The organism is Paenibacillus glycanilyticus NBRC 16618 (genome assembly GCF_004000805.1).
GTDB lineage: Bacteria > Bacillota > Bacilli > Paenibacillales > Paenibacillaceae > Pristimantibacillus > Pristimantibacillus glycanilyticus.
This window is the reverse complement of the sequence record NZ_BILY01000044.1, coordinates 1-57,445: the sequence shown is the minus strand read 5'-3', so window position 1 is coordinate 57,445 and position 57,445 is coordinate 1. Positions and strand designations below refer to the sequence as shown.

At 53.1% G+C, this 57,445-nt stretch carries 55 protein-coding genes, 1 pseudogene and 2 riboswitches; of the genes and pseudogenes, 49 read left to right on the top strand and 7 right to left on the bottom strand.

Translation table 11 applies throughout. From position 1 onward, the window contains the following. Positions 1 to 340 precede the first annotated feature (340 nt). From PGL01S_RS26370 to PGL01S_RS26360, 3 genes are read right to left on the bottom strand one after another with little or no spacing between them, the layout of a single operon-like run. On the bottom strand, positions 341 to 1,507 hold the full coding sequence (locus PGL01S_RS26370) for a glycosyltransferase family 4 protein (RefSeq protein WP_127497975.1): 1,167 nt from the start codon (positions 1,505 to 1,507) through the stop codon (positions 341 to 343). Next, entirely contained in the window at positions 1,500 to 2,252 is a 753-nt protein-coding gene (locus PGL01S_RS26365) for a glycosyltransferase (protein ID WP_127497972.1), read from the bottom strand. The genes PGL01S_RS26370 and PGL01S_RS26365 overlap by 8 nt, the downstream gene beginning before the upstream one ends. Before the next feature lie 3 nt (positions 2,253 to 2,255). Next, positions 2,256 to 3,461 carry a tetratricopeptide repeat protein gene (locus PGL01S_RS26360; protein ID WP_127497969.1) on the bottom strand — a complete coding sequence of 402 codons (1,206 nt, stop codon included), beginning with the start codon at positions 3,459 to 3,461 and terminating at the stop codon, positions 2,256 to 2,258. Between the two features lie 152 nt (positions 3,462 to 3,613). Between PGL01S_RS26360 and PGL01S_RS26355 the strand changes: the two genes are divergently transcribed. The 7 genes from PGL01S_RS26355 to PGL01S_RS26325 all read left to right on the top strand — a co-directional run bounded on the left by PGL01S_RS26355 (position 3,614) and on the right by PGL01S_RS26325 (position 11,685). Further along, positions 3,614 to 4,987 (top strand): sodium-dependent transporter, encoded by a 1,374-nt coding sequence (locus tag PGL01S_RS26355; protein ID WP_127497967.1) that lies wholly within the window; start codon positions 3,614 to 3,616, stop codon positions 4,985 to 4,987. A 98-nt stretch (positions 4,988 to 5,085) separates the two neighbouring features. After that, positions 5,086 to 6,747 carry a glutamine--tRNA ligase/YqeY domain fusion protein gene (locus tag PGL01S_RS26350; protein ID WP_127497981.1) on the top strand — a complete coding sequence of 554 codons (1,662 nt, stop codon included), beginning with the start codon at positions 5,086 to 5,088 and terminating at the stop codon, positions 6,745 to 6,747. A 220-nt stretch (positions 6,748 to 6,967) separates the two neighbouring features. Beyond that, entirely contained in the window at positions 6,968 to 7,375 is a 408-nt protein-coding gene (locus PGL01S_RS26345) for an RDD family protein (protein ID WP_127497965.1), read from the top strand. Positions 7,376 to 7,810: 435 nt separating this feature from the next. Then, positions 7,811 to 8,311: a GNAT family N-acetyltransferase gene (locus tag PGL01S_RS26340; protein ID WP_127497963.1), complete on the top strand. Its 501-nt coding sequence runs from the start codon at positions 7,811 to 7,813 to the stop codon at positions 8,309 to 8,311. A gap of 80 nt (positions 8,312 to 8,391) precedes the next feature. Then, positions 8,392 to 9,456: a histidinol-phosphate transaminase gene (hisC, locus tag PGL01S_RS26335; protein WP_127497961.1), complete on the top strand. Its 1,065-nt coding sequence runs from the start codon at positions 8,392 to 8,394 to the stop codon at positions 9,454 to 9,456. Next, positions 9,456 to 9,887, top strand: a complete 432-nt coding sequence (locus PGL01S_RS26330; RefSeq protein ID WP_127497959.1) for a hypothetical protein — start codon at positions 9,456 to 9,458, stop codon at positions 9,885 to 9,887. Before hisC ends, PGL01S_RS26330 begins: the two co-directional genes overlap by 1 nt. Before the next feature lie 118 nt (positions 9,888 to 10,005). Then, positions 10,006 to 11,685, top strand: coding sequence for a ribonuclease J (locus PGL01S_RS26325; RefSeq protein WP_127497957.1), 1,680 nt, complete (start codon positions 10,006 to 10,008; stop codon positions 11,683 to 11,685). Positions 11,686 to 11,801: 116 nt separating this feature from the next. On the opposite strand, the gene PGL01S_RS26320 is transcribed toward PGL01S_RS26325, so the two are convergent. From PGL01S_RS26320 to PGL01S_RS26310, 3 genes are all read right to left on the bottom strand, one after another. Next, positions 11,802 to 12,116, bottom strand: a complete 315-nt coding sequence (locus PGL01S_RS26320; protein ID WP_127497955.1) for a DMT family transporter — start codon at positions 12,114 to 12,116, stop codon at positions 11,802 to 11,804. Continuing rightward, positions 12,113 to 12,469: a DMT family transporter gene (locus PGL01S_RS26315; protein ID WP_127497953.1), complete on the bottom strand. Its 357-nt coding sequence runs from the start codon at positions 12,467 to 12,469 to the stop codon at positions 12,113 to 12,115. Before PGL01S_RS26315 ends, PGL01S_RS26320 begins: the two co-directional genes overlap by 4 nt. A 79-nt stretch (positions 12,470 to 12,548) precedes the next feature. Beyond that, a riboswitch (guanidine-I (ykkC/yxkD leader) is annotated at positions 12,549 to 12,651 on the bottom strand. 162 nt (positions 12,652 to 12,813) lie between these two features. Further along, on the bottom strand, positions 12,814 to 13,023 hold the full coding sequence (locus tag PGL01S_RS26310) for a hypothetical protein (RefSeq protein WP_127497951.1): 210 nt from the start codon (positions 13,021 to 13,023) through the stop codon (positions 12,814 to 12,816). Positions 13,024 to 13,270: 247 nt separating this feature from the next. Here PGL01S_RS26310 and PGL01S_RS26305 point away from each other — a divergent pair, with 247 nt between their 5' ends. The 4 genes from PGL01S_RS26305 (at position 13,271) to PGL01S_RS26290 (ending at position 17,551) form a co-directional block, all read left to right on the top strand. After that, positions 13,271 to 14,050 carry an aldo/keto reductase gene (locus tag PGL01S_RS26305; RefSeq protein ID WP_127497979.1) on the top strand — a complete coding sequence of 260 codons (780 nt, stop codon included), beginning with the start codon at positions 13,271 to 13,273 and terminating at the stop codon, positions 14,048 to 14,050. 132 nt (positions 14,051 to 14,182) lie between these two features. After that, positions 14,183 to 14,608: an RrF2 family transcriptional regulator gene (locus PGL01S_RS26300; protein WP_015847399.1), complete on the top strand. Its 426-nt coding sequence runs from the start codon at positions 14,183 to 14,185 to the stop codon at positions 14,606 to 14,608. Positions 14,609 to 14,671: 63 nt separating this feature from the next. Continuing rightward, a complete protein-coding gene (gene trxA, locus PGL01S_RS26295) occupies positions 14,672 to 14,983 on the top strand; it encodes a thioredoxin (RefSeq protein ID WP_015847398.1) in 312 nt (103 codons plus the stop codon). Between the two features lie 207 nt (positions 14,984 to 15,190). Next, positions 15,191 to 17,551 carry an S-layer homology domain-containing protein gene (locus tag PGL01S_RS26290; RefSeq protein WP_164775600.1) on the top strand — a complete coding sequence of 787 codons (2,361 nt, stop codon included), beginning with the start codon at positions 15,191 to 15,193 and terminating at the stop codon, positions 17,549 to 17,551. A 73-nt stretch (positions 17,552 to 17,624) separates the two neighbouring features. Here PGL01S_RS26290 and PGL01S_RS30980 read toward each other — a convergent pair whose 3' ends face one another. Next, on the bottom strand, positions 17,625 to 17,768 hold the full coding sequence (locus PGL01S_RS30980) for a hypothetical protein (RefSeq protein WP_164775599.1): 144 nt from the start codon (positions 17,766 to 17,768) through the stop codon (positions 17,625 to 17,627). Positions 17,769 to 17,858: 90 nt separating this feature from the next. Here PGL01S_RS30980 and PGL01S_RS26285 point away from each other — a divergent pair, with 90 nt between their 5' ends. From PGL01S_RS26285 to PGL01S_RS30975, 38 genes and pseudogenes are all read left to right on the top strand, one after another. Next, positions 17,859 to 18,269, top strand: coding sequence for a hypothetical protein (locus PGL01S_RS26285; protein WP_127497946.1), 411 nt, complete (start codon positions 17,859 to 17,861; stop codon positions 18,267 to 18,269). A 93-nt stretch (positions 18,270 to 18,362) separates the two neighbouring features. Beyond that, positions 18,363 to 20,633, top strand: a complete 2,271-nt coding sequence (locus tag PGL01S_RS26280) for a methyltransferase domain-containing protein (protein ID WP_164775598.1) — start codon at positions 18,363 to 18,365, stop codon at positions 20,631 to 20,633. Between the two features lie 133 nt (positions 20,634 to 20,766). Further along, positions 20,767 to 21,867: a redox-regulated ATPase YchF gene (gene ychF / locus PGL01S_RS26275; protein ID WP_127497942.1), complete on the top strand. Its 1,101-nt coding sequence runs from the start codon at positions 20,767 to 20,769 to the stop codon at positions 21,865 to 21,867. 165 nt (positions 21,868 to 22,032) lie between these two features. Beyond that, positions 22,033 to 23,652, top strand: a complete 1,620-nt coding sequence (locus tag PGL01S_RS26270) for a copper resistance CopC/CopD family protein (RefSeq protein WP_127497940.1) — start codon at positions 22,033 to 22,035, stop codon at positions 23,650 to 23,652. Positions 23,653 to 23,779: 127 nt separating this feature from the next. Beyond that, positions 23,780 to 24,421, top strand: a complete 642-nt coding sequence (locus PGL01S_RS26265) for a YcnI family copper-binding membrane protein (RefSeq protein WP_174806603.1) — start codon at positions 23,780 to 23,782, stop codon at positions 24,419 to 24,421. Between the two features lie 142 nt (positions 24,422 to 24,563). Beyond that, positions 24,564 to 25,634 (top strand): peptide chain release factor 1, encoded by a 1,071-nt coding sequence (prfA, locus tag PGL01S_RS26260; RefSeq protein ID WP_127497938.1) that lies wholly within the window; start codon positions 24,564 to 24,566, stop codon positions 25,632 to 25,634. A gap of 48 nt (positions 25,635 to 25,682) precedes the next feature. Next, positions 25,683 to 26,630, top strand: coding sequence for a peptide chain release factor N(5)-glutamine methyltransferase (gene prmC / locus PGL01S_RS26255; protein ID WP_127497936.1), 948 nt, complete (start codon positions 25,683 to 25,685; stop codon positions 26,628 to 26,630). Positions 26,631 to 27,103: 473 nt separating this feature from the next. Beyond that, on the top strand, positions 27,104 to 27,859 hold the full coding sequence (gene spoIIR / locus PGL01S_RS26250; RefSeq protein WP_127497934.1) for a stage II sporulation protein R: 756 nt from the start codon (positions 27,104 to 27,106) through the stop codon (positions 27,857 to 27,859). A 144-nt stretch (positions 27,860 to 28,003) separates the two neighbouring features. Beyond that, positions 28,004 to 29,074 carry an L-threonylcarbamoyladenylate synthase gene (locus tag PGL01S_RS26245; RefSeq protein WP_127497932.1) on the top strand — a complete coding sequence of 357 codons (1,071 nt, stop codon included), beginning with the start codon at positions 28,004 to 28,006 and terminating at the stop codon, positions 29,072 to 29,074. A gap of 115 nt (positions 29,075 to 29,189) precedes the next feature. Beyond that, a complete protein-coding gene (locus PGL01S_RS26240) occupies positions 29,190 to 29,702 on the top strand; it encodes a manganese efflux pump MntP (protein ID WP_283094428.1) in 513 nt (170 codons plus the stop codon). Between the two features lie 41 nt (positions 29,703 to 29,743). Further along, positions 29,744 to 30,322: a low molecular weight protein arginine phosphatase gene (locus tag PGL01S_RS26235; RefSeq protein WP_127497927.1), complete on the top strand. Its 579-nt coding sequence runs from the start codon at positions 29,744 to 29,746 to the stop codon at positions 30,320 to 30,322. A gap of 86 nt (positions 30,323 to 30,408) precedes the next feature. Beyond that, a riboswitch (ZMP/ZTP riboswitch) is annotated at positions 30,409 to 30,489 on the top strand. A gap of 100 nt (positions 30,490 to 30,589) precedes the next feature. Further along, positions 30,590 to 31,048 carry a ribose 5-phosphate isomerase B gene (gene rpiB / locus PGL01S_RS26230; RefSeq protein WP_127497925.1) on the top strand — a complete coding sequence of 153 codons (459 nt, stop codon included), beginning with the start codon at positions 30,590 to 30,592 and terminating at the stop codon, positions 31,046 to 31,048. Between the two features lie 115 nt (positions 31,049 to 31,163). Beyond that, on the top strand, positions 31,164 to 31,766 hold the full coding sequence (locus tag PGL01S_RS26225) for a TIGR01440 family protein (protein WP_127497923.1): 603 nt from the start codon (positions 31,164 to 31,166) through the stop codon (positions 31,764 to 31,766). Positions 31,767 to 31,789: 23 nt separating this feature from the next. Beyond that, positions 31,790 to 33,037, top strand: coding sequence for a serine hydroxymethyltransferase (gene glyA / locus PGL01S_RS26220; RefSeq protein ID WP_127497921.1), 1,248 nt, complete (start codon positions 31,790 to 31,792; stop codon positions 33,035 to 33,037). Between the two features lie 508 nt (positions 33,038 to 33,545). Next, positions 33,546 to 35,192: a peptide ABC transporter substrate-binding protein gene (locus tag PGL01S_RS26215; RefSeq protein ID WP_127497919.1), complete on the top strand. Its 1,647-nt coding sequence runs from the start codon at positions 33,546 to 33,548 to the stop codon at positions 35,190 to 35,192. A 262-nt stretch (positions 35,193 to 35,454) separates the two neighbouring features. Beyond that, the gene (locus tag PGL01S_RS26210; protein WP_127497917.1) at positions 35,455 to 36,387 is read left to right on the top strand and encodes an ABC transporter permease; all 933 of its coding nucleotides are present in this window, start codon (positions 35,455 to 35,457) and stop codon (positions 36,385 to 36,387) included. Between the two features lie 3 nt (positions 36,388 to 36,390). Further along, positions 36,391 to 37,329 carry an ABC transporter permease gene (locus PGL01S_RS26205; RefSeq protein WP_127497915.1) on the top strand — a complete coding sequence of 313 codons (939 nt, stop codon included), beginning with the start codon at positions 36,391 to 36,393 and terminating at the stop codon, positions 37,327 to 37,329. Positions 37,330 to 37,340: 11 nt separating this feature from the next. Next, a complete protein-coding gene (locus PGL01S_RS26200; RefSeq protein ID WP_127497913.1) occupies positions 37,341 to 38,348 on the top strand; it encodes an ABC transporter ATP-binding protein in 1,008 nt (335 codons plus the stop codon). Further along, positions 38,345 to 39,307, top strand: coding sequence for an ABC transporter ATP-binding protein (locus tag PGL01S_RS26195; RefSeq protein WP_127497911.1), 963 nt, complete (start codon positions 38,345 to 38,347; stop codon positions 39,305 to 39,307). Before PGL01S_RS26200 ends, PGL01S_RS26195 begins: the two co-directional genes overlap by 4 nt. 170 nt (positions 39,308 to 39,477) lie before the next feature. Continuing rightward, on the top strand, positions 39,478 to 40,107 hold the full coding sequence (upp, locus tag PGL01S_RS26190; protein ID WP_127497908.1) for a uracil phosphoribosyltransferase: 630 nt from the start codon (positions 39,478 to 39,480) through the stop codon (positions 40,105 to 40,107). A gap of 136 nt (positions 40,108 to 40,243) precedes the next feature. Then, positions 40,244 to 41,392 carry a non-hydrolyzing UDP-N-acetylglucosamine 2-epimerase gene (wecB, locus tag PGL01S_RS26185; protein ID WP_127497906.1) on the top strand — a complete coding sequence of 383 codons (1,149 nt, stop codon included), beginning with the start codon at positions 40,244 to 40,246 and terminating at the stop codon, positions 41,390 to 41,392. A 188-nt stretch (positions 41,393 to 41,580) separates the two neighbouring features. Next, complete coding sequence (locus PGL01S_RS26180; RefSeq protein ID WP_127497904.1) at positions 41,581 to 41,856, top strand: AtpZ/AtpI family protein; 276 nt, start codon at positions 41,581 to 41,583, stop codon at positions 41,854 to 41,856. Next, entirely contained in the window at positions 41,856 to 42,266 is a 411-nt protein-coding gene (locus PGL01S_RS26175) for an ATP synthase subunit I (protein ID WP_127497902.1), read from the top strand. Before PGL01S_RS26180 ends, PGL01S_RS26175 begins: the two co-directional genes overlap by 1 nt. After that, positions 42,266 to 43,030: a F0F1 ATP synthase subunit A gene (gene atpB, locus PGL01S_RS26170; protein ID WP_127497900.1), complete on the top strand. Its 765-nt coding sequence runs from the start codon at positions 42,266 to 42,268 to the stop codon at positions 43,028 to 43,030. The genes PGL01S_RS26175 and atpB overlap by 1 nt, the downstream gene beginning before the upstream one ends. Positions 43,031 to 43,104: 74 nt before the next feature. Continuing rightward, entirely contained in the window at positions 43,105 to 43,329 is a 225-nt protein-coding gene (atpE, locus tag PGL01S_RS26165; RefSeq protein WP_015847364.1) for a F0F1 ATP synthase subunit C, read from the top strand. Between the two features lie 127 nt (positions 43,330 to 43,456). After that, the gene (gene atpF / locus PGL01S_RS26160; protein WP_015847363.1) at positions 43,457 to 43,939 is read left to right on the top strand and encodes a F0F1 ATP synthase subunit B; all 483 of its coding nucleotides are present in this window, start codon (positions 43,457 to 43,459) and stop codon (positions 43,937 to 43,939) included. After that, complete coding sequence (locus PGL01S_RS26155) at positions 43,936 to 44,475, top strand: F0F1 ATP synthase subunit delta (protein ID WP_127497898.1); 540 nt, start codon at positions 43,936 to 43,938, stop codon at positions 44,473 to 44,475. The genes atpF and PGL01S_RS26155 overlap by 4 nt, the downstream gene beginning before the upstream one ends. A 24-nt stretch (positions 44,476 to 44,499) precedes the next feature. Beyond that, positions 44,500 to 46,014, top strand: coding sequence for a F0F1 ATP synthase subunit alpha (gene atpA, locus PGL01S_RS26150; protein WP_127497896.1), 1,515 nt, complete (start codon positions 44,500 to 44,502; stop codon positions 46,012 to 46,014). Positions 46,015 to 46,309: 295 nt separating this feature from the next. Continuing rightward, entirely contained in the window at positions 46,310 to 47,170 is an 861-nt protein-coding gene (atpG, locus tag PGL01S_RS26145) for an ATP synthase F1 subunit gamma (protein WP_127497894.1), read from the top strand. 39 nt (positions 47,171 to 47,209) lie between these two features. Continuing rightward, complete coding sequence (gene atpD / locus PGL01S_RS26140; RefSeq protein ID WP_127497891.1) at positions 47,210 to 48,613, top strand: F0F1 ATP synthase subunit beta; 1,404 nt, start codon at positions 47,210 to 47,212, stop codon at positions 48,611 to 48,613. Positions 48,614 to 48,637: 24 nt separating this feature from the next. Next, the gene (locus PGL01S_RS26135; RefSeq protein WP_127497889.1) at positions 48,638 to 49,036 is read left to right on the top strand and encodes a F0F1 ATP synthase subunit epsilon; all 399 of its coding nucleotides are present in this window, start codon (positions 48,638 to 48,640) and stop codon (positions 49,034 to 49,036) included. 170 nt (positions 49,037 to 49,206) lie between these two features. Beyond that, positions 49,207 to 49,995, top strand: a complete 789-nt coding sequence (locus tag PGL01S_RS26130; RefSeq protein ID WP_127497887.1) for a tyrosine-protein phosphatase — start codon at positions 49,207 to 49,209, stop codon at positions 49,993 to 49,995. A gap of 174 nt (positions 49,996 to 50,169) precedes the next feature. Continuing rightward, positions 50,170 to 51,210 (top strand): ABC transporter substrate-binding protein, encoded by a 1,041-nt coding sequence (locus PGL01S_RS26125; protein ID WP_127497885.1) that lies wholly within the window; start codon positions 50,170 to 50,172, stop codon positions 51,208 to 51,210. Beyond that, positions 51,210 to 53,261: a Fe(3+)-hydroxamate ABC transporter permease FhuB gene (fhuB, locus tag PGL01S_RS26120; protein ID WP_127497883.1), complete on the top strand. Its 2,052-nt coding sequence runs from the start codon at positions 51,210 to 51,212 to the stop codon at positions 53,259 to 53,261. Before PGL01S_RS26125 ends, fhuB begins: the two co-directional genes overlap by 1 nt. Positions 53,262 to 53,467: 206 nt before the next feature. Further along, on the top strand, positions 53,468 to 55,690 hold the full coding sequence (locus PGL01S_RS26115; RefSeq protein ID WP_127497881.1) for a methyl-accepting chemotaxis protein: 2,223 nt from the start codon (positions 53,468 to 53,470) through the stop codon (positions 55,688 to 55,690). A 550-nt stretch (positions 55,691 to 56,240) separates the two neighbouring features. Then, entirely contained in the window at positions 56,241 to 56,651 is a 411-nt protein-coding gene (locus tag PGL01S_RS26110) for an NADH-quinone oxidoreductase subunit A (RefSeq protein WP_127497879.1), read from the top strand. After that, positions 56,636 to 57,154 carry a NuoB/complex I 20 kDa subunit family protein gene (locus tag PGL01S_RS26105; RefSeq protein ID WP_127497877.1) on the top strand — a complete coding sequence of 173 codons (519 nt, stop codon included), beginning with the start codon at positions 56,636 to 56,638 and terminating at the stop codon, positions 57,152 to 57,154. The genes PGL01S_RS26110 and PGL01S_RS26105 overlap by 16 nt, the downstream gene beginning before the upstream one ends. Then, positions 57,151 to 57,445: pseudogene (locus PGL01S_RS30975) on the top strand (NADH-quinone oxidoreductase subunit C); the annotation flags it as partial. The gene PGL01S_RS26105 and the pseudogene PGL01S_RS30975, both read left to right, overlap by 4 nt.

Genomic DNA, 57,445 nt, shown 5'->3' with positions numbered 1-57,445 from the left:
GGGCTCGCGGCAGCGCTGGCTGCGCGCGCCCGTGGCACCGCGCAGGTCCCAGCGCTCGCAGCGCCGCTGCTCTGCGAGCGGGAGCTGATGCTGCGTGTAACCTCGGTACTATACAGCCTGTAAGCTCTTTTGTTCCGTGCTATACAGCTTGCGAACTCTAGCTTATATGACCTCTTCCATTGCACGAAATACAGTGTAATTCGAATTAGCGGGTCCACTTACAGGTATATCCTGCGCGTTCTGCAGAATATTGTGTTTAAACCTACCTCCATTCGCAGCCTAGATCGGCGAATATCCTGTACAACGTGCAACGTAGCAGGCAGGCGGAAGCGCTGAGCCATCAGCGCCTCTCCGCCTCTCTTTTCGCAAGCTGCGCAGTAATAATCGCCTTCCATTCGGCGAGCCAGCGCGCCTGATCGAATGCGAGCGCCGCCCGCCGAGCGGCTGCGCCCAACCGGCGGCGCAATCGAGGCTGCTCGATCAGCTCGCTGACGGCCGCGGTGACGGCTTCTGCCGAAGTTGGGATCAGGCGGCCGTTTACGCCGTTGACGATAAGATCGTTCAGCCCGCCGACATTGGTCGCGATAACGGGCAAGCCGCAGCTCATCGCCTCCAGGCAGGAGAGGGAGGTCCCTTCCGAGAACAACGTTGGGATGACCGCAATATCCGCTTGACGATAAGCCTCCCGGATCGTCTCGAACGTATATGTCCGGTGGAGGATGCGGTCGCGGTGAGGATGAGCCTCCTTCCATACATAAAAGGCCGCCGCCATCATAGACCCGTCAATCAGCTCGCCGGCGAATTCCACGGTCAGCGCCGGGTACCGGCCCAGCAGTTCATCCGCCGACAGCATCATCGTAACAAGCCCCCGCTCAAAGCTCAGCCTTCTCGGGAAAAGCACCCGCAGCCCTTCCGCGGAAAGAGAAGCGCCACCTCTCCGGGGAACAAACCGCGAGGTATCCACGGGATTGGGAAGCAGGGTAATAACGGCCGGATCCTCATACTCGCACACCGCCCTGCAATATGTCTGAAAATGCGAATCGACCGACACCACGAGGTCCAATTGCCGAAGCGCCTGATTAATATGCCGGGCGATCGCCGCCTTCGTCTCGGCCGCAATGGAAGGAGTGTCCCAATTGATGCCGTGGCAGATGCCGATGCTTCCCGGGCGGTACCGGATCGGATGCCAGATGCAGCTGGCATAGATAAGCAGGCCTTCCGCGGATTCCGCCATCCGCTCGAAAGCCTCCGTAATCTTATCGGCTTCAAAAGGCCAGCCCCGTACCCGGACGCCTTCGTGCACGGTGTCAAAAGCCTCGTAATACGTCATCTGACAAACAACCGGAGTGAGTCCAAGCTCCTTGATCGCCCGGCATAACATATGGACATACCGCTCCAGCCCGCCTCCGAACAACCGGGAATAATCCTGTCCGTAAGCGTTCAAATAGCTGTGGGTCAATATCGTCACCGTCTTTACGGCATACGGCTTTGCCATCGTCTTACCCATCGCGGCGCTCCCTCTCCTGCCATCGGATCAGCCTTGGATTCGGATCGAGGATCGAAGCGTAGTGGCCGAGATTGCCCCATTGTCCCTGCGGGTCGAGCTTCATGTAACGGTCGTATTTCGCCCGCCGCTCCTCGGCGCTTCCCGCCCACCCGTAATGCTTGATCCGAAGGTCGGTATCGAGGCCTGGCAATGCGTTATAGGTAAAAGGAAGGCGGGTGGCGTGATGCGCCCGTTTCGGATACGCATAATGAAAGCCGGGCAAGTAGCGGACAAGCGTCATCATAGGCCGCTGATGGAGATTCCACCAGTCGTCCTCCCGGTAGTGGGTGACCGAATCCCAGAAATCGTACATCCGGAAGGAAACGGTATCGTAGTCATCCTGGTTAATAAGCTCCCTCATGGCCGCCTTTGCGCAGTCCTCGTAAAATTCATCCGCGTCCACGGCCAGGAGCCAATCCGGCGAGGTTTCCTCCGCCGCCCGCCACAGCTGCTCGCGCAGCAGCCATTCTTTATGGAACAACGAATCCTTATTCCGTACCAGCTTCACAACCTTCCCGAACGATGCGGCGAGCTCCGGCGTATCGTCCGTGCTTCCGTCATCCACGATAACAATCTCGTCTACAAAGCCGGACAAATCCGCAAGGGCCGCTTCCAGATAACGTCCGGCTTCGTTGCGGACCTGCATGATGGCGGTCAATTTATTGCCCGTTATTTTTCTTCCGCCTTTTCCGAGACCGCTGGCCATTCTTTAGTCAGCCTCCTTATCTCCCCGTGTCAGCTCCCGCGCAACGCCATCCATAACCGCCAGGTCAATCATGCCGTTTAATTCCTCCTGCCTGTGCTCTCCTGCCGCCAGAAAGCAGTGGATGGCTTCATGCCGCTTGCCTTTAAGCAGAAGAGCCGTTCCTTGCAGACGCTGCCACTGCCGGCGGTCGCCCGCCGACTTGCGGAGCCCGTCGTTGCCGAGCAAGAGAGCGCTGTCTAACCGGCCCATCGTAATGTAAGTAGCAGCAAGCAGCGCGCGGGCTTCCGGATCATCCGCAAGCGGCTCCAGCAGAGCTGCCGCTTTGCGGTAATCGTCATTCAGCCGGTATAGCTGGGCTTTGGCGAGCTCCCGCTTCCCGGCAGCCAGCCATCCGGATAATTGTTCGGCATTGCGCCATTCCGTTTCTCCTTGGGCGGTGTAGCCGTAGGTCCGTACGGCGTCATGAACATGTCCCTGCTCCAGCTCGATGGCAGACAGGAACCGGTAGACGTTCTGAAGCGTATCCCTGCGGCCTTCGTGCAGCATTTGCTCGAAGGAGGCAAGCAGATGCTGTCGCGCGTATTCGGGTTCGCCGGTCAAATACCGGTAGACCGAATGGAAAAAGAGACCGTCTGCAAAGCCGCTTGGCTTGCTGCCCGCCGCCAGCTCCAGCTCCTGCTTCCGAAGCAGCTCGTTCCGCCAGTTGGCCCTATGGCGCTGCTGGAGGCGGATAAGCATGTCGGACTCGAAGCCGTCGCTATGCCATTCCACCGCCTGCCGGGCGAACAGATCGGAGGTTTCGTCCATCCCGTCCATTAGAAAGACGCTGCCGCGGCGGAAGCACTGTTCCAGATAGAAGGCCTCCGTACCGGCCACGACAAGCGTGGCATACGCGCATAGCCAGGCACGGCATTTGCTCCACAACTCTTCTTCATTAGATTCCGGTCCGGGCAGCATGGCAATAAGGCAGTGCGGCTTCAGCGGCACGACAATATGTACCCAGGCGGGGTGCATAACAATAGCGGCGACGCTGCCCCATTCCACGGTATTCAGCTGCTCCAAGCCGAGAGACTCGATTCCGTTTGGAGCATCGTTGGCAAATGCCAGCAGCTTTCTTTTTGCGGCGAGCTCCTCCAGCCAGTCCCGAACGCCTGACGGAATTCCGCGCCAGCCGCCGGGAGGGAAGACGACAATGGGTTGTGCTGCCATGGCGCGATCACCATCCGTTCCACTCTTTTGGTTCTTGTATGAACGTATGAAAAATAGTACGATATCCATTCCGGTTTTTTCTCGAACTGGGAGCAAATAATAGGTTTTAACAACATCAGGTGAAGACACAAGGAAAGAGGTAGGTTTGTAAGATGGTTGATCAAAACAAGAGTACGGCTGCTCCATCGCTTGCGGATGGGGAAGAGCGGTTCTCGAAATCAGGATTCATTTTCGCGGCGATCGGCAGTGCGGTTGGTCTCGGCAACATGTGGAAATTCCCTTATATCACCGGCAAATACGGCGGCGCGGCATTTTTCCTCATGTTTATTGTCTGCCTTCTCGCTGTTGGCCTGCCGGTCCTGATGGCCGAGCTTGCGATCGGCCGAGGCGGCCGCGGCAGCGTATCGACCTCCTTTAACCGGCTGACCAAGCAAAAGGGCTGGGGAGCACTTGGATTCCTCATGATCGCAGCGCCATTTTTGATTTTATCGTTCTATTCCGTTGTCGCAGGCTGGACGATGTATTATGCGGTCCGGTCATTCTCGGGTCAGCTGTTTAAGACGACGGATTACTCCGGCCAGTTCAATGCCTTCATCGGCAGCTGGCAGCCGGTATGGTGGATGCTTCTGGCGCTGGTGCTTACGGCGGCAGTTATTATTAAAGGCGTGTCGGCCGGGATTGAGAAGTTTAACAAAATTCTTATTCCGGGCCTTGTTATTTTGCTTCTGGTCCTCGTTGTCCGCGCTTTGACGCTTGACGGGGCAGGAGAGGGCGTATCGTTCTTCCTTAGTCCGGATTTCAGCAAGCTGACGGCCGAATCGGCCCTGGTTGCGCTAGGACATGCGTTCTTCTCCCTTTCCCTTGGCATGGGAACAATGATTACGTACGGTGCTTATGTGGACAAGAGACAGTCGCTTGGCGCGGGCACGATGGCGATTGGCCTAGGCGATCTGTTGTATGCCTTCCTGGCAGGCTTGATTATTTTCCCGACGTCCTTTGCATTCGGGATCGAGCCAGGCCAAGGGCCGGGTCTTGTGTTTGTGGCGTTGCCGGCAGCTTTTGCAGCGATGCCGCTCGGCAGTCTTTTTGGCGGATTATTCTTTATCCTTCTTGCGGTTGCCTCGTTAACTTCGACAGTTGGTCTCCTGGAAGTGCCGGTTGCCTTTATTCGCGAGCGGTATGGCTGGAGCCGCGGGCTTGCGGTAACGGTGATCACGGTGCTTCTCTTCCTGGTTGGCATCCCTTCCGCCGTGTCGGTAGGCGGGGCGGTAAGCGGACTGGATTTCGGGGGCAAGACGTTTTTCGACTGGATGGATTTCGTCTGCTCGAACATCATGCTGCCGCTTGGCGGCCTGATCGTGACCATCTTTGTGGGCTGGGTTTGGAAAAACGCGGCCGAAGAAGCGGGACTTACAGCGGCGTGGTTTTGGATCTGGTTGTTTATGGTGCGTTATATCGCCCCGATTCTCGTCGCCCTGGTTCTGCTCTACTCCGCCGGCGCACTGGACTTCTTATTTAAAGGATAGTGTCTCCGCCTAGCAGTAGACAGTGTATTTTCTCGTAATTTTGTGTATGATAGGAAGATCATTAATTACGGGAAAGGTTGGTCGCCGTGGAAAACACAGTGGAGAATAAGGTATCATCCTCTAACTTTATCAAAAACATCGTCGTCGAAGATTTGAAAGAAGGCCACGTGCAGGAAATCGTGACCCGCTTTCCGCCGGAGCCTAACGGATATTTGCACATCGGACATGCCAAGTCGATCTGCTTGAACTTCGAGCTTGCCGATGAATTCAAGGGACGGACAAATCTGCGTTTCGACGATACGAATCCGGTAAAGGAAGATACGGAATACGTAGAGTCGATTAAGGAAGATGTGCGCTGGCTCGGCTTTGACTGGGATGATCTTCGTTTTGCATCCGACTACTTCGAAGAATTGTACAATCGCGCCGTTCTGTTGATCCGCAAAGGGAAAGCTTACGTGTGCGACCTGACTGCCGAGCAAATCCGCGAGACGCGCGGCACGTTGACGCAGCCCGGGCAAGACAGCCCTTACCGCGGCCGCACGGTCGAGGAGAATCTTGATCTGTTCGCTAGAATGCGGGCAGGCGAATTCAAGGACGGCGAGAAGGTGCTGCGCGCGAAGATCGATATGGCTTCGCCGAATATCAACTTCCGCGATCCGGTTCTGTACCGGATTGCCCATGCGCACCATCACCGCACGGGAGACGCGTGGTGCATCTACCCGATGTACGACTACGCGCATCCGATCAGCGACGCGATTGAAGGCATTACGCATTCGATCTGTACGCTGGAGTTCGCGGACCATCGTCCGCTGTACGATTGGACCATCGCGGAATGCGAGATGGTTGACGTGCCTAAGCAATACGAGTTCGCCCGTCTGAACATTACGAATACCGTGATGAGCAAAAGAAAGCTGAAAGCGCTCGTGGACGAAGGCGTCGTTACCGGCTGGGACGACCCTCGCATGCCAACGATCAGCGGTCTGCGCCGCAAGGGCTATACGCCGGAAGCGATCCGCGCGTTCTGCCGCGAGATTGGCGTAGCGAAAGCGAACAGCACGGTCGACGAGCGGATGCTGGAGCATTTTATCCGGGAAGACCTGAAGCTGAAGGCGCTTCGCACGATGGCCGTATTGCAGCCTCTGAAGGTTGTTATTACGAACTATCCGGAAGGCCAAGTCGAGATGCTTGAAGCGGAGAACAATGCCGAGAACGAGGAAATGGGCACGCGCCAAATTCCGTTCTCCCGCGAAATCTATATCGAACAGGACGATTTCATGGAGAATCCTCCCGCGAAATATTTCCGTCTGTTCCCTGGCAATGAAGTGCGCCTGAAGCATGCTTACTTCATTACGTGCCAGGAAGTCATCAAGGATGCGGACGGCAACGTGATCGAGCTGCGCTGTACGTATGACCCGGCTACCAAGAGCGGTTCGGGCTTTAATGCCCGCAAAGTAAAAGGCACGATCCATTGGGTCGAAGCCTCGCAAGCCGTGCCGGCGGACTTCCGTCTGTACGAGCCGCTTATTACTAGCGAAGCCGAAGAGGAAGGCAAGCCGTTCCTCGAATGCATCAATCCGAACAATCAGCAAGTGCTGCAAGGCTTTGTTGAGCCGAACATGAAGGACGCGAAGAGCCATGACAAGTTCCAGTTCTTCCGCCACGGCTACTTCAATGTGGATCCGAAGGATTCGACGGGAGAGAAGCTGGTATTCAACCGGATTGTCTCGCTGAAGAGCTCGTTTGATCCGTCCAAAGCTTAAATAATCGCCATAGGCTGAGCAAGCCGGGCTGTCCTTGCGGGATAGTCCGGCTTTTCTTTGAATTTATAAAAATGGTAAATAGAAGGAAAATGTAGAATGATGGCGAACTTTCTTGTGAACCGTCTGGTCCGGGCTTTAAGCGGGAGTCATAAGCCCATATAGGTGGTAATAGGCTAAAGAAAGCCTATAAGCCAACAGAGAAAAAATAGGGAGGAACAACATGGATACTTATTACCGCGCAGGATTCTGGAGACGTTTGGGCGCCAATATTTTGGACGGCCTTATTATCGGCATTCCGCTTACCATTCTGGCCTTTATCATTTCGGGCGAGAGGGAGAACTTGTTTACGAACATTATTTCTTTCCTGTATTCCTTGCTGATTCCGGTTCTGTGGAACGGCTACACGATCGGGAAAAAGATTTGCGGCATTCAGATCCGCCGCCTGGACGGCAGGCCGCCGGGCATCGGCACGATGCTGCTGCGCAATGTCGTGGGCGGACTCGTCTATGCCGTAACCATTGGCATCGCCGCGGTTGTCAGCGCGTTTATGGTCGGCATGCGCGAAGACAAACGCGCCATTCACGATTTTATCGCGGGCACGGTTGTTGTTCACGACGGGGACGAGTAAATCGTTATGCAAGCCCTTAAGGCCCTCCGGGGGCCTTAAGGGCTTTGTTTTTGCCTTCGTAATGCCTGATAAGGTCCCTAAAGGGCCCTAACCGCACGGGATGCAAGGTTTTTGGTCGGATTTTGAGAGATCGTCAAGCCCTTAAGGCCCTCCGGGGGCCTTAAGGGCCTTGCTTTTCCCATTGTAGTGCCCAATAAGGTCCCTAAAGGGCCTTAACCGCGCGGCAGAAAGAATTTATTGTTGAATTTTGAGAAGATCGGTCTAGCTCTTAAGGTTTCTGCGAGACCTTAAACTGTGAAACTAGCGGAAGAGAGAGATAGAGTTCTAGGCTGGTTTCTAGAGGGTGGGAAAGGTTAAATTATTTACACGTGCGCAAAAATCGTACAGGCTGTACAATCAAATAAAGGAAACATGAGGTCAAGGAGAGAACTACTTATGAACAATGATTTTACGATCCGAGATGCCGGGGTAGAGGATCTGCCCCGCATCGTCGAAATATACAACTCTACTATCGCATCCCGCCAGGTAACGGCTGATCTGGAGCCCGTATCGGTGGAGAGCAGAATGAGATGGTATGACGAGCATTCACCGGATTTTCGCCCGTTATGGGTGCTGGAGGAAGACGGCAAAATGCTGGCGTGGCTGAGCTTCCAATCGTTCTATGGACGCCCGGCTTACAACGCAACGGCCGAGATCAGCATTTATATCGATCAGGAATACCGCGCGCGCGGTATCGGCTCGTTCCTGATTCAGAAGGCGCTTGAAGCAAGCCCGGGACTTGGTCTTCGCACGCTGCTCGGATTTGTATTTGGCCACAATGAGCCTAGCCTAGCCCTGCTGCGGAAATTTGGCTTCGAAGAGTGGGCGAACCTGCCGAAGGTAGCCGAGCTTGACGGGGTAGAGCGGGATTTGATTATTGTCGGACGCAAGATTTAATGCCGGCTAATTTGGTGATTCATGCCAAATGATTTATGCTGGAAGCAATAGGATGAAAAGACGACAGGGGAGAATGAACATTGAGCAAGTTTTGGAGTCCGCTTACGGCTTCTTTAGTCCCTTATGTTCCCGGGGAGCAGCCGAAGGACAAAAAATACATTAAGCTGAACACCAACGAAAACCCGTACCCGCCTTCGCCTCAAGTGCTGGAGGCCATCCGGTCGGTAACAAACGATGATTTGAGGCTTTATCCCGATCCAACCTGCGATGCGCTTGTCCGCAAAATCGCCGGATATTTCGATGTTGCTTCGAATCAAGTATTTGTAGGCAACGGTTCCGACGAAGTGCTCGCTTTTGCTTTCGCGGCTTTCTTTAATCCGGCCAAACCGGTCGCATTCGCGGATATTACATACAGCTTCTATAAGGTGTATGCCGAGTTCTACCAGCTGAAGGCGGACATTATTCCGCTTGGTGAGCAGTTCAAGCTGCCGGTTGACGAATTCAGCGGCCGGGATACCGGAGGCATTGTTATTCCGAACCCGAATGCGCCAACGGCTATGCTGATCTCGCTTGACGATATCCGTACGTTGCTTGCGCAAAACCCCGATCAGGTTGTTCTGATTGACGAGGCGTATATCGATTTCGGCGGCGAGTCGGCGGCAAAGCTGGTGAACGAATATCCGAATCTGCTCGTCGTTCAGACGCTTTCGAAGTCCCGCTCGCTTGCGGGTCTGCGGGTAGGCTGGGCGCTGGGCAGCGAAGAGCTGATCGACGGGCTGAACCGCGTTAAAAATTCGTTCAACTCCTATACGCTTGACCGCCTTGCGCTTGCGGGCGCGGTAGCGGCGTTTGAGGACGAGGCTTATTTCCTGGAGACCACGGCGAAGGTAATCGCGACGCGCGAAGCGGTGACGAAGGAATTGAAAGAGCTGGGCTTTATCGTAACCGACTCGGCGGCGAACTTTGTCTTCATCTCCCATCCGGAGCATGCGGCAGAGGTTCTGTTCCAGCAGCTGCGCGAACGCGGCGTGCTTGTCCGGTATTTCAAACAGCCCCGCATTGACCAATATTTGCGCGTAACGGTTGGCACGGACGAAGAGATGGCCGCATTTGCGGAGGCACTCAAGGAGATCATTAAGCGATAATGAAGAAGCAGGTAAGACCCGGCTATCAACGGGCTGCATTTTTCGTTGTTCTCTTAAGCGTTATTTATGCGGTAATCGGGAATACTTTTTTTCAACTGGCCTATCGCTATAGTGCCGCTATAGATGAGGCGTACATCGTTTTTGCAATAACATCGGCAGTATACGCGTTGCCCGTTATATTGTGTTTTCGCCGAAAGTATTGGTATTTTGCTTTGTTTATCCCTGTTATTTGGGTGCCGATGCTGATGATTACCGGTTATCTGATGGGTGCGGTTTTTCCGCTTCCGGAGGATGATTATGGCGCAGGCATGCTGCTATTGTTCATACACGGATTGAATTTGGCAGCGGTAATTCTCGGCGTGGCACTTGGATTAACCGTGAACGCGGCGATTGCGGCTTGGAGGAAGTTCAGCAGGGTACAAAAAGGCTAAATAAGCCTATTTCCATTTTGTTATTTTTTCGTGCTATAATGGTGGCAAGTGACTGGTTCGGATTTTTAAGTTTGAAGTATAACAATCGTCGTCAGTCTTATAAATAGGAGGATTATTTTTGAATAACCATAAAACTGAAAAGAAACTATCCATTTTTGCCTTGGGCGGCGTAGGCGAAATTGGCAAGAACATGTACGCGGTACAATACGCGAACGACATTATTGTAATTGATTGCGGTTCCAAATTCCCGGATGAGGAGCTTCTCGGCATCGACATTATCGTGCCAGACATCACGTACCTCATCGAGAACAAGGACAAGGTTAGAGCATTGCTCATCACGCACGGCCATGAGGATCACATCGGCGGCCTGCCGTATATTCTGAAGCAGCTTAGCATGCCCGTCTATGCAAGCCGTCTGACGATGGGATTGATCGAAGGAAAACTGAAGGAAGCCGGACTGCTCGGATCGACAGAGCGGCATTTGATTCATTCCGATTCCGAGCTCAAGCTGGGTTCGATGAAGGCGTCGTTCTTCAAGACGAACCACAGTATTCCGGATTCCCTCGGCGTCGTGCTGGATACACCGGAAGGCGTCGTTGTCCATACGGGCGACTTCAAGTTCGACCAAACACCGGTAGGCGACTATCACGCGGATATTCACCGTATGGCCGAGATTGGGAAAAAAGGTGTCCTCGCTTTGCTGTCGGAGAGCACAAACGCCGAACGTCCAGGCTTTACGCCATCGGAACGGATCGTCGGCGCGAACTTTATTGATGCTTTCCGCAAGGCGGAACGCCGCGTGATCGTCTCTACCTTCGCCTCGAACGTGCACCGTCTGCAGCAGGTTGTGGATGCAGCGGCAGCATCGGGACGGAAGCTGGCAATTATCGGGCGCAGTATGGTCAACATGATTACGATTGCTTCGGAGCTGGGTTATCTCGATATCCCGGATGGCATGCTGATCGAGACGAACGAAGTGAACCGCTATGCGGATAATCAAGTCGTTATTCTTTGCACAGGCAGTCAAGGCGAGCCCATGTCCGCTCTTACGCGGATGGCCCGTTCGAATCACCGTCAGGTGGAGATTCTGGAAGGCGATACGGTTATTATCTCGGCAACGCCAATTCCGGGTAACGAACGCAGCATCGGACGTACGGTGGACGAGCTGTTCCGCCTTGGCGCGAACGTCATTTACGGCTCCGGCACGCAAACCGGCATGCACGTATCCGGCCACGGCAGCCAGGAAGAGCTGAAGCTGATGCTTCAATTGATGGCTCCCAAGTATTTCATTCCGATTCATGGAGAATACCGGATGCAGCTCCATCACAAGAAGCTGGCTGAAGCCGTTGGCGTCGAGCAAGGCAATACCTTCATCGTGGATAACGGTGAAATCGTGGAAATCGTAAACGGCGATGCACGCAAATCCGGCAAAGTGCCGGCTGGCAATACGTATATCGATGGACTTGGTATCGGAGACGTGGGCAATATCGTACTTCGTGACCGCAAGCACCTGTCCCAGGATGGCATTCTTGTTGTAGTAGTAACCATCAGCAAGCAGGACAAGACGATTAAATCGGGACCAGATATTATCTCCCGCGGCTTCGTCTATGTACGGGAGTCGGAGGGGCTGCTTGAGGAAGCAGGCAGAATTGTGACAAGAACGATTACGAAATCCATCAGCGATAACGTAAACCAATGGACAACACTTAAATCAAACGTAAAAGACGCGCTAGGACGATTCTTATATGAACAAACGAAAAGAAAGCCGATGATCCTTCCTATCATCATGGAAGTGTAATCGGCACCTAACCAGTCCACTTCTTTTTGTTTAGTGAGCCGATATATACACGCAAGGGGCTGTCCCGTTAGCTGATAAAGCTGCGGGACAGCCCCTTGCTTTCGTTTCAACCGCAATTAGGCCACCAGCTTGAGGCCAACTACGGCCCCGATAATGAGGGTGATAAAGAGGATCCGGAGCATGTTTTTCGGCTCTCCGTACAGAACCATGCCAAGAATTGCACCGCCTGTAGCGCCAATCCCCGTCCAGATGGCATAAGCGATACTCATCTCGAGCGTTTGCATCGCGTAGGACAAGCAGACAAAGCTCATGCCAAAGCCAATTAGCAGAAGCGCGATGTTTTTCACGCTTTTCTTCTCATTGACCTTATTCATCATAACGACGCCCAGCATTTCGAATAGACCCGCGCAGATCAAAGCTAACCAGTTCATTTGGAGGATGCTCCTTTCTTCTCGCCCGCACTTCCGTGCTCCGGCGTAATAAGCTTAAGACCGATAATGCCAATCAAAAGAAGGGCGATAAACAACAATTTAGCCGCATGCAGCGGATGCCCGAAAAAGACCGATTCCGATATAACCGTACCGGTCGTGCCAAGACCTACAAAAACGGCATATACCGTGCCGACGGGAAGCTCTCCGCTAGCTTTGATAAGCAGGACAAAGCTGAGCACAATCGCGATAAACGTCCCCGCCCAGCTCCAGACATGGTCCGCATGCTTGAGGCCGGTGACCCACATGACTTCGAAAATTGCAGCAACATAAACTTGCAACCATTGCTTTTTCATGAAAATTCTTCCCCCTTACACGTGATGTAATATTTAAAAAGACAAAAATAAAACCCGGGAGTACACTGCTGGCGCAGGCGACTCCCAGGTTTTTATCCTTCCGTGATCACAGCTATCGCTGTGAGTTTTCCCTCGGACCAGACCTAAGCCTCTCGCTTAGCGGAACCCTAGAAAACCACTAACCTGTATTATACACACTTCCCCCCGAAGATCAAGGCTCTGAAAAAAGGATAAAAAATGGCGGCACCCGGATAGAGGAGCCGCAGTCTCAAGGGGACTGCGGCTTGCTTCGGTACGGGTGCCGCCTACGAAAAACAGCGGATTGCGGCTGAATCAAAAGCTTATCAGGAATGCTCGGCATCGAATGAAGCCGCAAGCTCCTTGGCGCGTGCTTCATCGTTGCTGCGTACATGAAGCCGTTTTAAGGAGCCATCCAAGGTTACCTTTGATTTTAACCCGTTAGATTTGAAATACGCATGCAGCCTGTCGATTTCATCAGCCCGGGATCCGGCCTCAGTCCGGAAGGCAGTCCATCGGTTCCACCACAGCACCATCCCCAACACACCTCCTTCGCCTGCTGATTCGCCATTCCGTACATATGTATTCGCCTCTCCCACCATCATGACAGGTTTGTTGGGAACATCCCGCTAATTATTCGATAGCGGCTTAATTGTTCATAGGGGAAGATCAATGGTAAAATAGGGGAGCTGAGAAGCAGCATTTTTAGAATGAGGGAGGAGAAGAGTTGTGAGCAAATTTACATCCATAACGCAAACCACGGAATTGAACAACGGAATTCAGATGCCTTGGCTTGGCTTTGGCGTATTCAAAACAAAGGAAGGCGAAGAGGTCGAGCAAGCGGTTGCGGATGCCCTGGAGGCAGGCTACCGCAGCATCGATACGGCGGCGATCTACGGTAATGAAGAAGGCGTAGGCAACGCGATTGCCGCAAGCGGTCTGAAGCGCGAGGAGCTGTTCGTTACGACAAAGGTATGGAACAGCAACCAGGGCTTCGAGAGCACGCTGAAGGCTTTCGAGGAAAGCCGCCGCAAGCTGAAGCTGGACGTTATCGATTTGTATCTCGTTCACTGGCCGGTGGCGGGCAAATACAAGGATACTTATCGTGCTTTGGAGAAGCTGTACAAGGAAGGGCATGTGCGGGCAATTGGCGTCAGCAACTTCCTGATACCTCATCTGGACGATCTGCTTGGCAACTGCGAAGTGGTGCCCGCGGTGAATCAGGTGGAATTCCAGCCCTACCTGACTCAGCCTGAACTGCAGAGCTATTGCAAAGAGCGCGGCATCCAGCTTGAGGCATGGAGTCCGCTGCTTCAGGGTAATCTCGATGTGCCGCTGCTGCAGGAAATCGGACAAGCTCACGGCAAATCGGCTGCGCAGGTTATTTTGCGCTGGGACTTGCAATGCGGAGTTGTCACCATTCCGAAGTCCGTTACGAAGAGCCGGATTATCGAGAACGCGGATATTTTCGACTTTGAACTTACCGCCGAAGAGGTGGAGAAGATCAATGGACTTAATGTCGGCCGCCGCTTTGGATCCGACCCCATGAATTTCAATTTCTAACAACAAGCTAAGCGAATAAGGGGGGTGCCGCCGTCGCACCCTATGACTGTGGCGGAAATCGGGCGGCCTTGCTATTGACATTGTTAACTGTAATTGATATTATTACAGTACTAAACAGGGAGGCCGTTCACATTGAACAGCGAATTTACGATTGCCGTACACAGTCTCGTTTATTTAGCCTATCTGCCCGAGCGGATGGCAAGCAGTGAGATGATCGCCGACAACGTAGGCACGCACTCCGCGCGCGTCCGCAAAGTTATGAGCGGATTGCGCAAAAGCGGCTTTGTCGATACACGAGAAGGCGCAGGAGGCGGCTACAGGCTTACAATTGATCCAGATGTCGTTACGCTTGGCGATGTATACCGCGTCATGGCGCAAGGCTCGTTTATTCCGAGCTGGTGCTCGGGTGATCCGGGCATGGATTGCGTCGTTGGCTCGAATATGAACCAAGTGATGTTCGGGATCTTCTGTACAGCCGAGAAGCAGCTGGAAGGCTACTTCAGCGGCATCACGATTTCCGATGTACTAAAGCAAATTCACGCTTGTGGTTGCGATTAGGCTACAATAAAACGTGCGTGGCGGAATTCCCTTATCATATTATTTTGGAGAGGATGATTGACAATGGCAGTAGCATTGACAAAAGATAACTTTGCAACTAGCGTGGAAAACGGCGTTTCTCTGGTAGACTTCTGGGCACCTTGGTGCGGACCTTGCAAAATGCAGCTCCCTATCGTAGAAGAGCTTGCAACTGAACTGGAAGGCCAAGCTACAATCGCAAAAATCAACGTTGACGAAGAGCCGGAGCTGGCTTCCCAATTCGGCGTAATGAGCATCCCTACACTGATCCTGTTCAAAGACGGTCAACCCGTTGACAAAATGGTCGGCGTACAAAGCAAAGACGCTCTGAAAGCAAAAATCTCCGGCCAACTGTAAGATTTGGCTGTAAAGCATGAAAGCCAGGGACCTGCGTATAACGCGGGTCCCTGGCTTTTTTTAGTGCAGCAAAGCACCTCTGGAGGAAGGCGCGCGACCGTGTGAAAAATGATAATATGAAAATATTGGGACACGACGCAACTTCTGGCGCGGCTTCCGCGTCTATTTAGCTGATTAACAAGAATGGAAAAGCATAGGAGGTTCGTTATGGTGATGAATCATCGCAAGAAGCTGGCCGTGCTGGCAACCGCGGTTATGCTGACGAGCAGTCTTCCTGCCGCGGCCTTTGCCGAAAGCGCTGACAAACCGGCAGCTTCGGCCGTATCGGTATCAGGAGATGCTGCCGGATCGGACGGAAGCGCGGTTGCTCCCGTTAATGCAAAGGTGACGAAGGAAAAGGCGGAATCTCTCGCCAGACAGACCGTAAGCGTCCCGAAGGAATACGTGCTGCAAGGGGCTTCGCTCTCGTCCGATACGCTGGCTGGCGGTAAACGCAGCGTATGGGGTCTTGATTTCGTGTACAAGGTAAACGGCAAAAACAAGGGCAGCATCTATGTACGGTTAAATGCGGATACCGGCCAGCTTCTTGATTACAGCACCTACATCGATAATCCAAGCGCCAAGCCTACTTATCCGCTGAAGGTTGAGCGGGAGGCCGCGCAGAAGATTGCTTATTCCTTCTTGTCCGAGGTAGCGCCAACTTACAAGGATCAAGTGAAATTTAATCCGGAATACGGCGCGCAGCAGCTTCCTCCTCTGACGGGAGAGGTGCGCCACACGCTCAGGTTTGACCGGGTTGTCAATGATATTCCTTACGTGGATAACTATATCGAGCTTGATGTCGACAGCGAAGGGCATGTCTTGCGCTACACCCTGCAGTGGGATGATACGATTCAGTTTCCGAAGGCGGATGCCAAGCTGACGGCCGATGAAGCGAAGAAAAAGCTTATCGAGCAGGCAAAGCCGGAGCTGCGTTACATTATCCCTAATAATCCGGAAGGGCCAAGCAAACCGGTGCTGAGCTACGATATGGGAGCTTTTGCGATTGATGCGGTTACCGGCAAAGAAGTGCAAAGCGGATACATCGATCCCAACCAGGTATCGGGGACGCCGATAGCGGATAAACCGCTGGGGGAAGCTCCCGGAGCGGTGAATCTGACCGAGGAGCAGGCGAAGCAAGCCGTGCTGTCAGCCTTCTCTATTCCTTCAAACGCGGTGTATGCCGGCGCCAGCTATTACGAGAACACGGATGATGGTGCCGGTGCGACGGTTGCGAGCTGGCGGCTCGAGTGGGAGCTGAAGAACGGAAAAGACACGGTCGGCTCCGCATCGGCATTAATCAATAGCCGGACGGGATTTATCAACAGCTTCTATTCCTATCAGAACAACCAGAATGCGAGCGCGAAGCCTGCCTTGTCTTATGACCAAGCCGAAGCCAAAGCCATTGAAACGGTGAAGAAGCAGCTTCCTTGGGCGGCGGATGAGCTGTACATTGTGAAGCGCGATAAGTCGCAGTACGACCCGGATAAAGTATCGTATATCGATACGTATTATTTCAGCTTCGTTCACAAGATTAACGGCGCAACGGCCGATTATGACAACGTGAACGTATCCATTGACTCGAATACGGGCGCGGTGCGCAGCTACGATGCCAGCATCCATCCGTATAAATACCCGGAGACGGCGCCTAAGGTTATTACGCCGGCGCAAGCCATTGAGAAGTGGATGACTTATTACCGGACGGAGCTGACTTATTATTTGACGCAAAATTACGTGTACCAGGGCCAGCCGATTCCCGTCGAGAAATATAAGACGCTGCTGGCTGCCGGGGTGATTCAGACGTCGGATGTGGAATCCAACGCTAACGCTCAGCTCATCTACCGGTTAGTGCCGCGCCAGCTGGATGAGTCCATCTTCCTGGATGCGGAATCGGGCAGCTGGAGAAGCCGGGACACCGGAGAGGTTACCCAGCTGGAGAAACCGAAGGCTACCGATATTGACGGTCATTGGGCGCAGCGCCAGTTAGAGCTGATGGTGGCTTACAAAGCGCTTGATGTGAAGGACGGCAAGGTCCGTCCGAATGAAATCGTAACCCGCGGCGAGCTGATCAAAATGCTTGTGCTGGCGATGAACAGCGGTCGTCCGCCGGTATTGTACGCAGGGTCGGCGGATTCAACGGCATCCGCTTCATTTGCCGATGTCGGCACGAAAAATCAATATTATGCATACGTGGAAAGCGCGCTCCAGCAAAATCTGATCGACATCGGCGACGGTTCGTTTAATCCGGACGGCAAGGTGGACCGCGAGGAGATGGCGGAGTTGATTGTGCGCGCGCTTGGGTACAACTCCCTCGCCAATTACGATGATTTGTTCAATATCAGCTTCAAGGACGCGGACAAAATGGAGAAGAAGGGCCAGGCGGCTATTGTTGTCGGACTGAAGATTATGACGCTATCGGGCGGCAACTTCCAGCCGGCTAAGCAGGTGTCGAGAGCCGAAGCCTCCGTAGCCTTCTTCCGCTTCCTGCAGACAAGGGCGGAGCTTCAGGAGGCGCCGCTGCGCAATTGAGGTCGGTTCAATAAAGAAGCCCCCGTTTGGTTCGCTGCCGTGGCAGCTTCCAGGCGGGGGCTTTATGTTGGGATTAGTCCGTTTTTTTGTTCTTGGAGGAGAAGTTGGTAACGGATTTCGCATCCTCAATCGTATCGTTTACAAATGTCATATCTTGGTTCTTTGCCTTCATGGCCGTTGTCCCTTTATAATTGCCTTTGTGGGTTTGATTTTCCATCGTGTAGTTTTCACCTCCTGGTCCCTGTTAGTATGGGCGGGGGGAGGGTTTGGCATGCAATCGTGTTCGACAACATAAGGGGTGCAGAAAATGGTTAAGAAGTCAGCGTTATTTAAGTATGTGGTGTTTGTCCTCTTTCTTTTGTTCACCATGCTTGTTGTTTACGCAAGCAACGAATTTCTAATGCGCAACGGCGATCCGGATGTGACGGCCAAGTTCCTGTTTGTTCTTTTCGGCATTACATTCGGCTTTGGAGCAAGCCTTCATCTGATCGGCAAAGGCGAGTTCGGGTTCCGCATAAAGGAAACGCAGTTCACGTTAATGCTGTCGATCGTAATCGTAGTCCTGAATTATGTGGCGGCCGTCAATTACGGCAAGCTGTACACCGGCGCCGAAGGCACATACGGGACGCTGAGCCGGATCATTCTCGATGACAAGAACGAAGCGATTTTTAACGTGCTGGCCGGTTATTTGTTCGGTTTATCTTTCTATAAAAAATAACGCCGCGGGGCAGTAGGCGAACAGCCTTTGCATCCGGGCTCCTTCTACATATGCTGTTGGCATGAACCTATGTGCCGGGCGGTGAAGAGATTGGTGCTGACGAGCATAATCCTGGTGACCAGAAACGGGCTTGATTATACAAAATCCTGCGTGGAAAGCATCAGGCGACATACGGCGGCGAGCAGCTACGAGCTGATCCTTGTCGATAACGGATCGGAGGACGGGACGGCCGACTGGGCGAGAGCCGAGCCGGATATCCTTCTGGTCGCGAATCACGGTAATGCCGGATTCCCGAAAGGCTGCAATCAAGGGGCATCGGCCGCATCCGGCGAGCTGCTGCTCCTGCTGAATAACGATACTCTGGTGACGCCGGATTGGCTGGACGGTCTGAAGCGCAGCTTGTTTAGCGATCCTTCGATCGGTGCGGTGGGGCCGGTCACGAACTCGGCTTATTACTATACGCAGATTCCGAGCCATTATTCGACGATCGAGGAGCTCGACCGTTTCTCCGAATCGGTGAGACGGTCTGCGGGAAGCCATCCCATGGAGGAGCGGCTGAAGCTGATCGGCTTCTGCATGCTGCTACGGCGGGAGGTCTACGATAAGGCCGGCGGGATGGATGAGCGGTTTGGCATCGGCAATTACGAAGATGATGATTTGTCGCTGCGGTTAAAGCTTCTCGGGTATAAGCTTATGCTTTGCCGCGATACCTTTATCCATCATTACGGCAGCGTCAGCTTCCGGGCGGATTCGGCCATGTATTTGCAGCTGTTCGCCCGGAACAATCAGCTTTTTCGCGAGAAATGGGGATTCGCTTCTTCGGAGGCGCTGATCATTCATTCCGATATGCTTGGGCTGCTGGACCGGGAAGTATCCGCTGCCGGCGGCGGGAGCGGAAGTCCAAGATTTCTGAATATCGGCTGCGGCTGCGGAGCGACGCTGCTCAGCTTGCGGCACCGGTTTCCCGGTGCTTTGCTGTATGGAGTCGAAAAAAACGGTCAAGCGGCCAAAGTGGCGGAAGCGGCCGGCATCCGGGTGTTCGGCTCGGAGGATCCGGAGCAATGGGGCCTGGAGACTGGCTCGTTAGACGGCATCCTTATCGGGGATGCCCACATCTGCGGGACGCCCGAGGCGATGCGGAAGCTGAAGCGGCTGCTGAAGCCTGCCGGCTGGCTGATCGGAACGTTCCTGAACCGTCATTACTATCCGTTTATGCTGCGTTATTTGCAGCCGGATAATGACGATGCCCAGCAGCAGTCCGCTTATCTGTATTCCATTGAGCAGGTGAGGAAGCTGTATGCGGATGCCGGGTTTGCTGCCGTTTCGACCCTGCTTATCGATGACGGGAAGGATGGGCGCCCCGGTTCGGATATCAGCGCCGAAGACTTCAGCCTGCTGGAGCGGATGGCAAACGGCAAGCACCCGGTGAAGGGGAGGCTGACCTCGGGCAGCATTATTACGCTTGGCATAAGCGTTAAGCCGGAGCTGACGCCCGCCCCGGTAACCGAGCTTGAGTCTGAGGAGTTCACGGCCGTGGCGGCGGTTGCGGAACAGCTGCAGTTGCCGCTGCCTCCGGTTGCGGAAGCAATGCAGGTAGTGCCCGAACAGCCGCTCAAGGAACAAAACGATGTCGTGTTCAGCGGCGAACGGCTTGTGGTCAACCGGCAGGTGAAGGAGCGGTATGCCGATGTATACGAGGAGCATCTGTACCGTTACGAATTGGCGTGCCGTTATGTCAGGGGCCTGAAGGTGCTGGATGCCGCCTGCGGAGCGGGATACGGTTCAGCATTATTGAAGCATGCGGGGGCTTCGGAGGTTACGGGCATCGATATCGACGCCGTTTCCGCCCGGCTTGCGGAACGGGATTACGGCGGAGAAGGGATACGGTTTGAAACGGGCGACGTACTGAAGCTTCCTTTTGCAGGCGAATCCTTTGACGCGGTTATTTCCTTCGAGACGATTGAGCACGTAAGCGAAGGAGCGGCGTGGATCCGGGAATCGGCCCGCGTGCTGAAGCCCGGCGGGTTATTTATCGTGTCCACGCCTAACCGCTCGGTAACGAACCCTCCGCTATATTACGAAGAGCAGCCTTTTAACGAATATCACCGCTTCGAATATCGGACCTCTGAGCTGGTGGGCGAGCTGCTGGCCTGTTACGACATTGAAGAGATGTTCGGGCAGAACCCGGTTGACGATTCAAGGCTGCTCTCCATGAATTGGATGCGGGAAAAGGTGGGTCTGCCGCTGGGAAGAGCCGAGGAGCGCCTGCTTAGGGCCGAAGGGCATGAACCGCTGCCGCTTGCGAGGTTCAAGAGCTGCGATCCGATGTACGTTATTGCGGTCTGCCGGAAAAAGCGAACCTGACGAAAGCGGGATAAAGGCGGCAACGCCCCATTTTTGGAAGAACTGTCTACCTTGTACTAGGGCTTTTATTGTAAGCGGCCATCGGGTATAATGACGTGAGATTGTTACTTCGGAAAATGGGGTGTCTTATTTCATGGCTTTGAAAGCAGGTGTCGTGGGATTGCCGAACGTCGGCAAGTCCACTTTATTTAATGCAATAACGCAAGCAGGCGCGGAATCCGCAAACTATCCTTTCTGTACGATTGACCCGAACGTTGGCGTGGTAGAGGTGCCGGACTACCGTCTGGACAAACTGACAGAGCTCGTGCAGCCGAACAAAACGGTTCCGACTGCCTTCGAATTCGTTGATATTGCCGGCCTTGTGGCAGGCGCAAGCAAAGGCGAAGGCCTTGGCAACAAGTTCCTCGCCCATATCCGCGAGGTAGACGCGATCGTTCACGTTGTACGCTGCTTCGAGGATGAGAACATCACGCACGTAAACGGCAAAGTGGATCCGCTCGGCGATATCCAAACGATCAACCTTGAACTGATTCTGGCGGACATCGAGTCCGTTGAGAAAAAAATCGAGCGTTCCCGCAAAAACCTGAAAGGCGGCGACAAAAAAATCGCCCTGGAAGTTGAAGTGCTGGAACGCGTCAAAGAAGCTCTCTACAACGACCAGCCCGCGCGCAGCGTAGAGCTGTCGGATGACGAGAAGCTGATTATCCGCGATCTTCACCTGCTCACCATGAAGCCGGTGCTGTATGCCGCAAACGTAGCCGAGTCGGAGGTTGCGGATACGGATAATAACAAGTTCGTGCAAGCGGTGCGCGAATTCGCGGCTGCCGAAGGCGCGCAAGTGGTGCCAATCAGCGCGAAGGTGGAAGAAGAAATCGCTGAGCTGGAAGGCGAAGACAAAGCGATGTTCCTCGAGGAGCTGGGCCTGCAGGAATCCGGCCTTAACCGTCTGATCAACGCGGCTTACAAGCTTCTTGGCCTGTATACGTACTTTACGGCTGGCGTGCAGGAGGTTCGTGCCTGGACAATCCGTAAAGGTATGAAGGCTCCGCAAGCGGCCGGCGTTATCCATACCGACTTCGAGCGCGGCTTTATTCGCGCCGAGGTTGTGTCGTTCGAGGACCTGGCTGCCGCCGGTACGATGAACGCGGCAAAAGAAAGAGGCCAGCTGCGCCTCGAAGGCAAAGAATACGTGGTGCAGGACGGCGACGTTATGCACTTCCGTTTCAACGTTTAATAGCAGCGGGACGAAAGCGGTATTGTTCTCATTTGGGAGAGCAATACCGCTTTGCTCTGTTCTTGCGGAAAACGCTTTTATCCAAGCGTAGCTCGAACGAGTCATGCGGAAAGCGGTTGGCAGTCGTACAATGGGAAGGAAGCTAAAGAATAGGAGTATGGTGTTATGACTTTACATACGTTACCGACATTACCGAAACGAATGCTGGCAGCGGTTATGCTGCTTGTCGTATTGGCATTAACGCTTGCGCCGCAGGCTTTCGCGCATGCGACGCTGGAGAAGACCGTTCCTGCCGCGAACGTGAAGCTTGCCGAGTCGCCGCCTTTTGTGGAGCTAACGTTTAACGAGGCGGTTGAGCCGAGTGCCGGATCCTTGGAAGTCGTGGATTCCAAGTCAAACAAAATAAAGACGGAAGAGCCGGTTCTGGAGAACGGCGGAACATCCCTTAAGGCAGGTCTTCCCGCGCTTGGGGACGGTGTTTATTCGGTCTCTTACCATATCATTTCGGAGGACGGCCATCCGATCAGCGGCTCTTATGCTTTTGTTGTCGGCAATCCGCCCGACTGGAAGGACGGGGAGACGTTTGCCACGCAAGCAAGCAATTCAAAAGGGATGCAGCAAAACCTGCTGTATGCCGTGCGGGTGCTTTATTATGCAGCGCTGCTGCTGGCGACGGGCATCGCTTTATGGTCGGTCTTTATCCGGAGGCCAAGCGAATCGCTGCAATCAGCCTTTAAGCGTTTGTCCCTGATTGGCATGCGGGCGCTTTTGCTTACGGTACTGGTTCATATTTTCCTGCAGGTTAACGAATTGATGAAAGGCCAGCCAATTTCCTCCTGGGGGTCGCTGTTTACGAATACGACTACCGGACGGGCATGGCTCGAGCTCATTATCCTGGTGTTGCTTGGTTTTGCAGCCCAGCGGTTCAAAGAAAGGTTTGTCAGTCTGCTGTGGGTAGTACTGTTGCTTGGCGTGGAAAGCCTGATCGGCCATCCGGCGGCAAATGACCAGAAGGTGCTTACGATTGCTTTTGACTTTATCCACTTGATTGCCTCCGCGGTCTGGTCTGGCGGTCTGGCCGTGCTCCTGTACGTCTGGTACGCGGACCGGAAGGAAGCGGGGCGCTTTGGCGCAAGCTTCTCGCAGGGCGCTTTGATCTCCCTTGCCGTGCTTGTCATCAGCGGGGTAACGATGACGCTTTTGTTCCTGCCGAAGCTGTCGTATTTGTGGCTGACCACATGGGGCGGACTGCTTACCGTAAAGGTTGTTCTTGTCGTCGCGGTGCTTGTGACGGGTACGCTATTGCGTCTCCGGATGAAAAAGAGCGGCTTCCCGGCCGGAAGCCTGCTGAAGGCGGATGCCATTATGATGGCCTGTATCGTGGCGATTGCAGCCGTGTTTACTTATATGAGCCCGCTGCCTCCTAACGAGCCGTACAACTTCCACCAGATGGGCCAGGATATGCACGTAACGTTTAACGTATCGCCTAACGTACCAGGCGGGGACAATACGGTTTCCCTCCACGTCTGGCTGCCGGAGGCGTCGGGGGCGCCTAAGTCGGTTATTCTGCGCCTGCATTCGGACAGCAGGAAGGATGCTCCCATCGATATTCCGCTGGTGAAGGACGACAGCGAGCCTAACGATGCTTTCCCGGGCTACATCAGCGCGTCCTATGAGGCGACGGGTCCATTCCTGCCTTACGCCTCCAAATGGACGGCCGAGATCCGCGTTATGGATCAGGACGATAATGAGCTGGTGCGGGAAACCGCGTTCCGGAATTATTAGAACGGGAAGACACATAATAGTCATATCCGGGTAGCCCTTTCGAGTCATGTCAGGCAGTATGCGCGGTTATATACTCTTCTCAGAGAAGCGCACGACAGGCTTATGATCAGAAAGGGAGATGCGTCAGATGAAGAAACAGATGAAAAAATGGGTAATAGCGGCTGCGATGGCCGTATGCATGATGCTGTTCGCAGGAGTGGCAAGCGCCCACGTAACGGTTCAGCCGCCATCCGTACCGGCGAATTCGTACCAGGTATTCGCGGTTCGCGTGCCTAGCGAGGAGAAGGGCGTTAACACCGTCAAAGTACAGGTTAAGGTGGCGGACGGAGCGGTCATTTCCCGCGTTGAGCCCAAGCCGGGCTGGACCAGCGAGCTTGAAAAGGATGCTAACGGCGTTGTAACAACCATTACCTGGACGGCAGCGGAAGGCGGCGGTCTCAGCGAAACGGAATTCACCGAGTTCCGCATGAGCGGCAAAGTAAACGAGGACGCTACCCAGCTCGTATGGAAAGCTTACCAGACCTACAGCGACAACAAGGTTGTCGAATGGGTTGGGGCAGACGGCTCGGATAAGCCGGCTTCCGTAACAACGGTAACGGCGGCTGTCGCAGAAGGCGACGGACACGGTCATGATACCGGCGCCGCGGCGGATGCAGGCGATTCGAAGGACTCGGGTTCCAACTCGGCGCTTCCGCTTACGTTATCGATTATCGCGGTTGTGCTTGGTTTGGCTGCCGTCGCGCTTGCGGCTAGAAAAAACAAGAAATAAACAGAATGAAGGGGCTCCGTTTTCCTTAGGGAAGACGCGGAGCTCCTTTCGTGCGACTTAGGCAAATACACCAGTCGAAAATGCGGGTCCTTTGTGCTATAATGAGTGATACCATTAAGGAAAATCATAGAGGTGAATCATTGTGTTGGACCGTTTACAAGCGCTCGCAGACCGTTACGAGAAGTTAAGTGAACTGTTGTGCGATCCGGATGTAGCCAGTGATCCGAAGCGCCTGCGGGAATATTCCAAGGAGCAATCGGATTTACAAGAGGCTTATGAAGCCTTCACAGAATATAAGCAAGTGTCGGAACAGCTTGAAGATGCCAAGCTTATGCAAGGCGAGAAGCTTGACGACGAAATGCGCGAGATGGTCAAGATGGAGATTGATGAATTGACCGAGCGCAAGACGGCGCTGGATGAGAAGATTCGTATCGTCCTGTTGCCGAAAGACCCTAACGATGACAAGAACGTTATCGTGGAAATCCGCGGCGCAGCGGGCGGCGATGAAGCTGCTTTGTTCGCGTACGAGTTGTATCGGATGTACACGAAGTTTGCGGACGCGCAAGGCTGGCGCTGCGAGCTGATGGACTTGAACGAGAATGATCTCGGCGGCTTCAAAGAGGTAATTTTTATGATTACCGGCAAAGGCGCTTACAGCAAGATGAAATACGAGAGCGGCGCGCACCGCGTACAGCGTATTCCGGTAACGGAATCCGGCGGCCGTATTCATACGTCTACATCGACGGTATCGGTCATGCCCGAGGTTGAAGAAGTGGAAGTTGAAATCCTGGATAAAGATATCCGGATCGATACATTCTGCTCCAGCGGTGCAGGCGGTCAGTCGGTTAATACGACCAAGTCGGCCGTTCGCGTGCTTCACGTGCCTACCGGCATTATGGCGACCTGTCAAGACGGGAAATCGCAGAACGAGAACAAGGCCAAGGCCCTTCAAGTTCTTCGTGCCCGGATCTCCGATATCCGCCGTCAAGAAGAGGAAGCGAAATATGCGGGCGAGCGTAAGCTGAAGGTTGGCACGGGCGACCGAAGCGAGCGTATCCGCACATATAACTTCCCGCAAAGCCGCGTAACGGACCATCGTATCGGTCTTACGCTGCACAAGCTGGATTCCGTTATGAACGGCGACATGGAAGAGATCGTATCGTCGCTGACGATTGCCGAGCAGGCGGAATTGATGGAGCGAGAGCTTAACTAAGCATTTTCGGATAGCTTTAATGCCTTCGAAGAAGGGACGTTAGAGAAAATGAGTGATCATAAGGACGAACGGGCGTTTTTTGCACCGTCGTTTACCATTAGGGAAGCCTGCATGCAGGCTTCTTCGTTTTTGGAGGGGCTTGGCGTTATGGAGCCGCGCTCCAATGTAGAGCGGCTGCTGCTGCACGTGCTTGGCATCGAGCGGTCAGCGATGCTGCGCGACTTCGGCGAGCCCTTTCCGGCGGAGCATGCCGCGGAATGGGCCCGGCTGATCCGCCGCAAGGCGGCGGGCGAGCCGGTGCAGTATATCATCGGCGAGGAATGGTTCTACGGCCGGCCGTTTACGGTTACGCCGGCTACGCTTATTCCGCGGCCGGAGACGGAGCTGCTCGTCGAGGCCGTGCTTGAGGCGGCCGACAAGCTGTGGCCGCCGGACGGGGCTGTAGCGCCGACGGTGGTTGACGTCGGCACCGGCACCGGCGCCATCGGCGTGACGCTTGCTTCGCAGCGTCCCGGATGGCGCGTATGCGCGTCCGATCTTTCGCCGGACGCGCTTGAGGTCGCCCGCGCGAACGCGGCCCGCCATGAGGCGGCGGGGCGCATGGCGTTCGTGCAGGGCGACCTGCTGGCGCCGTTTGCAAAGCGCGGCGCCGCAGGGGCGGCACCCGATGCGGAGGACATCCGCATCGATGTGCTTGTGTCCAATCCGCCGTATATTCCGGCGGATGATCTTGCGGGCCTCCAGCCCGAGGTGCGCGATTACGAGCCGCGCCTCGCGCTGGACGGCGGGGCGGACGGGCTGGATCCGTATCGCCGCATGGTGGAGCAGCTGCCGTCGCTTGCGCAGCTGCCGCGTATTGTCGCCTTCGAGCTTGGCATGGGCCAAGCCCAGGACGTTGCAGAGTTGCTGCGGAATGTCGGCGAATGGGACGACATCCGCATCATTACTGACTATGGCGGCATCGAGCGCCATGTCATCGCCGTCCGCACAAAATAGTAACTTTATTGAACACGCTGCTAAGCGCATCATCCGATGCTGGCAGCGTGTTTTTTGTTAACTCCGCTGCAACACGGAAAAACCGCGTTACAGCCCCCTGTCCGCACCTCGCCCCGCGCCATTCCCGGCTGCAACACGGAAAAACCGTGTTACATCCCCCTGTCCGCACCGCAGCCCGTGCCATTCCCGGCTGTAACACGGAAAAACCGTGTTACAGCCCCTGCCCGCACCTCGCCCCGCGCCATTCCCGGCTGTAACACGGAAAAACCGCGTTACAGCCCCTGCCCGCACCTCGCCCCACGCCATTCCCCGCTCCCTCCCCTCACCGGCCTCGTGTGTTATGAAAACAACTCTATCATTTTCATTTTTTCTGCTAGGTTTATAGAGCCGGGAACGCGGACATAATGACGGATAGATACGTTCCGGAACGCAAGCTGATGCACCGACGGGTGCGATCGAGAGGAGCTTGTGTTATGATCAACCGCACTAATTCCCTTTTTTATTTCCGTAAATCTTATGCTTTGTTGGTTATCGTTTTGTTTGTTCTTGTGATGAGCTGGGAGCAGCAGCGTACGGATGCGGCTGTGGTCGATACGATTATTCCGCAAGATTCCATTCGTCTGCGCATCTTGGCTAATTCTGATTCCCCTGCCGACCAGGCCGTAAAGCGTGTTGTCCGCGATGCCGTGGTGAAAGCCATGGACACTTGGGTAACGGGTCCGCAAACGATTGAAGAAGCGCGCCAAACGGTGCTTGATCATATGGACGAAATCAATGGTATCGTAGCTGACGTGCTGACAAGCCGCAGGTTCGATTATAGCTATCATGCAGAGCTGGGCCAGGTTCCGTTCCCGACAAAAATGTACAGCAACGAAGTGTATCCGGCAGGCAACTATGAAGCTCTCCTGATTACGCTTGGCGAAGGCAAAGGCCAAAACTGGTGGTGCGTGCTGTTCCCGCCGCTGTGCTTCATCGATGCGGCAACCGGCGAAGCCGCCGCTGCCAATCCGGATGCTGACGCCGCGAAAGCGGAGACGGTAAAAACGGCTTCCGCCGATCATAAAGATAACGCAAAGGTTGAAAAGGCTTCTGACGGCAAAGAAGGCAAATCCGAAGTTTCCGTTCAAAAATCGCAAGACGAGAATAAGCAAGGCGAAGCGCCAAAAGCGAAGTTTTTCCTGCTGGAAATTATTGAGCAATTCATCAACTGGCTGAAAAGCCTGTTCTAAAGCAAGCTGCCCGCGGCGGTTCTTTCAAGGCGCATAGTCGCCCGGCAAAGGGCCGCCGCTCCGCAATTCAGGACGTATATGCTATAATGGGGGCAGTTAGACGACGAACGATTACTTTCGAATAGCAGGGATTGAAGGATAGAGATGACAACAACGAAGGTTTGGCGGGTTGCGGAGGCTGCTCCTGCCGATGCGATGGCCGGACAATTGGAGGAAGCGGCGGCGCTGCTGCGGGAAGGAGAGCTGGTTGCCTTTCCGACCGAAACGGTATACGGCCTAGGTGCGGATGCCCGGAACACAAAGGCGGTTGAAGGCATATTCAAGGCAAAAGGCCGACCGTCGGATAATCCTCTTATCGTGCATATCGCGGATGAAAATCTGCTGGCGGAGCTTGCTCTTCCTTATCCGGAGCTTGCGACGCGGCTGATGAAAGAGTTCTGGCCGGGCCCGCTTACGATCGTGCTGCCGGTACGCACAGGCGCGGTATCTCCGCTTGTTACGGCCGGGCTCGCGACCGTCGGCATCAGGATGCCGGATCATCCGGCCGCGCTGGCCCTCATTCGGCAATCCGGCTGTCCGGTAGCCGCTCCCAGCGCGAACCGCTCCGGCCGGCCCAGCCCGACGCTTGCAGCGCATGTGCTGGAGGATCTGGAAGGAAAAATCAGCGGCATCGTAGACGGAGGCGCGACGGGCGTCGGACTGGAATCAACCGTTATTGAGCTGCCGGATTCGAATACCATCCGTATTCTCCGTCCCGGAGGGATTACGGCCGAGCAGCTGCAGAGCGCTGCGCCTGAGGCGGTAATCGATGCTCCTGCGGCAGCGAATCCGGATGTGTCGGAGGCGCCGCGCTCGCCGGGCATGAAATATACGCATTATGCGCCGAAAGGCGATCTTCGGATCGTGTTGGGCGAACCGGCGAATGCGGTCCGTTATATTCAGGAGCAACTCAATCATGCCAAAACAACGCCTGTGAAGACCGGTGTTCTCACTTTCGACGAAAGAGCAGCCGCGTATGATGCCGACCTGATCCTCAGTTACGGGAGCGAGCTGCATCCGGAGCAGGCGGCGCATAACCTGTATGCGGCACTCCGCCGGTTCGACTCGGAAGGCGTGCAGCGCATATGGGCGGAAGGCTGCTCCGAGGAAGGGATCGGACTTGCTCTGATGAATCGTCTGGCGAAAGCGGCGGGGCATCAAATCGTCCGCGTATAGAGTAGTATGTTTGTCCCCTTGTCCGCATATCTTGGTTAAGAATGGATGTGGACATGGGGGCGATAGCGTGACTGATGCAACTTTGCATGCCGGACAATTCGCGACACTGCTCATTATGGCGGTTGCGCTTGGCATGGATGCTTTTTCGTTAGGAATCGGAATCGGGCTGAAGGGGATTCGCCTGCGCGATGTGCTCCGGTTAAGCAGCATTATCGCGTTATTCCATGTGCTGATGCCTCTTGGCGGCATATATGCCGGACATTTTGTCAGCGGACTGCTTGGCCATGTTGCGACGATGGCTGCGGGCGTGCTGCTGCTTTTGCTTGGCGGGCACATGATTTACAGCTCGCTCAAAGGGGAATCGGTCCAAACGATGGACTACCGTTCCTCGATCGGAACGTTTTTGTTTGCGTTCAGCGTCAGTATCGACTCCTTCTCCGTTGGCGTAACACTCGGCATGTTCGAGGCCGATATTTTGCTGACGGTGTTATTGTTTGGGTTTTTCGGCGGGTTAATGTCCGTACTGGGACTGCTGCTTGGGCGCCGGGTCAGCGAAAATCTGGGCGGCTACGGGGAGGCGCTTGGCGGGACGATCTTGCTCATTTTCGGTCTTTTATTTATATTTTAATACATCAATGGAATCAGCCATACCAGAAAGGGGAATGCAGCATGACGCGCATCTTGTTTGTTTGTACCGGCAATACCTGCCGCTCGCCGATGGCGGAAGCCATGCTGAGGACGATGGCGGAGCAGAAGGGGATATCGCTGGAGGTTCGTTCCGCCGGAGTATCTACCATTGACGGACTGCCGATCTCGTCGCATGCGGCAACAACGCTGCGGGGCAAATCGGTCGAGCACCGCGGCTCGTCGCGCGCGTTAAGCGGAGAAGCCGTTGCATGGGCGGATCTCATTCTGACGATGACAGCCGGACACAAACGCGGCTTGCTCAACTATTTCCCTGAAGCCGTGGATAAAGCTTATACGCTCAAGGAATACGTTAACCAGGATACGGCCGTTCAGGCGGACATTGAAGAGCTCGAGCGCCTGTATACGGAGATGCATATGAAGCAGGCGCTAGGCCAGCAGCTGTCGACTGCGGAACGTTCCCGTCTTCTGGAGCTGGAGCGCCGGATCCCAAGCTTCGATATCGCCGATCCGTTCGGCGGAACGCTTGGCATGTACGAAAGCTGCGCCAAGGAAATCGAAGAGAGCCTGAAGTCCCTCCTTCAAATGCTTCAAAAGGGATGATATTCCATGCCGGAATTAGGCCCGATTTATGCGTATATTTGATTGATTTTCACGGTTGAATAAGCTATCATGAAGGTAACAAAGACGGTTTCCGATGTAACTGGCGACGGAAGTGGGTAACCACGGTGGAGCATCGGAACATACGGCCGGTCGCCTGGGCAAAGAGCAGCATGCTAGTGATAGCATGTCATGCTCTTTTTTCGTCTTTTTGAGTATTTTAGGTATAATAAGTCCGTATGATTCGACAACTAGCAGGAGGGTTTTGCGTTGAAAATTGCAATTGGTGCAGATCATGCGGGTTACCGTCTGAAAGATGAAATTGTTCCGTTTCTTTTATCGCTTGGTCATGAAATTGAAGACTTGGGCTGCGACTGCAGCCAGTCGGTGGATTATCCCGATTATGCGCTGCCTGTGGCAGACAGAGTGGCCGGCGGTCAGGCTGACCGCGGCATTCTGATTTGCGGCACGGGTATCGGCATGTCAATCGCGGCGAACAAAGTTCCGGGTATCCGCTGCGCGCTGGTGCATGATATGTTTTCGGCACAAGCCACCCGCGAGCATAACGATACAAACGTGCTTGCGATGGGCGAGCGTATTATCGGCCCTGGTCTTGCGCAGGAAATTGTCCGCATCTGGTTGGAAACGCCGTTCTCTGGCGGCGATCGCCACGTTGGGCGTGTCCGGAAAGTGAAGGAAATCGAGCAGCAGTATACGGTTCATCCTTAGGTCCATGCTTTCGAAGCAAGAATTATCATTAACCGCTTAATTAACTGGCCATCGGTGTAATTAATCCTTAAGCGATTCGTGTGATCATTCTTTGTATTCATAGGAGGTATGTACAATGAACAATCAAAAGGAAACCATTACTATTGCAGCCGATGTGGAGACTATTGTAAGGGAACTTGTTGTAGCAGGAGGACTGAGAGCCGGCCAGCTGCTTGTTGTCGGCACCAGCACAAGCGAGGTGCTTGGCCATAAGATCGGAACTTCGGGAACGGTCGAGACGGCCGCCCAGATCTATGCAGGCATTGAAGCGGTCCGGAAGGACGTGGGCTTTTATCCGGTATATCAATGCTGCGAGCATTTGAACCGGGCGCTTGTCCTCCCCCGCGAGGCGGCGGACAAATACGGGCTGGATGAGGTTGCGGCCGTACCCGTTCCGAAGGCAGGCGGTTCAATGGCCGCTTACGCTTTCCGGCATCTGCCCAATGCTTGTCTGGTTGAGACGGTTCAGGCGCATGCGGGCATCGATATCGGCGATACCTTTATCGGCATGCACCTGCGCCGGGTTGCCGTTCCGGTCAGACCGTCCATCCGGTCGATTGGCGCAGCCCATGTTACGATGGCTTTTTCGCGGCCTAAGCTGATTGGCGGAGCGCGCGCGGTATACACCTTGGAAGACAGCGGCCTGGCGTCAGAGCAGACGTCAGGAACTTGCGACTAATTATATTTAGGAGGCTTTTCACAATGGAAAACTTACGTAACCAAGATCCTGAAGTATTAAAGGCAATGGGCCTTGAGCTGCAGCGCCAACGCGACAACATCGAACTGATCGCATCCGAGAACATCGTAAGCGAAGCGGTTCTGGAAGCTATGGGTTCGGTCCTGACGAATAAATATGCAGAAGGCTACCCTGGCAAACGTTTCTACGGCGGCTGCGAGCATGTGGACATTGTGGAAGACATCGCACGCGAACGCGCTAAAGAAATTTTTGGCGCCGAGCATGCGAACGTTCAGCCTCACTCCGGCGCGCAAGCGAACATGGCGGTATACCTTGCCGTCCTCAAACCAGGCGACACGGTTCTTGGCATGAACCTGGCACACGGCGGTCACTTGACGCACGGCAGCCCGGTTAACGCATCCGGTCTTCTATACAACTTCGTTGCTTACGGCGTAGAAGAAGATACGTTTACAATCAACTATGAAGAAGTTCGCAAAGCGGCCTTCAAACATCGTCCTCGCTTGATCGTTGCCGGCGCGAGCGCATACCCGCGCACCATCGATTTCGAGAAGCTTGGCCAAATTGCTCAAGACGTAGGCGCATTGTTCATGGTGGATATGGCTCATATCGCGGGTCTTGTTGCGGCAGGTCTGCATCCGAACCCTGTGCCTCATGCGCACTTTGTTACAACAACAACTCACAAAACGCTCCGCGGTCCTCGCGGCGGCATGATTCTTTGCCGTCAACCTTGGGCAGCGGCAATCGATAAAGCGGTATTCCCTGGTTCGCAAGGCGGTCCTCTGATGCACATTATCGCAGCAAAAGCGGTAGCATTCGGCGAAGCGCTTCAACCATCCTTCAAAGAATACGCGCAAAAAGTAGTCAACAACGCAAAAGTATTGTCCGAGACGCTGATTGCGGAAGGCATCAACATCGTTTCCGGCGGTACGGACAACCACTTGATGCTGATTGACACGCGCAGCCTGAACATCACGGGCCGCGACGCTGAGCACGTTCTTGACTCGATCGGCATTACGGCGAATAAAAATGCGATTCCATTCGATCCAACAAGCCCGTTTGTAACAAGCGGTATCCGTCTTGGCACTCCGGCTGCCACTTCCCGCGGCATGGACGAGAAAGCCATGAAAACAATCGGCGAAATTATCGCAATGACGCTGAAGAGCCCGAAAGACGAAGCGGTATTGGCGAAAGCAACCGGCATGGTCCGCGACCTGACTGCTCAATTCCCGCTTTACCCGAACATGAAATACTAATAGCTATCTTTGCAAAAGAGGCTGTTCCCAAAGGTCCAATCGACCGCTTGGGAACGGCCTCTTTTTTATTTAGATATAGTCATTTCGCTACGCAGATATAGAAGTAATGGAATTGTTCGTTGTTTAATCGTTCTCTATGATTTGAAAGGGGAGCATTTGGAGCGCGATGGCCGTTTCGCCTTGGTGTTATGAATTAAGTTAAAGCGAATGCAGCATGATATATAAGCGGGTTCCACGAAACTACATATCTCGTCAAAATTCGACAATTTCAGAAATGTAATTTCTGGGGCGTGACAAATCAATATAAATTATGTATATTTGTTTATGGTATATTAATTAACATTACTTTTGTACTAATTTGGTCTGAACATTTGTAAAACAGGGCGATTGAACATATGTTCATTGATAATTATTCAATGTTTCGTATTATTTCTCGCATTGTTTAATTATGTAATGTCAAATTATTACAATAGCAAGCAAGAGGAGAAGATCCAGGGGAGGAAGTAAAATGTCGAAGAAGAAGTATGGCTTTACCATGATTTCCGTACTGCTTGCACTGGCTCTCGTAGCTGTCGGCTGTACACCTAAGCAAGAGTCCGGAAGCAGCGAAGGCTCTGTGTTCCGCATGAACCTTGCAACTGAACCGCCGTCCCTTGACCCGGCTCAGGTACAAGACCAAGTGTCCGCAACTGTTGTAAACGGTTTGTTTGAAGGTCTGACTCGTAAGAACGAGAAGGGCGAAGTTGAACCAGCTGTCGCTAAAGAGTGGAAAATCTCCGACGACGGCAAGACTTACACGTTCACCATTCGCGATGACGCGAAATGGAGCAACGGTGACCCGGTAACTGCAGGTGACTTCGAATACGCTTGGAAGCGTGCCCTCGATCCTAACCTGAAGCCAGCAGCGTCTGCTTATGCTTACCAGCTGTACTACATCAAGAATGCGGAAGCTTACAACACTGCCGCTGACGGCGTAACGGCTGACGATGTAGGTGTTAAAGCGGTTGACGACCACACGCTGCAAGTAGAGCTGAACTCGCCAACTCCTTATTTCCTTGGTCTGATGTCCTTCACTGTTTTCTATCCGGTTCACAAATCGGTTAAAGAAAACGAGCAATGGGCAACTGACGTTTCGACTCTGGTATCCAACGGTCCGTTCAAAATGAGCGAGTGGAAAAAGAACAACTCCATTACGATCGCTAAGAACGACAACTACTATGCAAAAGACGATATCAAGCTCTCCAAGGTTGTCTTCTCTGAAGTTAACGACTCGAATACAGAGCTGAGCATGTACCAAACAGGCGAACTGGATTATGCGGGTATGCCTACTGGCTTGATCCCTAACGAACAATTCCCGACATTGAAGCAAAACAATCCGGATGAGTTCAAAATCCAAGGCAGCGCATCGATCTACTACTACCTGTTCAATACAACGCAAAAGCCTTACGATAACGAAAAAATCCGTCAAGCGCTCTCGATGGCAATCAGCCGTCAAGATATCGTTGACAACGTAACAAAAGGCGAGCAAAAGCCTGCTTACGGTATCGTTCCTCCAGGTATCAAAGGCGAGAAAGAAGACTACCGTACGGAGCATCCGGACAACTACTTCAAAGAAGACGTTGAAGAAGCGAAAAAACTGCTTGCTGAAGGTCTGAAAGAAGAAGGCCTGACGGCGATGCCTACGGTTAAAGTGACTTACAATACAAACGAACTGCACCAAGCGGTTGCTGAAGCAATTGCTGAAATGTGGAGCAAAAACCTCGGCATCAAAACCGAAGTTAGCAAGCAAGAATGGGGCGTATTCCTCGACAACCGTAACCACCTGAACTACGATGTGGCGCGCGGCGGTTGGGGCGCTGACTACGATGATCCAATGACGTTCATCGACCTGTTCTCGTCGAAATCCGGCAACAACAACACTGGCTTTGCTAACAAAGAGTACGATGCTCTGATCAAAGAAGCTTACAGCACTGACGATCAAGCTAAACGTATGGAAGCAATGTCCAAAGCTGAATCGCTTGTAGTTGGTACTCGCGCGATTATGCCGATCTACTACTACAGCACAGTTTATATGATTAAGCCTGGATTCAAAGGCATCTTTATCGACTACAAAGGCGACATTGATTACAACCGCGGATACTACGAAGCGAAGTAATTAAAGCTCGGCACGAATTGAGGGATATATGCGGCCTATGATAGCTGCATATATCCCCTTTCACTTTTAACTTTCGGAAGTTTAAACCTTTTAATTTTCGAAAGCTTATGCTTTCTAAGTAATGAATCATCATAATGGCTCTGATAATGGCTATTCGGGTGATCGTTCATTTAAAGTCCATGCTTACGATGTAAGAATCATCACAAATAACCATGGTAATGGCATTTTGTGTGATCATTCTTTTCAGGAGGTGCCATGACGTTTGGTCCGCTATGTGCTTCAGAAGCTGTTGTTCATGATCGTATCGATCTTTGTACTGGCCTCGGCCACTTTTTTTCTGATGAAGGCCATTCCAGGCAACCCGTTCCAAAGTGAGAAGAACATTCCTCCCGCCATTCAAGAGCGTTTGAATGAAGCGTATGGACTTAATGATCCTCTGGGTGTTCAATATTTGCATTATTTGAACAACCTGATTCACTTTAATCTCGGGATGTCCATGAAACAACAGTACGTTACTGTAGTTGATATTATTAAGACAGGTTTTATCTACTCGCTCCAAATCGGTATCTTCGCCATTATTTTGGCGATTGCAGCCGGCGTTTTGTTCGGTCTGATTGCTGCGCTTAACCACCGCAAGTTTCTTGACGGCTTTACGATTTTGCTGGCAGTACTTGGTGTATCGATACCGAGTTTCGTTGTCGCTCCATTCTTGCAGTATGTATTTGGCGTCAAATTGCGCTGGTTCGACGTAGCCGGATTGAATGACCCGACGGACTTTATTATGCCGGTCATTGCTTTGTCTTTCCTGCCGGCCGCGTTTATTGCGCGACTTGTTCGCTCCAGCATGCTGGAAGTGCTTAGCGCCGACTATATGAAAACAGCACGCGCCAAAGGCTTGTCCGGCCGCGTGATTCTCGTTCGCCACGCTTTGCGCAATGCCATTTTGCCGGTTGTTACCTACATCGGTCCAATGACGGCAAACATCATTACCGGTTCCGTTGTCATTGAACAAATTTTCGGTATCGGCGGTCTTGGCAAGTTCTTCGTCAACAGTATTACCAACCGTGACTATACGCTTATTATGGGACTCACGCTGTTCTATGCCGTCATTCTGATGCTGGCGCGTTTCCTTACCGATATTGCTTACGGATTCGTGGATCCGCGTATTAAAATGACCAGCAGGAAGGGGGGCTAATCGATGAAGGAACAAGCTGTGCTGCAGCCTAACGATTTCGAAAAGCTGAGCCATGACGAGAAGCAGCCGGAGACGGTTGTCCGTGAAAGCATTTCCGCTTGGAAAGACGCCTGGTTTCGTCTGAAATCCAATCGTATGGCGATGATCAGCCTTTGGATATTAGCCCTTATCGTCCTGATGGCAATCTTCGGCCAGACCATCGCTCATCAATTTACGGGCAATGATTTCTCTACAAACGATCTGAAGGCAACCAACCAGGCGCCATCCGGCGATCACTGGTTCGGTACGGACGGCCTTGGCCGCGATATGTTCGCAAGAACATGGATGGGTGCGGGCATTTCGCTTCAGGTAGGTATTTACGCAGCGATTGTCGATTTGATCGTTGGCGTTATTATGGGCAGTATCATGGGTTACTTCGGCGGCAAAGTCGATGAAATTCTTAACCGTATTTGCGAAATTTTATATTCGATCCCGAGCTTGCTTGTCGTTATCCTGCTTATTGTCGTTATGGAACCAAGCATGTTCACCATTATCGTCGCTTTAAGTATTACGGGCTGGATCAACATGGCCTGGATCGTTCGCGGTCAAATCATGCAGCTCAAAAATCAAGAGTATGTTCTTGCCGCGCGTGCACTCGGTGCAAACCCTGTTCGAATCATGTTCAAACATCTTATCCCGAATGCGATGGGCCCGATTATCGTTACCATCACGATGACGGTTCCGAATGCGATCTTCGCAGAAGCATTCCTCAGCTTCCTTGGTCTTGGCGTTCAATCGCCGGCCGCGTCACTCGGTACTTTGATTAATGACGCCATCAAGGCGATGACTGTATATCCATGGCGTATGCTGTACCCGGCAATTTTGCTCAGCTTGACCATGCTTTGCTTTAATATTTTCGGTGATGGTCTGCGTGACGCACTTGATCCGAAGATGAAAAAGTAGGAGGTGCAACTATGGAACGTTTGCTCGAAGTGAATGATCTTCGTGTTAATTTCAAAGTTCGCGGCGGTACCGTACAAGCGGTACGAGGCGTTAACTTTCATATAAATAAAGGCGAAGCCGTGGCGATCGTTGGTGAGTCCGGCTGCGGTAAGTCCGTAACGGCGCAAACGCTGATGCGCCTTATTCCAAGCCCGCCTGCGATGACCAGCGGTTCGATTATGTTCAAGGGACAAGAGATCTTGTCCAAGACGCCGAAAGAAATGGAAAGCATCCGCGGCAAAGAGATGGGCATGATCTTCCAGGATCCGATGACCTCGCTTAACCCGACGCTGACCATCGGCCGTCAAATTACGGAAGGTCTGATTAAGCACCAGGGCATGAGCTCTTCGGCTGCCCGCGCCCGTGCGGTAGAGATGCTGAGTCTCGTAGGCATTCCGAACCCGGCGGCACGGTTTAACCAATACCCGCACGAGTTCTCCGGCGGTATGCGCCAGCGTGCGATGATCGCTATCGCGCTCGCTTGCAATCCTTCGCTTCTTATTGCCGATGAGCCGACTACGGCGCTCGACGTAACGATCCAGGCGCAGATTCTGCGCGTGATGAAGGACCTTCAGGAGCGCATGGGGACTTCCATTATCCTGATTACGCATGACCTTGGCGTCGTTGCGGATATTTGCGACCGCGTTATCGTTATGTATGCAGGTAAAGTGGTAGAAACCGGAACCAAGTGGGAGATTTTCAAAAATCCGAAGCATCCTTATACTAAAGGCCTGCTTCGTTCCGTGCCTCGTCTGGACCAGAAAAAAGACGAGCCGCTGATTCCGATCTTCGGTACTCCGCCGGATCTCATCAAGCCGCCGGTAGGCTGCAGCTTCTGCGCGCGCTGCGACGAAGCGATGCGCGTCTGCGTCGACAATGATCCGGAGCTTCTGCCGGTTGACGGCAATGAATCGCATAAATCGGCATGCTGGATGGCGCATCCTTACGCGAAGCCTGCGAAACGGGAGGTGTCCGTATGAGCGAGCCGTTAGTAAAAGTTAGCAATCTGCGCAAGTTCTTTAACTTGGGCGGAGGGAATATTCTGAAGGCGGTCAACGAGATCGACTTCTCCATTGCCAAAGGCGAGACCGTTGGCGTCGTTGGCGAATCCGGCTGCGGCAAGTCCACGGCCGGCCGTACGATTCTGCGTTTGTACGAGCCTACGAGCGGCAACGTTACGTTTAACGGCGAGGACATCTACAAGATGAAAGGCGCCAAGCTGAAGCAAATGCGCCGCGATATGCAGATGATCTTCCAGGATCCTTATGCGTCGCTGAATCCGCGGATGACCATTACCGACGTTATCGGCGAAGCGCTTGATATCCACGGGCTGGCGGGAAGCCGCGCCGAGCGCAAGCGCAAGGTTGAGGATCTGCTGGATCTGGTTGGTCTGAATCCTGACCATGCTACCCGTTATCCGCACGAGTTCTCCGGCGGCCAACGCCAGCGGATCGGTATCGCCCGCGCTCTTGCGGTTGATCCGAAGTTTATTATCGCGGACGAGCCGATCTCCGCGCTCGACGTGTCGATCCAGGCTCAGGTCGTGAACCTAATGCAGGATTTGCAGCGGAAAATGGGCCTGACTTATCTGTTTATTGCCCATGATCTGTCGATGGTTAAGCATATCAGCGACCGCGTTGCGGTTATGTATCTCGGCAAAATCGTTGAGCTTGCGGAAAGCAGCGAGCTGTATAGCAGCCCTGCGCATCCGTACACGCGTGCTCTTCTGTCCGCCAATCCGATTCCGGATCCGGAAATTGAAGCTACCCGCGAGCGTATCGTACTCGCCGGCGATCTGCCGAGCCCGATTAATCCGCCTGCAGGCTGCCAGTTCCATACTCGCTGCCCGATGGCGACGGATAAATGCAAAACCGTTGAACCTAAGCTTGTCGAAGTGAAAAAGGGGCATTTTGCTTCTTGTCACTACGCATCGGTATAATTTTACAGGACGAAGCAGAGATTACATCTGTTTCGTCCTTTTTTGTAGACAAACCGTCGTTATATAGCCATAAAACTCTGGATGCATCGCAGGGGGCGGAATGATATAATAAACGGGATTGTGTCCAAGACTATAGGGATAACTTATTCACACAGGAGGAATTACGCTCCATGAGCAAAGTGGTTATATGCGACCATCCATTGATTCAGCATAAGCTGACCTTTATTAGAAACAAAGATACCAATACGAAGGACTTTCGTGAACTGGTGGACGAGGTAGCCACTCTGATGGCTTACGAAATTACAAGAGACGTACCTCTTGATACCATTACGGTGGAGACGCCTGTCGCAACGACGGAAGCGAAAGTGGTGTCCGGACGCATGCTGGGGCTTATCCCGATTCTGCGTGCGGGACTTGGTATGGTTGAAGGGATGCTTAAGCTGATTCCGGCCGCAAAAGTTGGTCATATCGGACTTGTCCGCGACCACGAAACACTCCAGCCAACCGAATACTACATTAACCTGCCTACGGATGCGGCTAACCGTCAGCTGATCGTTATCGATCCGATGCTGGCTACGGGCGGTTCGGCGATTGCGGCGATCAACTCGCTGAAGAAGCGCGGCTGCGACCAGATCAAGCTGATGTGCCTGATCGCTGCTCCTGAAGGAGTCAAGGCGGTACAGGATGCGCATCCTGAAATCGATATTTACCTTGCCGCCCTCGACGATGCTTTGAACGAGAAGGGCTACATCGTGCCGGGTCTCGGCGATGCCGGCGACCGTCTGTTCGGTACGAATTAATAAGAATGTCGCAAATCGCTCTAATTGAGCTCTTTAAGTCACCATTCATTTAAAGCGTATGCTTACGAAGAATGAATGTCGCAAATCGCTCTAATTGAGCTCTTTAAGTCACCATTCATTTTAGGAGTGAGTCGTTTTGTCTAAACTGAAAGTAATGACGATTTTTGGTACCCGTCCGGAAGCCGTAAAGATGGCTCCGCTTGTACTGGAATTGAACAAGCATGCCGATCAGATCGAATCGATCGTCTGCGTTACGGCGCAGCACCGCCAAATGCTCGACCAGGTGCTTGATTTCTTCGAGATTCAGCCGAACTACGACCTGAATGTCATGAAGGACCGCCAGACGTTGACCGAGACAACCGTACGCGTTCTGGAGGGCCTGGACCCTATTCTCGCGGAAGCGAAGCCGGATATCGTGCTTGTGCATGGCGATACGCAGACGACGTTCCTCGCGAGCTATGCGTCCTTCCTGAAGCAAATTCAGGTCGGCCACGTCGAAGCCGGTCTTCGTACGTGGAACAAGCTGTCCCCGTATCCGGAAGAAATGAACCGCCAGCTGGCGGGCGTTCTGTCGGATGTGCATTTCGCCCCTACGGAATGGTCTGCTGGCAACCTGCGCAAGGAGAACAAGTCGGAAGCGTCGATTTACGTAACGGGCAATACCGCAACGGATGTCTTCCAATATACGGTTGACCCGTCGTTCTCCCATCCGGTCATCGAGTGGGCGAAGGGCAAGCGCATGATTCTGATGACGGCGCACCGCCGCGAAGCGCTTGGCGAGCCGCACCGCAACATTTTCCGCGCGGTTAAACGGATTGCAGACGAGCATGAAGACGTGGCAATCGTTTATGCCGTTCACCCAAACCCGGCGGTAAGAGAGCCGGCTAACGAAATTCTTGGCAATCATCCGCGTATTCAATTAATCGAACCGCTTGATGTTTTCGAATTCCATAATTTCTATCCTCATGCGTATATGATTATGACCGATTCCGGCGGCCTGCAGGAAGAAGCGCCGTCGTTCGGCGTGCCTACTCTGGTGCTGCGGGACACAACGGAACGTCCGGAAGGAATCGAAGCCGGGACGCTTGAACTGGTCGGAACGGATGAAGACACGGTATACAACCGTGCGCGCGCTCTTCTGAACGACGCGGCCTTGTACGAAAAAATGAGCAAATCTGCCAATCCTTACGGCGACGGACAAGCTTCCGCGCGTATTGTTCAGGCGATTTTGCATCATTTTGGAAGAACTAGCGAGCGGCCAGAACCGTTCACACAACGTTCATAGTTTTTGAAGCGGACAGCTGCTAGATAAGCAATGTACAGCATACAGTGGTACTGTACGGTTTGAAGCTCGGAAAATCCTTTATTTATAAGGATTTTCGGGCCGCTGTTCACTAAATGTTTGAATTTAAATGAATTGACAAAAGTTTAACAGCTTCGATAAAATAAATGAGAGTTTTGGAGTGATTCCGCATGGATCCATCCAAAGAACAACCGTCCAAAGATAATCAGAATAAGTCGGATCATGGCAGTTTCGGAGACGACCCTTGGAGAGCAATGGGATTGGTCGGCACTATTGGGGCCGATCTAGCCGCATGTCTGGGGCTTGGCTACTGGCTCGGTCATAAAGCCGATCTTGCAAACGGTACCGAATACTATTCCATCATCGGACTGGTAGCGGGCCTTGCAATAGGCATCATTACGGTTATATTCCTGATTAGGACGTTTGCGGGAGGCAAAGCGAAATAATGGACGATTTGTCGGCCCACTTGAAAGCCGTTACAAGAGTTACTTTCTTATTCATGTCCCTATGCTGCATCGCTTGGGCAGTGCTGCCCGAGTACGAGAGCTGGTGGGGCGGTCTGATGATCGGGGGAGCAGCCAGTCTAGTAAACGCAAGAATACTTGGCTGGAAGGTTACGAAGATCGGAGCGAATGCCGCCGCGCAAGGTACGAAAAGGATGAATATCGGCTTTTTCACCCGGGCGTGCGTCGCGTTGTTGGCAGTTGTGATTGCGACACAAACATACACGTTTCAGCTTTCAGCGACTGTTGCCGGATTATTTGTCGCACAATTGGCAACACTCATACTGGGATTTTTGTCCAGAAGAAAGCTGATGGCGTCGAATCCTACCGATGAAAGGGGTGAAAATAACTAATGGATCATATTTCTCCTATCGTTCATGTAGCTGGAATCGAATTTGATTTGGCCGTAATCGCGATGATTTTGATCACTAGCATCATTGTCTTTGTACTTGCGAAGCTCTCAGTGAGAAACATTTCGGTTACGAATCCGACGAAGCTTCAGAACTTCCTGGAGTGGGTTATCGAATTCGTGCAGAACATTATCGGTACGTCTATGGACCTCAAGAAAGGCCGTCCATATCTTATCCTCGGTCTCACCCTGATTATGTATATTTTTGTCGGCGACATGCTTGGTCTGCCGCTGGGTATCGTTACTGAAGTGCATCACGGTGCGTCAATCTTCGGTATGAACCTTGATTTGGGCGGGGAAGAAGAAGCGCATATCGCTTGGTGGAAATCACCGACTGCCGACGTTGCAGTAACAGGCGCTCTGACGCTGATCGTTATCCTGCTGACGCATATCGAGGGTCTTCGTCTCAACACGAAGCATTACCTGAAACACTATGTTGAACCGCATTGGCTCTTCCTGCCTCTGTCCCTGATCAAAGAAGTATCGAAGCCGTTGTCGCTTGCTTTGCGTCTATACGGTAACATCTTCGCGGGCGAGGTCATGATTGCCGTAATCCTCGGAATGGGTGTTTGGGGTATCCCGGCGCTTGTCGTGTGGCAAGGTTTCAGCGTATTCGTAGGTGCAATACAAGCATTCGTATTCTGTATGCTTACGATGGTTTACATGTCGCAAGCGATTGTGCATGAAGAGCATGGCGAGCAGCATTAAAGGCTTCAAACCGGCGGAATACCGGCGGTAAATATAAAAAACTATTTTCACGAAAATTGAGGAGGATTTTTCTAATGGGAGCATTGGCATTAGTTGCAGCAGCAATTGTATTCGGTTTGGGCGCACTTGGCGCAGGTATTGGTAACGGTCTGATCGTAGGTCGCACAGTTGAGGGTATTTCCCGTCAACCAGAACTTCGCGGTACTCTTCAAACAACAATGTTTATCGGTGTCGCACTCGTCGAAGCACTTCCAGTTATCACACTGGTACTCGCGTTCATCTTCTTGGGTAAATCCTAATATCGCAAGCATAAACATGGCGGGGAGTGTGGCTTTGCCTCCACGCCTTCCTTTTTGTTCAGCCCCGCACAGCGGGGCGGCAATTCCGAATGAAATTGTTTTAAGCTATAGAAGGGAGTGACGTTTTTTGCATATCGTATGGTCGAGTCTTGTCATCCAGCTAGTTGCGTTCCTGATCCTTCTGTACTTGCTGAAACGCTACGCATTTGGCCCATTGCTGAGCGTAATGGAACAACGCAGACAGTATGTTGCAGAGCAAATCGCTAATGCGGAAACAAGCAAGAAAGAAGCTGAACAGCAGCTGGAGCAACAAAAACAAGCACTTCAGGAAGCTCGTAAAGAAGCTTATGACATTATTGAGCAAGCTAAGGCTACAAGCACGAAACAAGCCGATGACATTATTCAAGTTGCGAAATCCGAATCCACTCGTCTGAAGGACGAAGCGGTTAAAGATATCGAGAGCGAGAAAAACAAAGCGGTTGCTGCACTTCGCGAAGAGGTTGGCGGTATTTCCGTCAAAATCGCGTCGAAAATTATCGAGAAGCAAGTGGACGAGAAATCCCAGGAGCAATTGGTTAACCAATACCTGAAAGAAGTTGGAAGCAAATGAGCCGGGATACTGTCGTAGCGAAGCGCTACGCTAAAGCACTGTTTGAGCTTGCTAACGAGCAAGGCATCGTGTCGGAAACGGAAGATCAGCTTAAGCTGATTGTTCAAGGTCTGAAAAATGATGCCGAAGCGCGCAAATTCCTGGAGCTTCCTAGCATCGAGCCGGAGAAAAAAATCGCTGTGCTGAAAGGCGCATTCGGCGATCATGTATCCGCGCTTGTCCTTCATACGCTTGAACTTATTCTTGTTCGCGGGCGCCAAGAGCTGATCTCGGATGTATACGATGCGTATACAAAGATCGCCGGCGAAGCGCTTGGCCAAGCGCATGCGGTTGTGTATACGGCCCATAGCTTGTCGGCTTCGGAACTGGCTGAGGTAGAAGTTAGCTTCGGCAAGCTCAGCGGCAAGAAAATTGTTGCAGAACAAATCGTTAAACCGGATTTGCTCGGCGGCGTGCAAGTACGCATCGGCGACCGTCTGTATGACGGCAGCCTGTCCGGCAAGCTGGAACGTTTACAAAAATCGTTTAAAATCTAATGCAGGTAGATAGGGGTGAACGAATTGAGTATCAGACCTGATGAAATCAGCACGCTGATTAAACAACAGATCGAACAATATAAATCCGAAATTCAAGTCGTTGACGTCGGCACCGTAATCAATGTCGGTGACGGTATTGCCCGCGTGCACGGTTTGGAAAATGCGATGCAGGGCGAACTGCTCGAATTCTCCAACGGCGTTGTAGGCATGGCGCTCAACTTGGAAGAAAGCAACGTCGGTGTCGTTATCCTCGGTCCTTACACGGATATCCGTGAAGGCGACCAAGTAAAACGTACGGGCCGCATCATGGAAGTTCCGGTAGGCGAAGAGCTTCTGGGCCGCGTTGTTAACCCGTTGGGTCAGCCGCTTGACGGCAAAGGCCCAATCAACACAACTCAATTCCGTGCGATTGAATCCCCGGCTCCTGGCGTAATCGACCGTAAATCGGTACATGAGCCAATGCAAACGGGCATTAAAGCAATCGACGCGATGGTACCGGTTGGCCGCGGTCAACGCGAGCTGATCATCGGTGACCGTCAAACAGGTAAAACGGCGATTGCGATCGACGCAATCATCAACCAAAAAGGCAACGGCGTGAAATGTATCTACGTTGCCGTAGGTCAAAAACAATCCACTGTTGCGGGCGTTGTTGAAACCCTTCGCAAACACGGTGCTCTTGATTACACGATTATCGTAACAGCTGGCGCATCCGAACCGGCTCCATTGCTCTTCCTGGCTCCTTATGCAGGCTGCTCGATGGGTGAGTACTTCATGTATAAAGGCGAGCACGTTCTCGTTATCTACGATGACTTGTCGAAACAAGCGGCTGCATACCGCGAATTGTCCCTGTTGCTCCGCCGTCCGCCAGGTCGGGAAGCTTACCCAGGCGACGTATTCTACCTGCACTCCCGTTTGCTCGAGCGCGCTGCTAAACTTAGCGACGCACTTGGCGGCGGCTCGCTGACGGCACTTCCGTTCATCGAGACTCAAGCGTCCGACGTATCGGCTTACATTCCTACGAACGTAATCTCGATCACGGACGGACAAATCTTCCTGGAATCCGACCTGTTCTACTCCGGCCAACGTCCGGCGGTTAACGTAGGTATCTCCGTATCCCGCGTAGGCGGTTCCGCTCAAATCAAAGCAATGAAAAAGGTTGCCGGCACACTCCGTCTGGACCTTGCGGCTTACCGCGAGCTTCAAGCGTTCTCGCAGTTCGGCTCCGATCTCGATAAATCGACACTCGCCCGTCTGAACCGCGGTGCTCGTACGATGGAAATCCTGAAGCAAGGCGTTAACCAGCCGATGCCGGTTGAGAAGCAAGTTATCTCGATCTACTCCGCGGTTAAAGGCCACCTGGACGAAATTCCGGTTGCGGACATTCTCCGCTTCGAGAAAGAATTCCTGGCATTCCTGGATTCCAACCATCCGGAAATCGGCGAGTCCATCCGTACAACGAAAGACCTCGTTGCCGACAACGAGAAAGCTCTTGTTGACGCGATTGCGAAGTTCAAAAAAGGCTTTTCTGTAACGGCTTAATCGCCTATAAAAGCCTCTAAATAAATGTCTCGCGCCCGTCTTCGTACGGGCGCAGGCGCTTAACACCAGGCTTTGTTTATGCATTGAGGTATGGCAAGCCGTTTGTATGGAAGGGGCTGCATAAGCCGCAGAGTTTACGTGCCGCTTTTGAACCTGTATCCTCACCGCGAGGTGGACTGTTCAAAGGATACAGGTTCAATGGCGGACAAGGTGAAATGCAGACTCCTGGAATACAAACTACAGCTTGCCCTCTCCCCACTGCATCTGCAAAGCAACAAAGGCGGGTGACAATGCAATGGCAAAAGGCATGCGCGATATTAAGCGCGAAATCAAAAGTAAACAAAACATGAAGCAAATCACGAAAGCGATGGAGATGGTTGCGGCTTCCAAGCTCAGAAGAGCGCAAGAGGCATCGACGAAAGCCCGTCCTTATTCGGATAAGCTGAAGGAAGTAGTAGCAAGCATCGCAGCAGGCACGAAAGGCGTGAAACACCCGATGCTCGAGACGCGTCCGGTGCAAAAAACGGGTTACCTCGTTATCACCTCCGACCGTGGTCTGGCAGGCGGCTACAATGCGAACGTCCTTCGTAAAGTAACGCAAACGATTCGCGAGAAGCACAAATCGAATGATGAGTACGTATTGTTCGTAATCGGGCGTAAAGGCCGGGATTACTTCCGCCGCCGCAATATGCCGATCATCGACGAGGTTATCGGTCTTTCCGATTCGCCAACGTTCGCGGACATCAAATCGATCGCTTATAACGCAGTCAAAATGTTCTCTGAGGGCAAATACGATGAGTTGTACATCTGCTACAACCAATTCGTAAACGCAATTACTCAGATCCCGACAGAAACTCGTTTGCTTCCGCTGCAGGAAGTAAGCGGCAACGGTCCGGTAACTTCGTACGAGTACGAGCCGTCCCCGGAAGGTGTTCTGGAGGTACTGCTGCCTAAATACGCGGAGACGCTTATTTACAGCGCGGTGCTTGACGGGAAAGCCAGTGAGCAGGGCGCTCGCATGACAGCCATGGGCAGTGCGACGAAGAATGCTAACAAAATGATCAACCAATTGACGCTGACCTACAACCGGGCTCGTCAAGCGGCGATTACGCAAGAGATCTCTGAGATCGTTGCCGGTGCGAACGCGCAGGCATAAGGCATATAGAAGTAAAAGAAAGTACCAGGAGGGAAAACCATGAAAAAAGGACGCGTTGTATCCGTCATGGGTCCAGTCGTTGACTTGGAGTTCGAACGCGGTAACCTGCCGGAAATTTTGAACGCCGTCAAAATCGTTCAAAAAGCCCCAGCAGGCGGCATCGATATTAATCTGACGCTTGAAGTAGCAGTTCACCTGGGTGATAACCTGGTTCGTGCTGTTGCGATGAGCACAACTGACGGTCTGGTCCGCGGCATGGAAGCTGTAGACACAGGCGCGCCAATCACAATTCCAGTTGGTGCGCCAACACTCGGCCGCGTATTTAACGTACTGGGCGAGCCAATCGACCAAGCTGGCGACGCAACTTCGGAAATTAACCTTCCGATTCACCGTCAAGCTCCTGCATTCGACGAATTGTCCACGCAATCGGAAATTCTCGAAACAGGCATCAAAGTTATCGACTTGCTTGCTCCGTACGCAAAAGGCGGTAAAATCGGTCTGTTCGGCGGCGCGGGCGTAGGTAAAACGGTAACAATCCAGGAACTTATCAACAACATCGCGCAAGAGCATGGCGGTATCTCCGTATTCGCCGGCGTAGGCGAGCGTACTCGTGAAGGTAATGACCTTTACCACGAGATGAAAGATTCCGGCGTACTTCCAAAAACAGCGATGGTATTCGGACAAATGAACGAACCGCCAGGCGCACGTCAACGTGTAGCCCTGACGGGTCTGACAATGGCTGAATACTTCCGTGACGCTGAAGGCAAAGACGTACTTCTGTTCGTCGACAACATCTTCCGCTTCACGCAAGCAGGTTCCGAGGTTTCGGCCCTTCTCGGCCGTATGCCTTCCGCGGTAGGTTACCAGCCAACGCTGGCAACTGAAATGGGTCAATTGCAAGAGCGTATCACATCGACGAAAAAAGGTTCGGTTACTTCGATCCAAGCGATCTACGTACCTGCCGATGACTATACTGACCCGGCTCCTGCAACGACGTTTGCTCACTTGGACGCTACAACTAACCTTGAGCGTAAAATCTCCGAGATGGGTATCTTCCCAGCGGTAGATCCACTTGCTTCGTCGTCCCGTATCCTGAACCCGGACATTCTGGGCGAAGAGCATTACAACGTAGCTCAAGGCGTTAAGAAAATTCTTCAGCGCTATAAAGAGCTTCAAGATATCATCGCAATCCTTGGTATGGACGAGTTGACTGAGGAAGACAAGCTGACTGTATCGCGCGCGCGCCGCATTCAATTGTTCCTGTCCCAACCGTTCCACGTTGCCGAGCCGTTCACAGGTATCAAAGGTAAATACGTACCTGTTAAAGAATCCGTTCGCAGCTTCAAAGAAATTCTCGAGGGCAAACATGACGACCTTCCGGAAGAAGCTTTCCGGTATGTAGGTGTGATTGAAGAGGCCGTGGAGAAAGCCAAAACGCTGTAATAGCGAAAGGCGGGAGGAATCCACATGAGTACTTTTCTGGTTGAAATCGTAACTCCGGAGCGCAAGGTTTATGCGGAGACGGCTAATATGGTCAGCGTTAAAGGGATCGCGGGCGAGCTCGGCATTTTGCCGAACCACATTCCGCTGGTAACGCCGCTGCGTATTGCGCCGGTCAGCATTAAGCGCGACGGTAAAGTTGATGTTCTTGCTGTAGGCGGAGGTTTCATCGAAGTCCGTAAGGACAAGGTGGTCATCCTGGCCGAAAGCGCTGAGCTGGCTTCCGAAATCGACGTTAACCGTGCACAAGCTGCCAAACAGCGCGCTGAAGAGCGCCTGGCTGCTAAGCGCGACGAAGTCGACTTCAAGCGCGCAGAGCTTGCTCTGCAGCGTGCAACGAACCGGATCAACGTTACAGAACGTTAAGAACTTAAAGCCGTTCAAATCTCATCTAAAGAGATTTGAACGGCTTTTTCATTTCGACAATTGTTTTATCGCGATTTTGTCATAATGCCGACTTGCGTCTCATTGACTTCAATATAAGAATCTCTCACAATGGAGGAAATAAGATGAACGGTAGAGCAGGGGGCACTGGCATGATTGATATACATACACATATTTTGCCTGGCATCGATGATGGTGCGGCGGATTGGGAGCACTCGATTCAGATGGCCCGTGCAGCGGCTGCTGAAGGAATTACGGGGATTATAGCGACTCCCCATCATTACGACGGCAAATATAGCAATGACAAAGAAACGGTAATAGAGCTGGTTGCCGAATTGAACAGTAGATTAAGCGAGCTCGCTATCCCCCTGAAGATTCAGTCGGGGCAGGAGATACGGATCCATTCCGAGTTTTTGTCCAACTGGCAAAGCGGAAAGCTGCTGACGATGGGCGAATCTCCTTATGTACTCATAGAAATGCCCTCCTCGCAGATTCCCAAATCGATGGAGCAGGTCGTATACGAACTGCGCCTGCTAGGCGTCCGTGCCGTCATAGCCCATCCGGAGCGGAATGCGGAGGTGGTTCAGAATCCGGACCGTCTGGCTGAGCTGGTAGAGCTTGGCGCTTATGCGCAGGTAACGACTCATTCCTTGCTGGGAGGCTTCGGAAGAGGGATTGAGAAATCGGCTTGGACGCTCTGCAGGCGTGGTCTTATTCATTTGGTATCTTCCGATGCTCATCATCTGGAGTGGCGGAGCTTCAAGATGAAGGAGGCCTATGAACGGATCGAATCCGAGCTGGGGCCGGTATGGAGAAGGTATTTCGAACGTAATGCGCAGGCGATCTGGAATGCCAGAGAGTTATCCGATCAACCGAATCTTGTGCAGCAGGCCGCGAAATCGGGAGGCTGGGGCAAGATTAAATCCTTGTTCGGCAAATAAAAGATTTAGCGATAAATAAATGACCTGTCAGACATGAACAATTTATGATCATGTGGTGACAGGTTATTTTTTCTGTCCAAAAGATGGTTCATTTCTATTGACTTAGATAATGATAATCCTTATCATTGAGAAAGTAATTATTGAGAATGATAATCATTTTATGGGGGTCTAGCAATGAAACAAATGAAATGGACAGGTCTCATTCTTGTGGCAATGATGGTATTCCTCGCTGCATGCGGAGGCGGCAACAACGCAGGCAATGCAGGGAATAACAAGCAAGAGTCCGAGCAAGCAAGCTCAAACGCGAATGCAAATGCAAGCACAAATACAACAGCTAACGAGACGGCGGAACGCACCGTCAAGCATGCGCTTGGCGAAACGAAAATTACCGGAACGCCTAAGAAGGTCGTTGTTCTGGAGTGGACCTATGCGGAGGATCTGATCGCGCTTGGCGTACAGCCTGCCGGCGTAGCGGATGTGAAGGGCTACGGGGAGTGGTACGGAGCTATTGATCCAAAGCTGGATGCAACGGTTGTTGATGTAGGCACGCGCCAAGAGCCAAGCATCGAGACGATCACCAGCCTTGAGCCGGACTTGATTATCGGCGTAAACTTCCGCCACGAAGCGATTTACGATCAATTGTCGGCTATTGCGCCTACGCTTATTTTTAACCCGTATCCGGAAGAGGGCGGACTTGACCAATACAGCGAAATGGAACAAACCTTCTCGGCCATTGCGGATGCTTTGGGCAAAAAAGCGGAAGGCGAGAAAGTACTGGCCGATCTGCATAGCTACTACGATGAGTCCAAAGCGAAGCTGGCTAGCGCAGGCAAAGAGGGGCAAGAGGTTGTATTCACGCAAGCTTGGACCAATGAAGGCGTAGCAACCTTCCGTCTGTTCACAGACAACTCGATGGCTATGGCGATTCTCGCGAAGATCGGTTTGAAGAATGCGCATCAGGACAGCACGTTCCAGCAATACGGCTATTCGGAAACGGATATCGAAGGTCTGACCAAAACGCCGGATGCAAGCGTATTGTACACGACAAGCGCGACGGATACCGTCTTTAGCGAGCTGCTTCCCAAGAATGAAGTATACAAGAACCTGAACTTTGCAAAAGAAAATCGCGTGTACGACATGAAAGGCATCTGGCCGTTTGGCGGTCCATTGTCTGCAAAGCTTCTTGTAGAACGCACGCTTGAAGCGCTCGGCTAATGAATACGAACCTGCAAATTACAAAGGAAACAAGTAAGGGCATCTGGAGCCCGCTGCTGTTATCAGCGGCGGGTCTTCTGCTGCTCCTTGCTTTAGCTTCTTATCACCTGACACTTGGGGAAGCCGCTATACCGGTGAAGACCGTATGGCGGGCTATTTTTGAATCGACTCCCGTATTGGAGCATCAAATATTGTGGACAGTCCGGCTGCCCCGCATGGTGATCGGCATTCTGACAGGCGGGGCGTTGGCCGTGGCCGGCGCGTTATTTCAAAATGTGACCCGCAATCCGCTCGCGTCCGCCGGCACGCTGGGCATTAACGCGGGGGCTTTTCTCGCCCTGACGGTAGGAACGATTATGTTCCCGGGGCTTGCAATGGGCTTCCCCCTGCTGCTTACGTTCATCGGTGCAATTGCTGCTGCCGCGGCGGCTTTTGTCATGGCGGGAGGTACAAAGGCGTCTCCTGTGCGGCTTGCTTTGTCCGGGATGATCGTTACAATGACCGCGGCTGCTTTTACAGGCGTGCTTCAATTATTTCATGAACAAAAGACGCAAGGGTTGTTCATGTGGGGCTCCGGCTCGCTTGTGCAAAATGATTGGGGCGGCGTTCAGCACGCATGGCCTTGGATTATCGGCTGCTTTCTGCTTGCTTTTCTGCTCGCGGGCAAATGGGATCTAATGGAGCTCGATGAGGATACGGTTACCTCGCTGGGGCAAAAGGTCGGACGGATCCGCCTTACGGGTCTTGGCATCGCCGTATTGCTCGCGGCAGCTGCCGTCAGCGTCGTTGGTCCAATCGGCTTCGTGGGCCTGATAGCGCCGCATCTCATGCGGATGTTAGGAGCTAAGCGGCATGCTGTGCTGCTTCCGCTGTCTTTCCTATGGGGAGCTATTATCGTTATTGGCTCGGATGCCATCGCGATACATTTCAAATATTCGCTTGGACCTTTGCCTGCCGGTGCCGTAACGGCGCTTATCGGAGGCCCATGGCTTGCTTGGCTTGTCCTGCGTACGGTAAAGGCCCGCAAGGAAGGGGCGCCGCAGACAGGGACTTCGCCTGGACGTTCGGCTACGAAAGTACCGTTTGGCTGGTGGGTGGCGATATTCTCGCTGCTGCTCGTTGCAAGTCTTATTGTCAGTCTTGCATTCGGAAGCTTGCGCATTCCGGTAGCGGATGTCGTTAACGCTTTGTTCGGCCACGGGGCGGACAGTACGCAGCGTATTGTCGAGATGAGGATCCCCCGTACGCTGGTGGCCGCGCTTGCCGGCGCCACGCTTGCCGTAAGCGGCTTGCTGCTGCAAGGAGTTGTCCGGAACCCGCTGGCGGATCCGTCCATTATCGGCGTAACAGGCGGGGCTAGCGTTGGGGCTATGCTGATGCTCGCCGTATTTACGCAGGTATCGGTGCAATGGCTGCCTGCGGGTGCTTTTATCGGTGCGGTAGGCGCTGCGGTAATCGTGTTCCTGCTCGGGCGAAAAAGCTCCTTTAATCCTTCGGTCGTCGCCCTGATTGGTCTTGCCGTCTCATCGATGGCCAGCGCAATCGTTCAGGTGCTCGTTATCCGCATGAAGCTGACGCTGGCATCTGCGCTTGTATGGTTATCCGGAACGACTTACGCGCGCAACTGGGATGATTTCTGGCAGCTCGTGTTCTGGCCGATTATCCTGCTGCCGGTTGCTTGGTACCTGGCACGCAAAGTGGATGTTCTTCAATTCTCGGATGCGACCGTCACGAATCTGGGCCTTCGCGTTGACCGTACACGGCTCGTCATTGGCGGGGTTGGCGTTGCCATGGCCGCGGCAGCCGTTGCGACGGTAGGCTCGATTGGTTTTATCGGACTCATCGCCCCTCATATGACGCGCATGCTGGTTGGACCGAAATACCGCAAGCTTGTTCCTTTAACGGCTTTGCTCGGGGCTTTGCTGCTGGTCCTCGCCGACACGGTGGGACGGTCGCTGCTTGCTCCCAAAGAGCTGCCGTCCGGACTGGTAGCGGCGGTTATCGGAGCGCCGTATTTTATGTATCTGATGTATCGTTCTGGCAAAAAATAGAAGGTTATGGAAGGAAGGCTGTCCTAAGCTCGCGATATGAGTCTAAGGACGGCCTTTTTTCGACGCATTTAGTGCTTATGTAACAAAAAAGTTTAAAAAATTATACAAAATGGCGAAAAATACCTTACATATCTATCAAAATTTATCAATTCATATGTTAGTATATATGACATAAATACTAGATGACCAGGATATGGGGGATGCACATGTTCGACTGGCTGGGTACAAAAAAAGGACTGCCGCTTTGGGTCTCATGGCGTTTGAATCATGGGATGAAGAAAGACGTTGAACAGATCTTTGAAGGCATTGCGGAAACGCGCAAAGAGCTGCTTACTTCTTGGGCGCATGAATATTGGGGGTACATCGAGCGGCTGGCGGAGCAGGTAGCGGCGGTATCCATAGATGGCAAATCGTTGCATCAGGAAGAACAAAAGCTGGCCGTTTCCCGTCTGCTCGAACGTACATATGCCAGAGGGAATGACTGGACGGAGCTGTTCCTGCTTGACCGGGAAGGACAGGTTCTCATCTCCACCTACGAGAAACATAGAGGGACGCTTTACGGCAGCGGGAGCGTGATTGAACCGGGTCTTAACTACGCTAGAGCCGGCGGCAAGCCGCGGCCGTGCTTGTATGGACCTTACGGCGATCCGGTTACGTTAAGCCTTGGAGCAAGATCCTCTTCTTTTCACGATAAAATGACCCTGCTCTTCATCTTTCCCCTTACTGTGAATGGAGAATATGCAGGGACGTTATGCGGTCGGGTTCCGAACGATGTGCTGGGGGATCTGATCCAGCGGGAATCCGGCCACGTCTATCCGGACTCGGGCGACAACTATATTTTTATGGCAAAACCGCACCTGAATCAGCATATCGCGCTTGGAACCGCATTGTCGCGAAGCCGCTTCGAGGACCGGACGTTTACGTTTGGCGAGAATTTGAAGGATGGAGTTACGACGGACTGGGGAATGGTCTCGATCAAGGAGCATACGGAGCTGGAGATTATTTTCACCGATCCGGCTACGGGCCAGCTTCATCCCGGCGTCCGCAACACGATTGATAACGGCAGCAACCTGTTTGTGGAATTCCCCGGTTATTCGGATTACCGCCATATCCCGGTTATCGGGAAGGGCGTAACGCTTCAGATGCCGCATTGCCCGGATGTATGGGGGATGATGTGCGAAGGCGACCTGGAAGAGGTGTACCGGATTCGCAGCATCCGCTGGCGCTTCAGCAAGCTTCAGCTGTTGCAGACGCTCATTCAGGCCGTGCTGGTAGCGGTGCTGGTAGCGGTTCTTGCCTCGGCAGCTCCGGTATGGGTAACTGCGGCAGCTGCAGGCGTATGGACTTTGGTATTCGGGCAATTTGTCGCCGGTGCCGTGCAGCGGAAGGAATCCCGCCGGGTTGTCCGCAATTTGCGGCGAATCAACCGGTTCATCCGTATTAACGCGGAGGGTAAAGGGGATTTGACGCAGCGTCTTGAGCCTTCCAAGTTCGACAACGATGAGACGAGAGAGCTTGCCAAGTGGATTAACAACATGATTGATTCGCTCGAGGGGATCATGCTGAAGGTGAAGCTGGCCGCATCGGACGTATTATCCAGTCAAAATGTCATGAATGAGTCGGCGGCCGTTACCGCGAAGTCGACGGAGCGGGTCAGTCGCAAGGTTGGCGATATGATCGGCAGCATCCGCAATCAGTTGAAGGATATCGATATGGCGAAGCATTCCGCCGACGAGATGAGGGATACGCTGCGACTCTTGGAGCTGCAGGCTGCCGAGCAGATTGCCGTGGCGCAATCGGAAGTGGACCGGATCGGGGATAAAATGCAGCATATCTCCACGAAAGTCGGCGATACGAATGATACGATCCGCCGGTTTATGCATACGGTTGAAGAGATTCGCGGCGTTCTGCAGGTTATCGAGGAGATCTCGGCGCAAACGAATCTGCTTGCATTAAACGCCTCCATCGAGGCGGCACGCGTAGGCGAGCAGGGGCGCGGCTTTGCCGTTGTGGCATCGGAAATCCGCAAGCTGGCCGATATGACCCGCCGTTCCACGGAGGAAGTGCATCAGATTACGCACCAAATCTATGATGAAGCGAAGCAGGCTTACGCGTCGATGGACGAAGGGACAAAGGTCGTCGAGGAAGGCACGCAGCTGGTTGCGGCCGCGGCGAGCACGCTGCAGACGGCGCAAAGCGAGGACAGCCGGAAATCGCAGGTCGTAGACGAGGTAGTGAACCTGATGGAACGGATTGCCCTCGTCAGCATGGAGAACCGCAAGGTATCCTCCGACGTGGAGGGCAAAGTCCAGGAACTGATCGGAGAGATGGACAGTGTACGCCAAACCTCGGAGAGCGTAGAGTCGATCACGAAGTTCCTGCAGCAGCTGGTGGGACAGTTCAAGCTGACGGAGTCGCGGTCGAGATAAGTGTAGGAGCAGGAAGGACGCATGGTGGATGGCGTCCTTCCTGCCTTTTTTATTGCGTTGAGGGGGAGTGATTCCGCCAAGCAGTGCGAGTTGGGCTGCTTAACGATGTGGGACATCGTTAAGATTGGTAGAACGGGTGCTGGTGGGAGTCTTAACGATACGGGATATCGTTAAGAGAAGCGTGAAGCGGTAAAAGTAGCAATGTCGTGCGAATTCTGGGCTGCTTAACGATGTGGGAGATCGTTAAGATTGGTAGAACGGGTGCTAGTTGGAGTCTTAACGATACGGGATATCGTTAAGAGAGTCGCTATGCCAATAGCCGTTCTAGGATGAGCGAGTGGATTTGTTTAACTTTGGGATATCGCAAGGGGTGGCGAGCATAGGCTAATAGTGTGACAGGCGGGTATCGTGCTGACCGGGCGTCCGGCGGGTGACACGCGGTTCCCGGGAAGCCGCGCCGTTACGGGCTTGTCCGGCTCTTCGGGGAAGCGGAATCGAACAACTCTTTCATAGACGGCTGTGGAAGCTTTTGTTATAATTGTGAGGAAAAATGACCAAGCGGCTGGTCCGCTTTGACGGAGGCGATGGTGTGGACAATTACGTCAACCAGTATGTCGTCGTGGCTATTTTTATTTTTCTCGGGATCTTGCTCCCGGCAGCGGCGCTGACCGTCGGTAGACTGCTCAGACCGCATAAGCCGAATGATCCGAAGCAAGCAACCTACGAGAGCGGCAATGAGCCGGTCGGCGAAGGGCAAGTGCGCTTCAACATCCGGTATTACATCTTTGCGTTAATGTTTGTCATCTTTGATGTGGAAACCGTTTTCTTATACCCTTGGGCCGTCGCATATAATAAGCTCGGCCTTTTTGTGCTGGTTGAGATGTTCATTTTTGCGGCAATGCTGTTTATCGGACTTCTATATGCCTGGAAAAAGAAGGTGCTGAAATGGAATTCAGTTTAGAGTCGATATCGCTGGAGGAACGCAAGGAGCTGGAACGCAACGTATTTATGGGAACGCTGGAGCAGCTTAAAGCCTGGGCGAGGAGCAACTCGCTCTGGCCGCTGACCTTTGGTCTAGCCTGCTGCGCGATTGAAATGATGGGAACCGGCGCTTCCCATTACGATCTTGACCGGTTCGGGGTGATGTTCCGTACCTCGCCGCGCCAGTCGGACGTGATGATTGTCGCCGGTACCGTGACGAAGAAAATGGGCCCGCTGCTGCGCCGCCTGTATGACCAGATGCCCGAGCCCAAATGGGTGATTGCAATGGGCTCCTGCGCGACGGCCGGCGGACCGTATATCAAGTCTTATGCGGTGATGAAAGGCGTAGACCAGATCGTCCCCGTCGATGTTTACATACCGGGCTGTCCGCCTAATCCGGCGGCGCTGATCTACGGCATTAACAAGCTGCAAGAAAAAATCCGTTACGAAGCGAAAACCGGGAAGCGGGTGACGGACCGATGAGCGAGGAGAAGGACGAAGGGCAAAGGCCGGAAGAGATAAAAGCTGAAGAGATAAAGACAGAAGAGATAAAAGCTGAAGAGGAAGCGAAGGCTGCCGCGGAATTACCGCAATCTCCGGCAGAGGCCCCAGCGACCGCGGTGGATGCGGAGCGGGAAGCGAAGCTGAAGGCGGCGGCGGCGAAGGAGGCCGCGAACGCGGACGGAGCAGCGCCGGAGGGCGCGGTGGATGCGGAGCAGGAGGCGAAGCTGAAGGCGGCGGCGGAAGCACGCGCGGCGAGAGCGGCGGCGAAGG

Coding starts and splice junctions, on each gene's coding strand:
- PGL01S_RS26370 (WP_127497975.1), bottom strand. CDS start 1,507: ATGGGTAAGACGATGGCAAAGCCGTATGCCGTAAAGACGGTGACGATA.
- PGL01S_RS26365 (WP_127497972.1), bottom strand. CDS start 2,252: ATGGCCAGCGGTCTCGGAAAAGGCGGAAGAAAAATAACGGGCAATAAA.
- PGL01S_RS26360 (WP_127497969.1), bottom strand. CDS start 3,461: ATGGCAGCACAACCCATTGTCGTCTTCCCTCCCGGCGGCTGGCGCGGA.
- PGL01S_RS26355 (WP_127497967.1), top strand. CDS start 3,614: ATGGTTGATCAAAACAAGAGTACGGCTGCTCCATCGCTTGCGGATGGG.
- PGL01S_RS26345 (WP_127497965.1), top strand. CDS start 6,968: ATGGATACTTATTACCGCGCAGGATTCTGGAGACGTTTGGGCGCCAAT.
- PGL01S_RS26340 (WP_127497963.1), top strand. CDS start 7,811: ATGAACAATGATTTTACGATCCGAGATGCCGGGGTAGAGGATCTGCCC.
- PGL01S_RS26330 (WP_127497959.1), top strand. CDS start 9,456: ATGAAGAAGCAGGTAAGACCCGGCTATCAACGGGCTGCATTTTTCGTT.
- PGL01S_RS26320 (WP_127497955.1), bottom strand. CDS start 12,116: ATGAACTGGTTAGCTTTGATCTGCGCGGGTCTATTCGAAATGCTGGGC.
- PGL01S_RS26315 (WP_127497953.1), bottom strand. CDS start 12,469: ATGAAAAAGCAATGGTTGCAAGTTTATGTTGCTGCAATTTTCGAAGTC.
- PGL01S_RS26310 (WP_127497951.1), bottom strand. CDS start 13,023: ATGGTGCTGTGGTGGAACCGATGGACTGCCTTCCGGACTGAGGCCGGA.
- PGL01S_RS26305 (WP_127497979.1), top strand. CDS start 13,271: ATGCCTTGGCTTGGCTTTGGCGTATTCAAAACAAAGGAAGGCGAAGAG.
- trxA (WP_015847398.1), top strand. CDS start 14,672: ATGGCAGTAGCATTGACAAAAGATAACTTTGCAACTAGCGTGGAAAAC.
- PGL01S_RS26290 (WP_164775600.1), top strand. CDS start 15,191: ATGGTGATGAATCATCGCAAGAAGCTGGCCGTGCTGGCAACCGCGGTT.
- PGL01S_RS30980 (WP_164775599.1), bottom strand. CDS start 17,768: ATGGAAAATCAAACCCACAAAGGCAATTATAAAGGGACAACGGCCATG.
- PGL01S_RS26285 (WP_127497946.1), top strand. CDS start 17,859: ATGGTTAAGAAGTCAGCGTTATTTAAGTATGTGGTGTTTGTCCTCTTT.
- ychF (WP_127497942.1), top strand. CDS start 20,767: ATGGCTTTGAAAGCAGGTGTCGTGGGATTGCCGAACGTCGGCAAGTCC.
- PGL01S_RS26270 (WP_127497940.1), top strand. CDS start 22,033: ATGACTTTACATACGTTACCGACATTACCGAAACGAATGCTGGCAGCG.
- PGL01S_RS26265 (WP_174806603.1), top strand. CDS start 23,780: ATGAAGAAACAGATGAAAAAATGGGTAATAGCGGCTGCGATGGCCGTA.
- prmC (WP_127497936.1), top strand. CDS start 25,683: ATGAGTGATCATAAGGACGAACGGGCGTTTTTTGCACCGTCGTTTACC.
- spoIIR (WP_127497934.1), top strand. CDS start 27,104: ATGATCAACCGCACTAATTCCCTTTTTTATTTCCGTAAATCTTATGCT.
- PGL01S_RS26245 (WP_127497932.1), top strand. CDS start 28,004: ATGACAACAACGAAGGTTTGGCGGGTTGCGGAGGCTGCTCCTGCCGAT.
- PGL01S_RS26240 (WP_283094428.1), top strand. CDS start 29,190: ATGGCGGTTGCGCTTGGCATGGATGCTTTTTCGTTAGGAATCGGAATC.
- PGL01S_RS26235 (WP_127497927.1), top strand. CDS start 29,744: ATGACGCGCATCTTGTTTGTTTGTACCGGCAATACCTGCCGCTCGCCG.
- PGL01S_RS26225 (WP_127497923.1), top strand. CDS start 31,164: ATGAACAATCAAAAGGAAACCATTACTATTGCAGCCGATGTGGAGACT.
- glyA (WP_127497921.1), top strand. CDS start 31,790: ATGGAAAACTTACGTAACCAAGATCCTGAAGTATTAAAGGCAATGGGC.
- PGL01S_RS26215 (WP_127497919.1), top strand. CDS start 33,546: ATGTCGAAGAAGAAGTATGGCTTTACCATGATTTCCGTACTGCTTGCA.
- PGL01S_RS26205 (WP_127497915.1), top strand. CDS start 36,391: ATGAAGGAACAAGCTGTGCTGCAGCCTAACGATTTCGAAAAGCTGAGC.
- PGL01S_RS26200 (WP_127497913.1), top strand. CDS start 37,341: ATGGAACGTTTGCTCGAAGTGAATGATCTTCGTGTTAATTTCAAAGTT.
- PGL01S_RS26195 (WP_127497911.1), top strand. CDS start 38,345: ATGAGCGAGCCGTTAGTAAAAGTTAGCAATCTGCGCAAGTTCTTTAAC.
- upp (WP_127497908.1), top strand. CDS start 39,478: ATGAGCAAAGTGGTTATATGCGACCATCCATTGATTCAGCATAAGCTG.
- PGL01S_RS26180 (WP_127497904.1), top strand. CDS start 41,581: ATGGATCCATCCAAAGAACAACCGTCCAAAGATAATCAGAATAAGTCG.
- PGL01S_RS26175 (WP_127497902.1), top strand. CDS start 41,856: ATGGACGATTTGTCGGCCCACTTGAAAGCCGTTACAAGAGTTACTTTC.
- atpB (WP_127497900.1), top strand. CDS start 42,266: ATGGATCATATTTCTCCTATCGTTCATGTAGCTGGAATCGAATTTGAT.
- atpE (WP_015847364.1), top strand. CDS start 43,105: ATGGGAGCATTGGCATTAGTTGCAGCAGCAATTGTATTCGGTTTGGGC.
- PGL01S_RS26155 (WP_127497898.1), top strand. CDS start 43,936: ATGAGCCGGGATACTGTCGTAGCGAAGCGCTACGCTAAAGCACTGTTT.
- atpG (WP_127497894.1), top strand. CDS start 46,310: ATGGCAAAAGGCATGCGCGATATTAAGCGCGAAATCAAAAGTAAACAA.
- atpD (WP_127497891.1), top strand. CDS start 47,210: ATGAAAAAAGGACGCGTTGTATCCGTCATGGGTCCAGTCGTTGACTTG.
- PGL01S_RS26135 (WP_127497889.1), top strand. CDS start 48,638: ATGAGTACTTTTCTGGTTGAAATCGTAACTCCGGAGCGCAAGGTTTAT.
- PGL01S_RS26130 (WP_127497887.1), top strand. CDS start 49,207: ATGATTGATATACATACACATATTTTGCCTGGCATCGATGATGGTGCG.
- PGL01S_RS26125 (WP_127497885.1), top strand. CDS start 50,170: ATGAAACAAATGAAATGGACAGGTCTCATTCTTGTGGCAATGATGGTA.
- fhuB (WP_127497883.1), top strand. CDS start 51,210: ATGAATACGAACCTGCAAATTACAAAGGAAACAAGTAAGGGCATCTGG.
- PGL01S_RS26115 (WP_127497881.1), top strand. CDS start 53,468: ATGTTCGACTGGCTGGGTACAAAAAAAGGACTGCCGCTTTGGGTCTCA.
- PGL01S_RS26110 (WP_127497879.1), top strand. CDS start 56,241: ATGACCAAGCGGCTGGTCCGCTTTGACGGAGGCGATGGTGTGGACAAT.
- PGL01S_RS26105 (WP_127497877.1), top strand. CDS start 56,636: ATGGAATTCAGTTTAGAGTCGATATCGCTGGAGGAACGCAAGGAGCTG.